Here is a 46,502-nt window from a genome sequence, read left to right as displayed (position 1 = left end):
AGGTGCGAGCGAAGGTGCCCACCCGTTCGCTGAGGTGCGAGCGAAGGTGCCCACCCGTTCGCTGAGGTGCGAGCGAAGGTGCCCACCCGTTCCCTGAGGTGCGAGCGAAGCGAGCCACGAAGGGCCGGCGACGTCATCTCGCCAGGCCTTCGTGGCTCGTCGCTATCGCTCCTCGCACCTCAGGCATCGGTGGGGCGCCACAAGGGAATCGGGGCCGGACGCTTGGCGTCCGGCCCCGGATTTCCCCTGTGAGAGGTGAGGGTCTAGTTGCTGGAGACCTCGTAGCCCATCGGCAGCATCGTCGACTTGTGCTCGAGGAAGGACTCCAGGCCTTCGCGGCCGTTCTCGCGGCCGATGCCGGAATTCTTGTATCCGCCGAAGGGGGACTCGGGATCGATTGCGTACCAGTTGATCCCGAAGGTGCCCGTGCGGATCTTGGTGGAGATCTCGATGCCGCGTTCGACGTCGTTGGTCCACACCGTGCCGGCGAGTCCGTAATTGGAGTCGTTGGCGATGGCGATGGCCTCGTCGACGTCGTCGTAGGCGATGACCGACAGGACGGGTCCGAAGATCTCCTCCTGGGCGATGGCCATGTCGTTGGTGACGCCGGTGAAGATGGTCGGGGTGAGGAAGTAACCCGAGTCGAGGCCGGCAGGACGTTCGCTCTCGAGAGCCGGTGTGGCACCGGCCTTCTTGCCGAGTTCGATGTACTCCTCGACCTTCTGGCGCTGCTTCTCGGTGATCAGCGGGCCGAGCTGGGCCTCGGGGTCCGACGGCAGGCCGACCTTCATGGCCTTCGCCGCGTCGACCATCGCCGCGACGATCTCGTCCTGACGGCTGCGCGGCACCAGGATTCGGGTCTGCGCGACGCAGGCCTGGCCGGTGTTGAACAGGCCGAGGAACGTCAGCATGAAGGCGTTCGCGGCGATGTCGACGTCGTCGAGGACGATGGCCGCCGACTTGCCGCCCAGCTCGAGCGAGCAGCGCTTGAGGGTCTCGGCGCAGGCGGCGCCGATGGCCTTGCCCGCGGCGGTCGACCCGGTGAAGGTGATCTTGTCGACGTCGGGATGGGCGACGAGGGCCTGGCCGGTCTCGGTGCCGCCGGTGACCACCGAGATCGCCTCGGCGGGCACGCCGGCCTCGATGAACAGCTGAGCCACGTAGTTACCGGTGAGCGGGGTCTCCGGGGCAGGCTTGAGCACCACCGAGCAGCCTGCGGCGAGCGCGGCGCCCATCTTGTTGCAGGTGATGAACAGCGGGACGTTCCAGGCGCAGATCGCGCCGACGACGCCGACCGGCTCGCGGGTGATGCGGGTGGTCCCGAACAGGCCGGTCCGGTACTCCTCCCACTGGTAGTCGCGGGCGGCGTTGGCGTAGGCGCGCAGGACGCCGGTGCCGGGCAGCTGCTGCAGGGTGGCGATGGCGCTCGGCGGCGCGCCCATCTCGGCCGAGACCAGTGCGGTGATCTCGTCGCCGCGCTCGTCGATCAGGTCGGCGACCTTGGCGATGATGTCGGCGCGCTGAGCCGGGGGCGTCGAGCTCCACACTCCGGAGTCGAAGGCGGCGCGTGCGGCCTTGACCGCGGTGTCGACGTCGGTGGCGTCGGCGTGCGGCACCGAACCGACACGTTCCCCGGTGGCGGGGGAGAAGACCTCGAGGGTCTCACTGGAATGGGGGTCGACCCATCGGCCGCCGATGAGCAACTGGGGTTGATCCCCGCCGCCGGTGACGGTTGCGGTGTGGGACTCCACGGTCTCGGTCATTACGCGTGTGCTCCTCAGGAGGACGGGTCCTTGCCGGTCAGCGGCGGATTTTTCATCCGCACGCGGGCAAGTGTGAACTACGGCACACGCAATACTAGAACACGTTCTAACTTCGCCGCCAGGGGCGGCGGTGAATCAGCCCCGGCCGAAGGCCGCTCGGGCCTCCAGTCCTTCCATGACATCCTCGAGCACGTCGAGCTGTCCGGCCGGGTCGGCGGCCTCGAGGAGGCGTTGCTGATCATGCGGCTCGACCTGGAGTCGGTTGGCCCAGCGGTAGATCGGCGACACGTCCGCCATCAGGGGATCGGCGTCGATGATGTCGAGGGCGGCGAAGATCGTGTCGACGTCCTTGCCGGCGGCCTCGAGGGTCTGGCGCATGACGACGCGCAGCCGCTGGTCGATCGAGTGCAGCCGCTCGAGGTCGGCCTCGGCGGGCTCCGGTTCGGCGAGTACCTCGACCCGGGCACGGGGATAGGGATCGTCGGGCAGCCATTCGACGACCCGGAATCGAGAGGTGCCGGTGCCGGCCAGTAATGCCCGGCCATCCGGGAGTCGGTCGGTGACGTCGGCGAGCACCATCGTGCCCGCGTCGCAACGGACCTCGCCGCCCCCGACCTCGGAACCCCGGGCGATCAGCACCACCCCGAAACGCACGACCGGTCTTCCGTCGGACTCCTCCATGAGGTCGCCGACCATCTGCCGGTAACGCGGCTCGAAGACTCGCAGCGGCAACTCGCCACCTGGCAGCAGGGCGGTGCCGAGGGGGAACATCGGCGAGACGAGCTGCTCGCCGGCCGGGATGAACGGGCTCAGGGTTGCTCCGTCAGGCCCTGGGCCGCGCGTCGAGCACGACCTCGAACTCGAGCAGATCGGCACCCGAGGCAACCGGCTTGGCCCGCTCCCCGGCGTGCGCTTCCTTCGCCGGGCCGGAAGCCCACGCCTGGAAGTCCTCCTCGGACTCCCACTGCGTCACGACGAAGTAGCGGTCGTCGCCCTTGACCGGACGCAGCAGCTGGAACCCGAGGAATCCCTTGGAGCCGTCGACCGAGTGGGCGCGGTTGGCGAACCGCTTCTCCAGCTCGGGTCCGGCGCCCTCGGGAACGGTGATTGCATTGATCTTCACAACAGCCATGCGTCCACCATAGGCGTTGCGAGTGCGGTCGTGACGGTGTTGCCCGACCCCGAAGGATCGTTAGGGCGGATACAGTTTCGGCCATGTTCGACACCCACGCGATCGGCGAGATCGGGTTCCGCGACCACGGGGGGCCGGCGATCGTCGACGACGCCCGCGGCCTGCTCGACGAGGGCACGATGACACGGCCGATCGTCCTGCTGCACGGGTTGATGGGGCGTGGGCGCACGTGGCGGCGACAGGTGCCATGGCTGCGCCGGTACGGCCGGGTGTTCACCTACGACGCGGCCTTCCACACCGGCGCCGACGTCGAGGAGCCGGACAGCGCAACAGAACTCGCCACCGAACGATTCGTCGCCGACCTCGCCGAGATCCTCACCTGGATCGACCGCGGACCGGCAGTCCTCGTCGGGCACTCGATGGGGGCACTGCACGCCTGGTGCACCGCCGCCGCCTATCCGGAACTCGTGGCGGCGCTCGTACTCGAGGACATGGCACCCGACTTCCGCGGGCGGACCACCACCAACTGGACGCCCTGGTTCGAGTCCTGGCCCGAGCGCTTCGAATCCGTCGACGAGGCGGTCGCGATGTTCGGTCCGGTGGCCGGGCGGTACTTCTACGAGGCGTTCGACGACGGGCGGCTCCACGGCCGGATTCCGTTGTGGGGCGCGATCGCCGACGAGTGGGGTATCCGCGACTTCTGGTCGGAGTGGGAAGAGGTCGCGGTGCCGTCGCTGGTCATCGAAGCCGAGTACACGGTCACGCCGCCCGGGCAGATGCGCCGCATGTGCGAGGTCAACGAGCATGCGCAGTATCTACGCGTCGAGGGGGCCGGGCACCTCGTCCACGACGACGCGCCACACGTCTATCGCGGTGCGGTGGAAGCGTTTCTGTCCGGCCTCGACAGCTCGCAGAAATAGATCGGGGCGCACACGATGTCTCGTGCGCGCCCCGAAAGGATGGATCGAGATCAGGCGGGATCGGCGGGTGCGATCGGTGCGCCGTTGAGTCGACGCCAGCAGTGCACCAGGAACAGCTGGGCGACCGGCGCTGCCACGATCAGTCCGACGTAGCAGACGAGTACGCCCACGAGGTTGATCGCGTAGGTGACCAGCAGTGCGATCAGCGAGTCGCCGACCTTCGACTTCGTCAACTCGAACGACGTCTTCATCGCGTTGATCGGCGAGAGCCCCTTGTCGATGGTCGCGACCACCGAGAACATCAGGAAGAACATCGCGACGAGACCCGGGATGATACAAAGCGCGTAGCCGATTCCGGTGATGATGCCGACCAGGATGGCGGTTCCGACGACCGGCCCGAAACGGATCGGGGTCAGGAACGACTTCGCGGTCACCGGTTCACCGTTCGCGACGCGGACCGCGCCCGAGATGATGCTCGCCTGGATGTACAGCAGGCCCAGGATGAAGACGAGGTACACCAGGCCGAAGAGGATCGAGCCTCCGAAGCCCAGCGACGTCTCCTCGTAGTAGAAACCGTTCCCGTAGTCGACCCTCTCGGTGGTACCGAAGATCGCCACTGCGGAGAACCCCACCGCGATGAGGGCAGCGCCGAGCAAGAACACCGCGAGGCCCGGCAGGATCATGGCGCCGACATTGTTCTTGAACTTGTTGAAGGCCCAGGAGAACGCCTCGCCCACATCGACCTTGGTGCCCGGGGCGCCGGGAGCGCCGGGGTACGCGCCCGCGCTGCCGTACTGCGGTGCACCCGGGGGCGGCGGAGGCGGTGCCTGTCCGTACTGCGGCTGGCCGTAATCGGGCTGCTGGCCGTACTGCGGCGGCTGCTGTCCGTAGTCGGGCTGCCCGTACTGCGGCGGCTGTTGGCCGTACTGGGGCGGGGGCGGTGGCTGCTGCCCGTACTGGGGCGGCTGCTGCCCGGGTTGTCCACCCGGCTGATTCGGGTCCGACGGCGGGACAGGAGGATACGGCGGCTGACTCATGGATCGGGACATTAGCAACGATCCGGGTCCAGCGGGAGACTATGCCCGAACGATCAAATGACTGGTCATCGACCTTGGCACGAATTATGTGTCCCGGTGGGCGAGTTGTCTCGCAGAACGTGCAAGAGATTCCGCGACCTGCGGTGACGCTGGTTGTCCGACGGCTTCAACCCTCGCCCGCAAGACAATAGCGCCCGTCGGTGGTGATCTCCACGAGTCCGTCGACGAGCAGTGAGTCGAGGGCACGGTCGCGTTGGGCGGTGTCGCTCGTCCACACCACGTCGAGCTTCGCACGTTCCACCGAACCGGTGGTGCCGCGCAGTACGTCGAGAAGGAGGCCGCGGACCTGGCGGTCGGTGCCGGCGAACTTCTGGGTCTTCCGCGGCGGGCCGGTGTGTGCGGGGCGGCCGAGTCGTACCCACGTGCAGTCCACGAGAGGGCAGTTGTCGCACTTGGGGTTTCGGGCCGTGCACACCAGTGCGCCCAATTCCATGAGCGCGGCGGAGAACCTCGGCGCGTCGGGCGCGTAGCCGGCGTCGGCGGCGCGGGGGAGGAGTACCTCGGCATCGTCGAGGTCCCGTCGCGAGGGGTTGCCCGGCTGCTCCCGGCCGTGGACCGCCCGCGCGATGACGCGACGAACGTTGGTGTCGACGACGGGAACCGCTTGGCCGTAGGCGAAGCAGGCGACCGCCCGTGCGGTGTAGTCGCCGATGCCGGGCAGGGTCAGCATGGTCGCGACGTCTTCGGGTACGCGGTCGTCGTGGTCGCGCGCGAGGACCTTGGAGCATTCGTGGAGACGGAGGGCTCGGCGTGGGTAGCCGAGTTTGCCCCAGGCGCGCAGGACCTCGCCCGCGGACTCGACGGCCATCGCCGACGGCACCGGCCAGCGCTCGACCCACGCCCGCCACGGTTCCAGCACCCGGGACACCGGAGTCTGCTGGAGCATGATCTCGCTGATGAGGATCTGCCACCCGGTGCACGACGGATCCCGCCAGGGCAGGTCGCGTTCATGGGTATCGAACCAACCGAGCAAAGCGCCTGGTGGCACACTATTGATCATGATCGGAATGACACCACGTCAGGCCTGGCGCGTTCTGCGCGACGGCAACGACCGATTCGTCACTGGCGAGTCCCAACATCCCAGTCAGGGTATCGAGGACCGCGAGCGTCTCGTCGGAGGGCAGCATCCCCACGTGGTGCTGTTCGGCTGCGCGGACTCTCGTCTGGCCGCCGAGATCATCTTCGACCAGGGGCTCGGCGACATGTTCGTCGTCCGAACCGCGGGCCACGTCATCGATTCGGCCGTTCTCGGCTCGCTCGAGTATGCCGTCGAGGTGCTCGAGGTCCCGCTGATCGTGCTTCTCGGCCATGACAGCTGCGGCGCGGTCAAGGCGACCCTCGACGCCCTCGACGACCTGCAGATCCCGGGTGGCTACATCCGCGACGTCGTCGAGCGTGTGACGCCGTCCATCCTCGCCGGACGCAGCGAAGGGCTCTCGCGTGTCGACGAGTTCGAGGCGCGTCACGTCGTGGAGACCGGTCGTCTTCTGATGCAGCGCAGCCGCATCATCGCCGACCGCATCGCCACCGGGAAGCTCGCGATCGTCGGCCTGACCTACAAGCTCAGCGATGGCCGGGTCAACCTGGAATCCGTCTACGGCGACATCGGCGAGAAGCCGTCGCGTTCCGCACAGGCCGAGACCGCCTGAGCCGCAACCGGCCCCGAGCCTGAAGGCGAACTCTAGACTTTGCCTGCTCGGGGCCGCTTTTCGGTCGCGACACGCCGCACGTGATCAACCGGAAGTCAAGATCCGGCCGTTAGCGTTGTGGGCGTGATCGAACCCCAGGGCCCGCTGCCACCCGAGATCTACTGGCGACGACGCGTCGTCGCCGGGGGTGGCGCGCTGGTCGTGGTGGGGTTGGTCGTGGCTCTCATCGTCTGGATGACGTCCGGTGGGGACGCGCCGCAGAACACCGCGGCGACCTCGTCGGTTCCCAGCAGTGCGGCGCCGTTGTCTGAGTCGGCGCCCCCGTCGTCCGAGCCGCCCGCCGCCGGCAACGCCGGTGCAGGTGGTGGTCCGGGCGGCAATGCTCCCGCCGGTGCGGGAGCCCCGGGTGGAGCGTCCGCGTCGGCGTCACCCCCGGAATCGGCAAGCCCCGCAGGCGTGCCCGGTGGCCCTGCAGGCCCCAACCTGTGCCCGGATCAGGCGATCTCGGTGGTCCTCTACACCGACAAGCCGACGTACACGGTCGGTCAGCAGCCGGTGTTCACGATCGTCACCACGAACGCCGGCTTGTCCGACTGCACCCGCGACGTGGGCAAGGCCGCCCAGAACGTGATCGTGCGGACGCTCGACGGGTCGCGCACGCTGTGGTCGGCGCGGGATTGTTCGCCGATCGACACCGTGAACAACGTGGTCCTCAAGCCCGCACAGCAGGTCAAGGACACGATCACCTGGTCGGGCACCACGAGCAGCCCCGGCTGTGAGCGCCCGCGGACCCAGGTCCCTGCCGGTTCCTACTCGGCGATCGGCAAGATCGGTGAGCGCGAGTCGTTCCCGATCACCTTCAACGTGGTCGCGCCGGCGCAGGAACCCTGATCGCCGTAGAACCTGATCGCCGTAGAACCTGATCGCCGTAGAACCTGATCGTCTGGAGCCCCGATTCGTCGGGGCTCTAGTCGTATCGCTCGATGCTGGTCTCCGCGAGCCGCGACAGGCCCTCGCGGATGTGCCGCGCCCAGATGCTGCCGATGCCCTCCACCGCCTGCAGGTCGGCGGAGGTGCTGGCGAGCAGCGCCTGCAGGGTGCCGAAGCTGCGGACCAAGCGGTCCACGTGCGCGAACTGCAGACGTGAGATACGTGCGAGCAGGCGGTAGCCGCGCGGACTCATGGCGTTGTCCTGGGCGTCGATCGTCGTCGGGTAGCCGAACGCGCCGGCGAGCTGGGTGAGGTCGAGGAGGTCGGCGTCGCTGAGTCCCTCGATCACCTCGAGCGCCTGCCGCACGTCCTCGGCGGTGGCCGGTTCGGGGCTGGCGTAGTAGTCGCGGACGAGGAGTTCACGCATCGTGTCGTTGTCGCTGATGAGCTCCTCGAGCTGCAGGCTCACCTGCCGGCCGTTGGTGCCCAGTTCGAGGACGTACTCCTCGATCTCCACCGACACCCGGCGCACCATCTCCATGCGCTGTGCGGTCGACATGGCGTCGCGCAGCAGCACGTAGTCCTCGATCTCGGCGCGCGACAGTGCCGCGATGACCTCGTCCAGGCGTGCCTTGTAGCGCTCCAGAGTCGCCAGGGCGACGTTCGCGCGCGACAGGATGGGGTCGGGGCTCTCGACGACGCGACGAGCGCCGTCGACGTAGACGCTGACGATCGACATCGAGGCACTGACCGAGATGACCGGATGGCCGGTCTGGATCGCGGTGCGCTCGGCGTTGCGGTGCCGGGTGCCCGATTCCTCGGTGGGGATCGACGGGTCCGGCACGAGCTGGACGTTGGCGCGCACGATGCGCTTGCCGTCGGTGGACAGGACCACCGCACCGTCCATCTTGGCGAGCTCGCGCAGCCGCGTGGGGGCGAACTCGACGTCGAGGTGGAAACCGCCGTCGCAGATCTTCTCGACGTCGGAGTCGTGCCCGAGCACGATCAGGGCGCCGGTACCGCCGCGCAGGATCCGCTCGAGGCCGTCGCGCAGCGGGGTGCCCGGCGCGACGCGCGCCAACGTCTCACGCGTGAGCTCGGACTTCACCACTTCGGCAACCATGTCTCCCCTTCGGCCCGGGACATCCCCGGGCGGACGACGCCCGTCGAAGCAGGTCGTCACAACGGTGACTAGGGTACCGGGATGTGAAGAGCAGCAGTTTTGTGGTGCCCGAGGAGCTCGACGTGCTGGAGCGCCACCCGAAGACCTCCGCACCTGGCGAACTCATGCGCCCGCACAACATGGTGTGCTTCGGTTGCGGGCCGGAATCCCCCCACGGCCTACACCTCCAGATCTATGCGGGCGAGGGTTTCAGCGTCGACGCGGAGATGCCCGTCGAGCACTGGATGGAGGGCGGGCCCGGCGTGATCCACGGCGGCATCCTGTCCAGCGCGTTCGACGACGTCATGGGTATGACGCCGCGGCTGATCGGCCCGGCGGCGGTGACCGTGCACCTCCAGGTCGATTTCATGCAGCCCATCCCGGTGGGCAGGACGCTGCACCTACATGCCGAGATCCTCGGCAAGCAGCGACGCAAGATCTACGTCGAAGGTGTTGCGCACCTCGGTGATCCGGAGCGCCCGGTGGCCCGAGCGAACGGATTGTTCGTCCAGATCGACGTCCGGGAGCACTTCGCCGACCACATCGAGAACAGCGCGAAGGCGGCGGAGTACCTGGGCGGCAAACCGCAGCTCTGACGCGGGCTCAGAACGGCGCGTCCACCGGGTCGGAGTCGCGAAGGTGGACGGCGTCGCCGAGATCGGCGACCCGGAGGATGCGAATCCCCTTCGGCAGTTCCTCGTCGGTGGCCGCCGGGATGATCGCCTCGCGGAAGCCGAGTCGCTTGGCCTCGGCCAGGCGTCGTGCGACCGCCGAGACCCGGCGGATCTCGCCGCCGAGCCCGACCTCGCCGATGACGACGGTCGACTGGGGGACCGGCCGCTGGGTGAGGGTCGAATAGACCGAGAGCGCGATGGCGAGGTCGGCGGCGGGTTCGGTCACGCGCATCCCGCCGACCGTCGACAGGTAGACCTCCGACTTGCCCAGCTCCTTGCGGCCGGCGCGCGCCTGCAGGACGGCGAGGACCATCGCCACCCGGTTGAAGTCGAGACCGGACACGGCACGACGGGGGTTGGACATCTCGGTCCCGTTGGCCAGCGCCTGGACCTCGCCGACGAGCGCCCGTTTGCCGTCCATCGTCACCATCGTGACGCTGCCGCTGACATCCGAATTCCGTTGGTGCAAGAAGATTCCCGACGGATCGGGTACCTGGTGGATGCCGTCGTCGCGCTGTTCGAAACAGCCCACCTCGTCGGCGGCGCCGAAACGGTTCTTCACGCCCCGGACCATCCGCAGCGTGGAATGCTTGTCGCCTTCGAAGGCGAGGACGACGTCGACGAGGTGCTCGAGCGAGCGAGGGCCCGCGACAGCGCCTTCCTTGGTCACGTGGCCGACGAGGATCACCGCGATGCCCCGGTTCTTGGCCAGCGAGACCAGCGCGGTGGTGACGGCGCGGATCTGGGTCACGCCGCCGGTGACGCCGTCGGCGCCGGACGCGACCACGGTCTGCACCGAGTCGATGATCATCAGTGACGGTCGCACGGTGTCGACGTGGCCGAGAATGGTCGCGAGATCGGTCTCTGCGGCCAGGTAGACGTTGGGGTGCACCGCGCCGGTGCGTTCGGCGCGCATGCGTACCTGGCCGGCCGATTCCTCGCCGGTGATGTACAGCGCGACGCGATCCTTGGCCGCCCAGTGCTTGACGGTCTCGAGGAGCAGAGTCGACTTGCCGACGCCGGGCTCGCCGGCGAGCAGGATGACCGATCCCGGGACGACGCCGCGCCCGAGGACACGGTCGAGTTCGCCGATGCCCGTCGGCACCGCTGCCGACGACTCCGCATCGACCTCCGTGATACGCAGGGCCGGGCTCGACGGTGCCACCGCGGCGGTGGTCCGGGAGGACGTGGGTGCGCCGGCGACCTCGTCGATCGATCCCCATTCACCGCATTCGGGGCAGCGTCCGACCCATTTGGCGACCTGATGGCCGCATCCGGTGCAGCGATACGACGATTTGGGTTTTGCCACCCGGTCAGCCTATGCGGGTGTACTGACAGAACAGACGAGGCCCGGCGGTTGCCAGGCCTCGTCTGCGTGTCTCGAAGGGAGGGGTCAGTGCCCGCCGCCCTCTTCGTGTCCGGCTTCGGAGGCGCCGCCCTCGGACTCGCCGTGGTCGCCCTCGCCGTGGTGCTGGTTGTAGAACGTCGGCTCCGCGTTGCGGGCGACGTCCTGACGCTCGAGATCGGCACCGGCGTCGACCGGGGTCTGCACGGTGGTCTCACCGGCCGGGACCCACGAGCCGTTGCTCTCGCGCTTCTCGAAGACGAAGGTCAAATCGGTGGTCAGACCGGCGGCGACGGTGTCGCCCGCGCCGGTCAGTTCGGCGGTGACCGTCTTCTCGCTGTCGCGGACGGAACCGACGGGCGTACCGCTGCTGAGGGCCTGCCCCGGCGCGATGACGCGAGCCGCGGAGTCACTGCCCTCGACGAACTCGACCGAACCCTTCTCGGGCTTGATCTCCTTCAGCCGGTAGTAGGCGGTCTGGTCGGCGTTGGCGACGACGAACGCGAGCTCGAAGGGGCCGCCGTTGCCGAAGACGGTCGGTGCGTCCTTCTCCGGGTAGAGGATCTGCACGTCCCGCAGCTGCAGCGCGTCGATGTTGACGTTGGCGCCGTTGACCGCGGGCAGCTGGTTGGCGGTCTGCGAGATCTGCCCCGCACCGCAACCGGTGGTGCCCAGGGCAACGGCGATGCCGATCGTGGCTGCTGCGGTGGCCAGACGAGATGGCCGAACCGCCGACCGCCGTGCGGATAGTGGAAGCACTGACACCCGATCCTCCCAGGTCAAACGAAGTCGAATTGCAGCGCGCGAAACCCTGCACTACGCAGCGTAGTGGGCGCCGTCCGGAAAAGTCCGCCCGGGTGCCCGATTCGTGTCTGCGAGGGCATGTTCCGGGCGTCGGAGGAGGGGCCTCGGAGGGCCTCGTCCGAGTGGTGTTGCGTGACGCCGAACACGCTGCTACGGCACCCCCCGTCACCTCGGAAGAGGCGGCACTGGAACCGGTTCACCGCGTTGACCTGCACCGTTGGGTGGGGCCCTCGGAACGCCCGTGCTAGACTGGGTTCACTCGAAAGGGGCAAGGAACATTGAATTTCAAAGTTGGCGACACCGTCGTTTACCCCCATCACGGTGCTGCTCGGGTCGAAGACATCGTTACCCGGACCATCAAGGGTGAGCAGATCGAATACCTTGTTCTCAAGGTTGCCGACGGTGACATGACCGTTCAGATTCCCTCGACGAAGTTGGAATACGTGGGCGTCCGCGACGTGGTCGGGCAAGAGGGTCTCGACCAGGTATTCCAGGTGCTGCGGGCCCCGCACACCGAAGAGCCGACCAACTGGGCGCGGCGATTCAAGGCAAACCAGGAGAAGCTCATCTCCGGCGACATCATCAAGGTCGCCGAGATCGTGCGCGACCTCTGGCGTCGCGAGCAGGATCGTGGACTCTCGGCCGGAGAGAAGCGCATGCTGACCCGGGCCCGCCGGGTCCTCGTGGACGAACTGTCACTCGCGCAGAACACCGATGACGAGAAGGCCACCATCATCCTGGACGAGGTCCTCGCGGCCGCTTCCTGACATCGGTTCGTACCTGATCAGGTAGAACATTGACCACTTCGCCGGAGGATTCCGGCGCAGAAGTCTGCGTCATCATCCCGGCCGCCGGGTCGGGAACCCGACTCGGCGAGCCGGTTCCGAAGGCGTTCGTCGACCTCGGTGGCGCAACGATCATCGAGCGCTGCGTCGACAACATCCCCGATTCGCTCGGGGCATCGATCGTCGTCGTGGTGCCGGCCGACCTCGTGGAGCGCGCTCGAGAGCTGCTCCCCGGGGTCGTCGTCGTGTCCGGCGGTGCTCACCGATCGGATTCGGTGCGTGCCGGAATCGCCGCGGCCGGCACCGCCCGGATCCTGCTCGTGCACGACGCGGCACGACCCCTGACGCCCGCTCACGTGTTCACGAGCGTGGTCGAGGCGGTCGCCGCCGGCCACCCTGCCGTGGTCCCCGGTGTGCCGGTCGTCGACACCCTCAAACAGGTCACCTCGGATGCGAGCGGACTCGAACTCGTCGCCCGAACCGTCGACCGAGAAGAACTCCGCGCGGTACAGACCCCGCAGGGCTTCACCCGCGACGCCCTGCTGCGCGCGCATACCGACGATTCCGGTCTCGCAACCGACGACGCCGGCCTCGCCGAACGCTGCGGAATCCCCGTCCACATCGTCCCGGGAGACCCTCTCGCCATGAAGATCACCACACCGTGGGACCTCCGCATCATCCGCGACGTCGTCGGTGAGACCGCGGCCGACGCCGAGGCCCGGTCATGAGGGTCGGGATCGGCACCGACGCGCATCGCGTCGACCCGTCCGCCGACTGCTGGATGGTCGGCCTGCACTTTCCCGACGAGCCCGGTTGCGAGGGTCACTCCGACGGTGACGTCGGCGCACACGCCCTGTGCGACGCGGTGCTCTCCGCCGCCGGGCTCGGCGATGTCGGTTCGGTGTTCGGCACCGGGCGACCCGAGTGGGAAGGCGTCTCGGGCGTCGCGATGCTCACCCATGTGGCGGAGTTGATCGCCGCCGAGGGACTCCGCGTCGCGAACGCCGCCGTGCAGGTCATCGGCAACCGACCCAAGATCGGACCCCGCCGCGCCGAGGCACAGGAAGTGCTGTCGGCGGCGGTCGGCGGACCCGTCTCCGTGTCGGCGACCACCACCGACGGTCTGGGTATGACCGGACGCGGCGAGGGGATCGCGGCGGTCGCCACCGCCCTGCTCGACGAGGCCTGAGGCGCCGTTCGACGACGCCCCGCCTCAGCGCGAGGCAGCGGCCAGCAGGATGTCGCAGGCACGGTCGACGGCCTGGGCCGGCGGGGTGAGTTCCGTACCCAGGCGTGCGGCCGCGGCCGCCACCGCCGGATCGGTGAGCGGATCGAGATCGGATGGTCCGAAGCGAGCCAGCTTGTTGCCGGAACCGGCGCCCTTGCGTCGAAGCGCCGCGGCCCAAATCGGTTGATCCGCACTGAGCCAGGCGATCACCGACGGGATGCCCGCGCGGGTCGCCGCTGCCGTGGTCCCGGCGCCGCCGTGGTGAACGGCGCCGCGGCATTGTGGGAGCAGGGCCTCGTGGTCGACCGGCTGGGTGAGGTGTAGGAGCCGATCATGCTGGGGGAGTTCGTGATCGGTGTGTCCGATGACCCGCAGGCCGCGGTCGAGAAGTGAGCTCACGATGCCTCCGATCTGCTCGGCGGTGATCTTCATGCTGCCGAAGCCGACGTAGACGGGCGCCTCGTCGCTGGTCGCCCATTCGACCGCACGGGAGGTCGCGTTGTCGCCGTTCGACAGTGCGGCACGAGTGTCCTTGTCCGGCAACAGGAATCCCACGAGTGGTCGCTGCGGACCCCAGTCGTTCTCGAGTCCGGGGAACAGGGCGGCGTCGTAGGCCTGGATCTCGGGGACGCCACGCTTCCGAAGTCGGCGTCCCAGAGGGCCTTTCACCGGTGGGAGACCGAGTTCGGTGCGCAGCCGCCGGTCGGCACCGCGCAGCGTGAGCCAGTAGGTCTGGTCGGCGAGGTGCCACATCGCGCGCGACACCGGACGTGGGTATTCGCGGTAGCGGACATCGAGGCTGGCGTTCGGACGCAGCGGACAGTAGTGCAGCGGAACGAATCCGATGCCACGACTCTGTGCGATGGCGTCGGCCCGGTCCTGCGCCAGTGGGCCGGTCACGAGCAGATCGGAGACGTCGGCGAGTTCGGCCATGACCCGCTCGGAGGTCGCGCGACCGTGGCCGGCGACCTCCCCCAACGCCTTGAGTCGTACGCGCGGGTTCTTGGACTTCAGGCGTTCCTTGACCAGTGGACTGGCCAGCAGCTCCGCCGTCGACGGAGCCAGCATCTGCGTGGGCAACCCGGATGCCGCGGTCAGTTCGACGAGATCCTCGGGCACGGCGAGCCGGACCTCGTGGCCGCGCCGCGCGAGTTCGGTGCCGATCGCCACCGCGGGCTGGACGTCTCCCCGGCTGCCGTGGACGGTGAACGCGATCCTCATGTGCCCCAGCCGTTCCCGTGCAGGCCCCACGCTTCGAGTTCGGCGGTGACCAGGTCTCGCAAGGTGGCCGCGTCGGGGATGCGCACCGGGTCCAGCGAACTCACGCTGAACATGACGTCGTCGGCGCCGAGTGCGAGCCAGCCGCTGATCCCGCCCTTGCGGTCACGCAGATTGCGGGGGTCGTCGGTCGCGGTGACGGCTCGGATGGAAAGTGCGGCGGGTTCGCCGGTGCCCAGGGTCGCGAACTCGTCGGGCACCGGTCCGACATTGGAGGCGAGGCACAGCGGCGTGGTGACGTTGGCGGCCAGGCGTCGGGTCAGGGATGCGTTCAGCGCCTGCAACACGACTGCCCGCTGGGCCACCTTGCCCGAGTTGGCGGCCAACCGGTTGTAGGCGTCCTTGCATGCCGACCGGACGGCGGACAGATCCTCGTAGCGGTCGGCGGAGACCGCGACGAAAGCGGTGGCGCCCGACGTCGCGTTGGCGCGGCGGTCGTCGGGCGTGCGCGACGAGACGGGCAGCGACACCGGGACGATGTCGCCGGGCGAGACCCGGCCGCACCGCTCCAGTACACCCACCATGAGTGCCGCGAACAGGCTGTTGTCGGTGCCGCCCCGAGATTCGGCCGCGGACCTGAAGTCGGCGACCGGGATCAGGACGGTCACGTTCGGTGCGATCTCGGCGGCGGCGACGTCGGTGTCCGGTGCGGGCCGGCCGGTCACCCGCGCGGGCGAGGCGGGCGGTCCGGACCTACTGGCCCGCGCCATCCGGATCGCGGTCTTCCCCGCGGTCCAGAGGAGGTCGGCGGCGTCGACGACATTCGACACCAGGCCCGGGGCGGTGCCGGGCGTGTAGTCCAGCCCGTGGACGGCTTCGAGGACCGCGACCGCGCCCGTCCCGCCGTCGGCGATGACATGGGAGATGACCAGGGACACGAGCACCGCGGCGTCGTCAGCGGTCCGTGCGACGACGAGCCGCCACGCCGGGCCGTTCTCGATGTCGAGGTCGGCGTCGGCTTGGGCCCGTCCCCACCGCTCTTCCTCGCCGACCGGGACCGGCTCGGTCTGTACGGAGAAGTGACCCGCGTCGGGGGTGTACCGCCAATGGGCGCGCCCCGGACCCCGGTGGGTGGCGACGAGCCGACTCAGGCGACCGCGCCGCAGTTTGTCCGCCAGCGAGGTGAAGGCGTCGACGTCGACCGTGCCGGGGAAGCGCCACAGCGTCTGGTTCACGACGGGGAGGCCGAGGATCACATCCATGCGGACGAAGAGATCGTCGTCGGCGGTGAGCCGGTCGACGGCCGACTCGGACACGCCGGGCGAGTGTCCGACCAGGGACCCGAAGTTCATGACCGCACCTGCCGTTCGTCGAGAGTGATTCTTTGCACACACCTCGGTGAGGTGGGACCGCGGCCGGAGCCCGTTGTGATGTGCCCTGTGTCACATAGGAATTCCATTGTGAGGTCCTCCCGGAAGGTCATCTGTGGGTACGGGTCGCCGGTCCGATCTGACTGGACCGCCGGACCGGTGCGGGCTGGGTGCCGGCGGCGGCTCGGACCGACGAGCGTGTGCAAGCTGCGGATTCGGTGATCGTGATCGATCGCGGTCGCCGCGAACCGGGTTCGGTCGCGTCGAGACGTGCAAACCATACCCGAGCGGCCGGTGGTGGCCGATGACTCGGGCGATGGAGGCGGACGGCGGCCGGGGACGCCCCGAAACCGCCGATATCATGGATCTTTAAGGGTTGCCTTGCTGACGCGCAATTCGTACGCCGAACTATCCAATCGGATGAATTCGGGTTACTGTCGTGACCAATGTGGACCGGCCCCGGCTATCCGGGAGACCGGCGGATCTGGTCACTTGACTGCCAATCTCGAATTCGGAGGACGCGACGATATGACGGGTGCTGCCCGCCGGAACACGTATCGCCGTGTCGGAACGCGTGCAAGAGGTGTGCTCGCGACCGTGGCGTGTGCGGCGATCGCAATCTCCGGCCTTGCCGGGACCGAGTCGGCTGGTAGCGCGAGCGCGGTGCCGGGCGGGTCGGTCATCGAGCGAGTGGTGCCCGAGGGGCCGAATCTGCATGCCGTGTACGTGCACTCCGCGTCCATGGGCAAGACCATCAAGGTCCAGGTCCTGACCCCGCGCACCGACACCGGCCCGCGGCCGTCCCTGTACCTGTTGGGTGGCCTCAACGAACAGGATCCGAACAACAGCGTCTGGAAGCTGAAGACGGATCTCGGCGGTTTCTATGCCGACAAGAACGTCAATGTGGTCATGCCCATCGCGGGTGACGGCAGCTTCTACACGGACTGGCAGCGCGACGATCCGAGGCTCGGCCGCTACAAGTGGGAGACGTTCCTGACCCGTGAACTGCCGCCGCTGATCGACACGCAGTTCTCCGGGAACGGTGCGCGGGGTGTCGCGGGACTCTCGATGGGTGCTGGTGCGGCGCTCGTTCTGGCCGCCCGTAATCCGGGCTTCTACGATGCGGTGGCCGCGTACAGCGGATGCTTCACCACGACGGGACCGGCCGGCCAGGCCTATCCTCGCGGTATCGTCGCCGCGTTCGGCGGTGACGCCAACAATATGTGGGGCGCGCCGAACGACCCGGATTGGGCTGCGCACGATGTGCTCGCCCACGCGGGGAATCTCCGCGGCTCCGCCGTCTACGTCTCCACCGGGACGGGTCGCTCCGGAAAATACGATGCTCCCGGCTACCCGGGCAACGAGAACCCCACGGACCGTCAGATCGTCGGTGGCGCGATCGAGGTCGGCTCGATGTGGTGCACCCAGCAGCTGCAGACCAGACTCGCCGCTGCCGGTGTCCCGGCCACCATCCGCTACGTCGACCCGGGCACACATTCGTGGCCGTACTGGATCGACCAGCAGCGGGAGTCATGGCCCACGCTCCGACGCGGATTGGGGTTGTGAGCATGGCGAGACAACCAGGGGCACAGCAGTTCTCAGCGTCGAGGACGCGTGCCCGGGTCGATTTCGATCGACAACACCGCTAGCGCAACGCAGCGCCGAGGCCTCAGGGGAGGGGCCGGACAAAGACCATCAATCGGGGGCCGACACGTGTCTCAGCACTGGAGGTTTCGATGGAATACACCGAACTGAATGATTATGCGATGCCCGGCGGCACGGTGACCGCGTGGGAGCCGGCGGTCGAGGCATCGGAATGGCAGACGGACTCGCGGCAGCTGTCGTACATGCATCTCGAGCACGCCCGACGCGCGGTTCGCGAGAGCGACGACTGGTACAGCCAGTGGATCGGGACGGCGTTCCGCATTCAGCGTCCGCTCGACCGGGAAGCATTCTCGCGCACGCTCGTCGCGTGGTACCGCCGGCACGAGGCGTTCCGGACCTCGGTCCGTGTCCACGACGCCGGACACCCGCAGGGCGACCTGACCCGCATCACCGTCGCCGCCGACGCGATATCGGTGCGCGAGCGGGCCTTCGGAGCGGATCTGGAACCCGCCGAGGTCTCCGAACTCGTCACCGAGTACTTCAACACCACCGTCACCCCGCTGGCGTGGCCGCACTGCATCGCGGTGACGGTCGAGACGCCCGGCGACGACGCGGGCTTCCTCGTCGTGTTCGCCGCCGACCACACGGTGATGGACGCCTACACCCAGGTGTTCGCGATCCGCGAGCTGACCGCGCTGTACCTCGCCGAACTCACCGGCGATCCGCACGGCCTCGCCGCCTTCGGCAGCTACCTGGACTTCAGCGACGCCGAGCGCCGCCTCGGTGAGCAGATCGACGCCAACAACGCCGCCGTCAGCCAGTGGCGCGCCTTCTTCGACGACACCACCACCGCTGTTCAGCCGGAGCCGATCCCGCGCTTCCCGCAGTTCGCCGTTCCCGACGACGCGCCGCGCACGATCACTGCGCAGCGGGTCCCGGACGAGGGCTTCCAGACGACGCTGTCGCACTGGCTGCTCGATCCCGCCGAGACCAAGCGGTTCGACGCGATCTGCAAGGCGGCCGGGTCGTCGATGACCGCCGGCATCTACACCGCGCTGTCGATGACGTCGGCCGCCCTGACCGGCTCCGCGGATCTGCGTTTCATCAGTCCGGTCCACACCCGCAACTCGATCGAGTGGGGTGAGGCCGTGGGCTGGTTCGTCGGCATCATCCCGGTGGCCGTGCGCCCGGGCCGGCCGCTGAAGTTCACCGACGCGCTGACCGCCGTCGGGGCCACCTCGGCCCAGTACAAGGACGTGGGCGGCGCCCCGTTCGCGCCGGTCGCCGAGCTCATCGGCGGGGACGTCACGCCGCCGGGGTTCGTGGTGTCCTACATCGACCTCCGCCACGCCGAGGGGGCGGCGGAATGGGAGCCGCGCGCGGCACGCGTGCTGCGCAGTGCGACGCGCGACGCCGACGAGGTCTACTTCTGGATCAACCGCATCCCCACCGGGGTCAACGTCTCCGCGCGTTTCCCGGCCGAGGACGCGCCCGCGGTCGAGACCTTCCTGTCCGTCTTCCATGCGATCCTCGAGCAGATCGTCACCGACGGCGATTGCGAGTACACCTACCGCACTGCGGAATTGGTTGCCGGAGGGTCGCCGGTCGTAGCGGACCGCTGATGTCGGTCACCCTGCAGTCCTCTCGCGTGTCACCCGGGTTCGGTATCCCCGGGTCGCTGACCGTTCGCCTTCGACCCCACCTGCGTGGTGGGCGGATCGTCGAATGGGAACTCGGCGACCCGGCAGGCGTCGCCCGGGCTGCACGACGATGGGGTGACGGGGTGTCGTTTCTGCAGTCCGACCATCTGGCGACCATGGCGGACAAGCGATCCGACGGTCAGCCACACCATGGCTTTCTGCTCGCCGCCGCACGCTTCGACGGTCCCCTCGACGAGACGGCGATGAGCGGCGCGCTCACCGCATTCGTCCGGCGACACGAGGAGCAGCGCGCCCACTATCGCAGTGGTGACTCGGGTCCCGAACGATGGGTGGCGCCACCGGAGGCATTCGAGTTCCGTGTCGCCGAGCGCGCCGGGGAGGCGCTGGTCGTCGACGATGCCGATCTGGGCCCATGGGTGGGTCGCCGTGCGTCGGAAACGGCTCGCGCAGAGCTGATCCCGGGTACCTGGTGCGCCGCCGCGGTCGATCCGAACCCCTCTGTCGACGCCTTCACGTTCTTCTTCGCCACCGACCACGCCCACGGTGACGGCTACTCGTCGGCACTTGCACTGTCCGAGATCGTGGCGCTGTACCGAGAGCGGAGTGCCGGCGTACCCGCCGGACTCGGCCCCGCCGGCGCCTTCGGCGACTCGATCACCGCCGAGCGGGCCGCAGCGACGGCCCTCACCTCGGACGACGAGCGGGTGGCCCTCTGGCGGGATGCGTTGTCCACGAACGACGGCCGACCCCCGCGTTGTCCGCTCGAACTGGGACTGACCGACGGCGCGCCGCAGCCGGCGGTCGCGATCGAGCACTGGCTGCTGACCCCCGAGCAGTTGGCGCACTGCGACACCCGGCTGGCCGAGACCGCCGGCGGTTTCGCCGGTCTCCTCTACGCCGCTCTGGCCACGCATCACCGTGAATCCAGCGGTGAGACGAGGTTCTTCGTATCCACTGTGCTCGCGAACCGAGGCGCCGGACATGAGCGGACACAGGGCTGGCTGTGCAACTTTGCGCCGGTCATCGTGGACTCTCCGCAGGGGTCGGGCACCTCGTTCGACGAACTCGTCCGCATCGCGACCGAGAGTGTGCGCGCCGCGCGCCGGGCCGCGTCGGTGCCGGCGCACGGCGTCCTCGGGCTCCTGGCCGGCGAAGGGGTCTTCAAGGGACTCGACGGCAGTCCCTACATGGTTTCCTACACCGATGTTCGCCGCCTCGGGCTCGGCGACGACCCGAATCTGTCGACGATGCAGACCTCCAGCGGAGTCGGCCCGACCCGCAACGCCAATCTGTGGTTCACGCGCTCCGAGGCCGGACTCGTCGTGCGCTCGCATGTGCCCGACAACGCGGTGGCGCGCAACTCGATACTCGGCCTGATCGAGCGGATCGAGTCGATCGTGACCGACTACGCCGCAAGCGCCCCCGCGCCCGAACCGACCCCCGACGCCCCGACCCCCGACACCCCGACCCCCGACACCCCGTCCGCCGACCCCCGCCGATCGACAAGGAGTGTGCGATGAAGCTCTCGAGTTCCGAATCGTGGGAGGTCGAGCCGGGTGAACTGGTGTGCTGGCGCGCCGTGCCGGGTGGTGCCGCCGCGCGGTCGAGCGCGCCGGTGTCGGAGAACGAGCGATTCCACCTGGCGTCGCTCGCCTCGGGACAGCCGGGCTGGATGGCGCTGACCCTCGACTTCCCCGAACAGATCGACGCCGACGTGCTCGGCGAGGTGGTCGCCACGGTCATCGCCCGCCATGACGCGCTGCGCAGTCACTACGTACAGGCCGAGGACGGGGTCACCCGATTGGTGCACCCCGGCGTCGACGTCAAGGAGGAGCACCGCGAGACCGCTGAGGGGCTCTCCTCGCAGGAGTTCGCCGTGAAGCTCATCGAGTCCATCAGCGCGACCTGTAATCCCTTCGAACCGATGCCGCATTTCCTGGCGGCGGTCACGCGCCCCGGCGGGACGACACTCATCTGCGCCTTCGACCACTGCTACGTCGACGCCCGCTCGTTGGCGGTCGTGTCGACCGAGATCTGTGAACTGCTCGCCGGACGGGAACTCGAGCCGGCGGAGTCGGGGCTCGCAGCCCTGAGCGTCGTCGCCGAGGGGGAGGCGTCGGTGACCGCCGACGATCCCCGCCTGGGCGCCTGGGGACAGTTCCTCGCCGCGACCGGCTGGACGGTGCCCGAGTTCCCGCTCGACCTCGGCGTCGCCGTGGGCGACAGCCTGCCCGTGCACACGATGGTCCGGACGCTGCTCTCCGGCGACGACGCCGCGACCTTCAGCTCGACGGTCCACCGTCGCGGTGCCCGCACCTATCCGGCCGTCCTCACCTGTGCGGCGATGGCCGTCAATGCGGCCGGCGGACCCGACGAGATCGCGACCGTGGTGCCCACCGGTGCCGGGGCGGGACCGGGTTGCGTGAGCTGGTCGGTGGGCAACGCCCCGCTGCGGATCAGCGCGACCGGCGACCTGTACGCCGCCATGCACCGGAACACCCGGCGACTCTCGGCCGCGCTCCCGTTGGCCGAGATCGGGTTGACGCCGGTGTACGCGGCCTTCGGGGATCGACTGCGCCCCGGTCGCAGCGACGTCTTCATGATGTCCTACGTCGACTACACGCGGCTGCCCATGGCGCGCGGGGACGTCGACGTGCGCCAGATCTCGAGCCAGAAGCCGACCGACACCGCGCAGTGGTGGTTCTGGCGTGATCGTGACGGCATCCATGTCCGCGTGCGCCATCCGCACACCGAACGGGCCGTCGCGGTTCTCGGGGACACGCTCGACACGATGCAGGCGCTTGTCGACTCGGTCATCGACCCGGTCCTCGCCGCCGACGCGGGCTGATGACATTTCGACTTCCGAACGTGGCTCGTCCGCGCGCTCGCGTGGTCGGTGGCCCGATCGTGGTCCGGTAGGATGGCCGGTCGTGACCCTGCGCCTTTATGACACCAGCTCCCGAGAGGTGCGCGACTTCGTGCCGCTGCGCCCAGGCCAGGCATCGGTGTACCTCTGTGGCGCAACTGTGCAGGGTGTTCCCCATATCGGCCACGTCCGCAGCGGCATCGCCTTCGACATCCTCCGCCGCTGGTTGAGCCATCAGGGCCTCGACGTGCTGTTCGTCCGCAACGTCACCGACATCGACGACAAGATCCTCCGCAAGGCCGCCGACGCCGGGCGCCCCTGGTGGGAGTGGGCAGCCACCCACGAGCGCGCCTTCGACGACGCCTACCGCGCCCTCGGCGTCCTGCCGCCGTCCGCGGAACCGCGCGCGACCGGTTTCGTGACCCAGATGGTCGAGTACATGGAGCGGCTGATCGAGCGCGGCCACGCCTACGTCGCCGACGGCAACGTGTACTTCGACGTCCGCAGCCTGCCCGACTACGGCGCGCTGTCGGGACACAAACTCGACGACGTGCACCAGGGCGAGAGCGCGGGCACCGGCAAGCGCGACCACCGCGACTTCACGCTGTGGAAGGCGGCCAAGCCCGACGAGCCGTCGTGGCCGACACCGTGGGGTCCCGGTCGCCCGGGCTGGCACCTCGAGTGCTCGGCGATGGCCACCAGCCTTCTGGGTTCGGAGTTCGACATCCACTGCGGCGGGATGGATCTGGTGTTCCCGCACCATGAGAACGAGATCGCCCAGGCGCACGGCGCGGGGGACCCGTTCGCGCGCTACTGGCTGCACAACGGCTGGGTCACCATGGGTGGCGAGAAGATGAGCAAGTCGCTCGGCAACGTGGTGTCGATCCCCGCGATGCTGCAGCGCGTCCGTGCCGTCGAACTGCGGTACTACCTCGGCAGCGCGCACTACCGGTCGATGCTGGAGTACTCGCCCGGTGCGCTCACCGAGGCTGCCGCCGGCTACCGGCGGGTGGAGTCGTTCGTCGAACGTGTCGCCGCCCGCGTCGGTGAAGTGGTGATCGGCGACATCGATCCCGAGTTCGGTGCCGCACTCGACGACGATCTCGGTGTCCCCGCGGCTCTCGCGGTGGTGCACAACGTCGTCCGGCAGGGCAACACCGCACTCGAGTCGGGTGACGGGGCGGCCGCTCTCGCCGCCGCGTCGTCGGTGCGGGGCATGATGGGAATCCTCGGCGTCGACCCGCTCGACGACCAGTGGGCAGGTACGGCCGACGACTCGGCCGCGACCTCCGCGCTGGACGTGCTGGTGCGCGCCGAATTGCAACGACGCGCGGACGCGCGTTCCGCCAAGGACTGGGCGACCGCGGACGCGGTCCGAGACCGCCTGGCCGAGGCCGGCATCGAGGTGACCGACACCCCTGATGGTGCACAGTGGGCATTGAAGGGTGAGGCGTGATGGCAGGAAATTCCAAGCGTAAGGGTGCGATCCGCAAGTCGGGCACCAAGAAGGGGCAGGTCGTCGGGTCCGGCGGCCAGCGTCGTCGTGGACTAGAGGCCCGCGGCGCCACCCCGAAGGCGGTCGACCGGCCGTACCACCCCGCGCACAAGAAGGCCAAGGCTGCGGCGAAGTCGGGCACCGGACGCAGTGGCGGCGGCGCGTCGCGAGCGAAGGACGAGGGGCCCGAGTACGTCCTCGGCCGCAACCCCGTGGTCGAGTGCCTGCGTGCAGGCGTGCCCGCGACGGCGCTCTACATCGCCACCAACTCCGAGCCGGACGAGCGCGTCGCCGAGGCGGTCAAGATCGCCGGCGATCAGGCGATCTCCATTCTCGAGGTCGGCAAGCCGGAGCTGGATCGGTTGTCCACCAACGGAATGCATCAGGGCATCGCCCTGCAGGTGCCGGAATACCGGTACACCCATCCGGACGATCTGATGGCCGACGCCAAGGCCAGCGGCACCCCGCCGCTGCTGGTGGCCCTCGACAACATCACCGACCCGCGCAACCTCGGTGCGGTGATCCGCTCGGTGGCCGCCTTCGGCGGGCACGGGGTGGTGATCCCGGCACGTCGCAGCGCGAGTGTGACCGCGGTGGCCTGGCGGACCAGTGCCGGCGCCGCCGCGCGTCTCCCCGTCGCGCGCGCCACCAACCTCACCCGGACCCTCAAGGACTGGGCGGACTCCGGTGCCCAGCTCGTGGGCCTGGACGCCGGCGGCGACGTCACGCTCGACGACTACGACGGCACCGGCCCGACCGTGATCGTCGTGGGGTCGGAGGGTAAGGGACTGTCGCGACTCGTGCGCGAGAGCTGTGACTCGATCCTCTCCATCCCGATGGCCGGTGACGTCGAGTCCCTCAACGCGTCGGTGGCGGCGGGCGTCGTGCTTGCCGAATTCGCACGTCAGCGACGTCGGTAGCGGCCGACAAGCCTCAGGCCCGGTTGCGCGCGACCTCGACGCCGGCACGGCTCAGCGCCTCGCGGACCGCGCGGGCGTGGTCGACCGCGCCCGGGGTGTCGCCGTGCAGGCAGATCGAATCCGCAGCGACGGTGATCACCGAGCCGTCGATGGCCGTGAGCCGCCCGCTGGTGGTCATCTCGACGACGCGGCGGGCGATCTCTGCGCTGTCGGACAGAACCGCGCCCTGCTCGGTGCGGGGGACCAGGGTGCCGGCCGGGGTGTAGGCGCGGTCGGCGAAGGCCTCGGTGATGACCGCGAGTCCGGCACGTTCGGCGCGGGCGAGGACCTCCGAGTCCGGTAGGCCCATCACCGCGAGGTCGGGGTTCACGTCGCGCACCGCGGTCACGACCGCGTCGGCCTGCTGTTCGTGGTGGACGACCGTGTTGTACAGCGCGCCATGGGGTTTCACGTAGGAGACCGTTCCGCCGACGGAGCGGGCGAGGGCGTCGAGGGCGCCGATCTGATACACGAGGTCGGCGATCAGGTCCGGCGTCGACATCTCCATGAACCGGCGGCCGAACCCGGCGCGGTCGGGGTAGGAGACCTGGGCGCCGATCCGTACACCGGCGGCGACGGCCGCCCGGCACGTGGCCAGCAGGTCGGCGGGCGTCCCCGCGTGGAAGCCGCAGGCGACGTTGGCGCTGGTGACGATGGTCAGCATCGTCTCGTCATCGCCGACCCCTTCGCCGAGATCGGCGTTGAGATCGATACGAGGAGCGTGCGCCGGGTCGGTGGTGGCCCTGTCGGGGGTCATGGCCACATCCTAGTTCTGCTGCAGGGTGGACAGACGAAACGGGCGATTCGTCTACGGTGGGGACATGGCACTGCTCGACACCAAGGTCACCACGGTCAACGGCGTCGTCGGTGGCGCCCGGGGGAAGCGGCTTCGCCGCGGCACAATCAGCTGGCGGGGCATCCCGTTCGCCGCGCCCCCGGTGGCCCACCGGCGCTTCCGCGCTCCCGAACCGGTCCACGACTGGCCCGGCGTCCGGGACTGCACCAAGCCCGCCAAAGCCGCCATCCAGGAGAAGCGGTTCACCGCGGTCGCGCCGGGCAAGTTCGCCCCGATGGCCGAGGACTGCCTGACCCTCAACGTGTTCTCGCCCGAGGTGGAATCGAGCAGGCCGCGCCCGGTGATGGTCTTCATCCACGGCGGCGCCTTCATCCTCGGCACCGCCGCGACGCCGCTCTACGACGGCGCCTTCCTGGCCCGCGCCCAGGACGTCGTCGTGGTGACGATCCAATACCGCTTCGGGCCGTTCGGCTTCCTCGACCTCTCGCAATTCGCCACGGACGACCGGCCGTTCGACACCAACGCCGGTCTGCGCGACCAGATCGCCGCGCTGCGCTGGGTGCAGGACAACATCGCCGCGTTCGGCGGCGACCCCGACAACGTGACCGTCTTCGGCGAGAGCGCCGGCGGGTCGTCGGTGCTCGCCCTGCTGTCCGCGCCGGAGGCCTCCGGCCTCTTCCACCACGCCATCGCGCAGAGCCCGGCTCCCGAACTCGTGGTCGAGCACGACGCGGCGACCGTCTACGCCGACGAGTTCGTCCGGATCCTGCGCGACCCGCAGCGCCGGAACACCTCGATGGAACGCACCGAGGACCCCATCGACCCGGCCGAGGCGCAGCGCCTCCTCACCACGCCCAATCCTGCGCTGCTGCTCGAGGCCGGCAACCGGTTGATGCGGTTCGCGACCAAGTCGTCCGGCGGGGCGATCCCGTTCGCACCGGTCGTCGACGGTGATGTGCTGCCGCGCTCGCCGCTGGCCGCGGCGGCCGAGGGCCTGACGGTGCCGGTGCCGCTGGTCATCGGGAGCAACAAGGACGAGGGCAAGCTCTTCGCGAAACTCTGGAACGTGCTGCCCGACTCCGAACGCATGCTGATGCGGGTGGAGGACGAGGAGGTCCGCCGCGAGATCGCCTCCCAGTACGGCAACGGCGACCGCGACCGCATCCGGCTGGCCGGCGACTCGATCTTCTGGGCGCCGATGACCGCCTTTGCCGACGGGCACAGCAAGGTCGCGCCGACCTACGTCTACCGCTACGACTACCGGACGAAGGTGCTGGACGCGACGGGCTTCGGCGCGACGCATGCGACGGAACTGTTCACCGTGTTCGGCGCCTACCGGGCGCCGATGGGGGCAGGACTCGCCATCGCCGACTGGCCGGGCACTCGCCGCGTCACCGAGAACGTGCAGGGGCGCTGGGGTGCTTTCGCCCGTACCGGCGACCCCGGTCTGGGCTGGCCGGTCTACACCACCGACGAGCGGAAGGTCCTGGTCATCAACGACCCGGACCGTGTCGTCGCCGATCCCGACACCCTGCGTCGTCAAGCCTGGTACCGGGTGCACGCACCCTCCGGGGCCTGACCGCCCGTCCGGTCCGTCAGCCCGGTAGCCAGTCGGTCGGTGGATCGGCGGCGAGGAACGACAGCGCGAGCGGGTTGAACAGCTCGGGCGCCTCCACCGGCAGGATGTGCGTCCCGGGCAGCACCGCGAACCGGGCATTCGGCAGCGTACGGACGATGTCCAGTGCGTGCTCCATCCGGACCAGGCCGCGGTCGGCGATCACCACCAGCGTCGGCGTGCGGACCTCGCTGAACCCGGCGACCGCATAGTCGGGTTCGGTGGACAGCATCCGGATGGTCTTGTCGTAGACCACCGAGAAGTGTTCGGGCCCATCGGGAGACGTCGTGTCGTGATGGGTGCGCAGGTAGTCGACGGTGGTCGGGTTGCGATCCAGCAGGAGGTCGACGGACTGATCGAGTTGGCGCCCACCGCGGTTCAGGTAGCCGCCCACGTACACGATCCGGTTGACGAGATCGGGCCGGTTCCGGGCGACGACGAGGGCGATGGCCGCACCGTCGGCCCAGCCGACGATGTTCGCCGGCCGCCCGACGACCGTCTCGAGGTAGGCGATGGTGCGCTCGACGATCGAGTCGCAGGTGAAGTCTCCGTCGACGTCGGGACTGTGGCCGTGGCCGGGTCGTTCCGGCAGGTACAGGCGCAGGCCGGCGTCGAGGAAGTCGGGGACCTGGGCACCCCAGGACGCGGCGGACGCGAAGATGCCGTGCAACAGCACCGTCGGAATCCCCTGAGCGTCGCCGGCCGAGAAATGCCAGAGCGTTGTCCCGGCGACGTCCACGTACGTTCCGCCGTCGACCTCGTCGCCGACGTGAACTGTGCGCATGGGCGTTCCTCGGGTTGGCGTGGCTCCTTCGCCCCGCCATGGTTGCAGACTTCGTCGCGGCGCGGGGATACGTTTGGTATTCGACACCGTCGATTTACTGGTCGGATATGGACCCGGCGGGGGTATGGGATAGGTTGATCGACGGGGCGGTGGGATCTGGCCGGGGGGCCATTCGGAGGGTGAAGTATGCACACGTCCTGGACGCTCCAGGCCTTTTCGCATGTCCGGAGTCGGCGCAGCGTGAGCCTGTTGCTGGCGGGTCTGCTGTTGGCGGGAACCGCCTCGATCGGAGCGTTCACTGCGCCGGCCACGGCGGCGCCGGGTGACCCGCCGCCGCCGTTGAACATGCGTGAACTCGGCTCGTCGCCGACCATCTCGTTCCCCGGGCAGCAGGGCGAGGTCAGCCTCTCGCTCGCGGTTCCCCAGGGCCTGACCCCCACCGAGATCCGCGGAACCGCGCAGTTCCCGACCTTCGTCACCGGCGGCACCGTCGACGTGCTGCAGGAGGGTCGGCTGATCTCGCGCACCCCGATCGATGCGGCGGTGAACTCGCCGATTACATTGCCGCTGCGCGGTATTCGCGTCGAACGCAACGCTGCCGACCTAGTCCTGCGGACCTACCTGCGTACCGCGGGCTCCTGTCTGTTCGACGACCGGTCGGGATTCTCGATCCGGAACTCGACGGTGTCCTACTCGGGTCGCGAGGCGACACCCGAGACCGTCGCCGATTTCCTGCCGCCGATCCTGCGCAAGCTCACCATCTTCGTGCCCGACGACGTGCAGCCCGCCGAAGGCGCCGCGGCCGTGGCTCTCGCGACCGCGGTCGTGGCGAACTACGGGTCGGCGACGGTCGACGTCGAGGTCGCCTCCATGCGGCGCGGAAGCGCGGCACCCGAGCCGGCGGTGGGCCCCCTGGAACGTCAGGTGGTCATCTCCACCACCATGCCCGGGGGCCTGAGCCTCGGACCGGGCGCCGGATGGCCGGTGCTGCGGATCGGGGGCAGCGCGGAGGAACTCCCGGCGCAGGTCGAGTTCCTCGCCTCGGATCTGTCGTCGATCGCGGTCAGCTCGGCCGCCGTCGCCGGACCGCCCTTCGCCGCACCGCAACTCGCGCCCGCCGTGAGCAGCCTCGCGGACCTGGGCGTCGGCGACCAGCTCGTCACCTCCTCCGGGTGGCCCTCGATCTCCTTCGGCATCGACCAGGCCCGGCTCGGCCGGCCGTCGAAGGACGTGCGCCTGCAGCTGTCCGGTACCTACACCCCGCTGGGCGGCCAGATCGCGGTGTCGGTGGGACAACGCGTGATCGCGTCCTGGCCGGCCGACGCGTCGGGCAGCTACAACCAGTGGGTCGATGTCCCGGCCGACGTGCTCGGTCGCTACACCGAGGTCACCGTCACCTACAACCACGGCGACGTCGGCGAGGAATGCGGTTCCGGTGTCCGCACTTCGCTGAGCCTGAGCTCGGCCGGTGAGGTCCGCTCGGAACCCGCCGACCCGCCGACCCCGCCGGGTTTCGCCTCGCTGCCCCAGGCGCTCATGCCCCGTACCTCGCTCGCCTGGACGAACGGCGGCGTCGCCGACGTCGCACGCGCGGTGGAGATCATGTCGGGTCTGCAGCGGCTGTCGGCGGTCCGCCTCGGGGTGGACATGGTGTCCGTCGACGACGCCATGGCATCGAGCGCGCCTGCGGTGATCATCGCCGCCGACGGCCGTGGCCTGCCCGATCTCACGCTGCCGGTGACCGCCGACGGCCAGACCCTCACCGTGCTCAACGCGGATGGCAAGCCGTCGAACGTGGTCCTGACGCCCGGCGTGAGGTTCGGCTCGCTGCAGGTCGCGCGTGACGCCGGCCGGACCGTCCTGGTCGCGACGTCGACCCGGGATGCCGCCGACCTCGACGCTGTCCTGCGCCGGCTGTCCGCCGATCCCGACCGCTGGTCGGCCCTGAGCGGGGTGGCCCTGCTGCAGGTGTCCGGTCAGGAACCGGTCGTGGTGCCCGGCGACGGACAATCGCAACCGGCCGACTCGTCGTCGACGGGTACGTCCTGGGTGACGGTGACACTCGTGGCCGTCGGGATCGCGGTGGTGGCCGCAATCGTGGCGACCGTCGTAGTGCGCCGTCGTCGTCGCGCACATGTAGGGGACTGACTCTCAGTGGTCTCCACGATCACGAAGACCGTTGCGGCGGCCACGGAGAAACGGCCCGGCGAGTTCATGACCCTGCGGTGGCTGTTCCTGATCGGCTGCACCGTGCTGGCCTTCTGGAACACGATTCTGGCGGTCGTCGACGAGATGCAGGCACAAACGCTGATCGTGTACGTGCCGGTGCTGATCATCCTCTGTGTGATCGCGGCGGTGGGTGTCTCGTGGAAGCGCGTGGACGAGCCCCCCATCTACGATCGCCAGACCGACGTGATCGTCGGGATCGTCGTGCTGATACTTGCCCTGGCGTTGAAGTCGTTGGTGAACCCGCGATACGCCCGTTCCTATCTGACGACGCACATGGATCTGCTGGCGCTGTGGTTGTTCGTGCTCGGTGCGGCGGTCCTGGTGTTCGGTCTCCGCCCGGTCGCGCGCTACCGCTGGGTGTGGCTGCTGTTCCTGCTCGTGTTCCCCATACCGATGCGCGCACTACTGCTGGCGATGGGCGGTACATCGCCGATCGCGGGGTTCATCCTCGTGCTCGTCGCGATGGCGGCGACCGCGATCGCGGTCGGGTCGGGGCGTCAGCGCAAGGCGGCCGCGGCGCTCATCGCCGGAGCCATCGGCCTGGGCACGCTCGGGTTGCTCTACCTGGTGAACACCCCACGCAACCTGCTCATCCCGGTCCCGGCGCTGGTGGCTGCGCTGGCAGCGACCAGCCTGATGCTCTACGACCACCGGCGGCAGGGCGGGCAGGAGTGGGCACCGCCCGCACCCGCCGAGCTGACGCCGCCCAAGGTCGCGGCCGTCGGCCGTCCCCTGCTGGTGGTGCTCGTCGCCGCGATCGCGCTGGCCCTCGTGCCGACCCCGGCGGTCGGCAGCACGTGGCAGAGCAACCTGTACCCGCAACTGAAGGTCGGGGAGCTGCTCGTAGTGCCCGCCGGCTGGCGGGAGGAATCCGCGGAGGTCCACCGCTGGGGCTCGAAGTTGTACGGACCCGGCGCCTCACTCATCCGGCAGATCATGGTCCAGGGCACCGGAAGCCGGGCCTACGACAAGTTCGGCCGGCCCCGCCGGGTCGCGGTCGACAGCGTCGATTCGAGACGACCGCTGGCGCTCGAGGTCTACCCCGACCTGTTCCGCTATGACCTGTCCGACGAGCGGGTCAGCGAACCCGTTCGGGTCGCGTTGCCGATGGGCGTCGACGGCAAGATCTGGAACGTCGTCGACGACAAGCGTTACCTCACCTACACGGTGGTCTCGTGGTGGTGGACCAACGGCAACCGAACCGAGCAGGTCATGCTGTGGGCCGTCGACAATCATGAGGCCGACGCGTACTTCCCGGAACCGCGCGTCACGATCCTGGCGAACATCGACGCGCTGATGACGGTGCTGCTACGCGGCGACGCCGTTCTCCTCGACAGCAATCCGCAGTACAAGGATCGGGCGCTGCTCGTGGACCTCGCCGGCGACCTGATCAGGACGCAGCTCGAAGCGGGCGCGGGGGAGGAACCATGAGCCGCAACCGTATCGACGCACCCGGAATCGCGAGGAGCACTCGCCCCACCCGACCGGTGCGAGAACTGCTCGTCGACGAGGAGTACCGCGCCGAGGCACTCCAGGACGCGGTGAACCGGCTGCGTGACGCCGACGAGGACATGTCGGCGTCGGTGCCGTTCAACCGCACCCAGAAGATCATCGGGTTCACGATGCTCGGCGTCGTCGCGCTCCTGATGGTCTTCTTCCCGGTCGGCACGAGCGCGACCCTCGTCTCCGTCGCCACCGTCGCCTACGTCATCACCATCGCCGACCGGCTGGTGATCTTCCGTCGCGGGCTGGTCAACGGCGCCATCCGGGTCACCGACGAGCAGGCCCGCTCGATCCCCGACGAGGAGTTGCCGTCCTACACCGTCTTCGTCCCTGCCTACGGTGAGCCCGAGGTGGTCGGCGAACTCGTGGCCGCGATGGAAACCATCGAGTACCCGCGAGAGAAACTGCAGGTGCTGCTGCTCCTCGAGGAGGACGACGAGCCGACGATCGCCGCGGCTCGCGACGTCGAGAGGACCGGGATCGTGACCGTGGTCCTCACGCCGCCGGCGCAGCCGCGGACCAAGCCGAAGGCGTGCAACTACGGGATGCACTTCGCGACCGGCGACATCGTGACCATCTTCGACGCCGAGGACAAGCCCGAACCGCTGCAGCTACGGCGAGCGGTCTACGTGCTCAACAACACCGACGACGAATCGGTCGTCTGCGTCCAGGGCAAGCTGAGCTTCCACAACGTGCGCGAGAACCTCCTCACCGAGTGGTTCACCGCCGACTACGGGATCTGGTTCGGCTTCCTGCTGCCCGGCATGATGGTCAGCCGCGCGCCGATCCCGTTGGGCGGCACGTCGAATCACTTCAAACGTGACGTCCTCGACCGCATCGGGGCCTGGGATCCCTTCAACGTCACCGAGGACGCCGACCTCGGCGTGCGCATCGCCGACCACGGCTACCGCACCGTCGTGCTGGATTCGGTGACCATGGAAGAAGCCAACGTCGACGCCATCAACTGGGTGCGGCAACGATCCCGTTGGTACAAGGGCTACATGCAGACGTGGCTCGTCCACATGCGGCATCCGGTCAAGCTGTGGGACATCCTCGGCCCGGTCGCCTTCGCCCGGTTCACCTTGCTCATCGCCGGTACACCGTTGATCGCCTGCCTCAACATGGTGTTCTGGCTGATCCTGGCGCTGTGGATCAGCGGCCAGCCGATGATCGTCTCCGAACTGTTCCCCGGCCCGATCTATTACCTGGCGTTGGCATCGATGATCCTCGGCAACGGGGCCGCGATCTACATGAACCTGATCGCGATCCGCGAGGACGGCCGCAGCGACCTGCTGGGCTCGGCGTTGCTCATCCCGCTGTACTGGCTGATGATGAGCGTCGCCGCCATCAAAGGCATGTGGCAGATCCTGGTCAATCCGTCGTACTGGGAGAAGACCTATCACGGTCTGTCGACGAGCCACGGCGAGTCCTCGGACAGCGCCGGCCCGGGCCCCGACGACGATCCGGACGGGGCGACCAGCGACACGGCCACCACCGGAGATGCATCATGAGCCGCCGGTTGCAGGTCGGATCGGTGATCTTCCTGGCCGCGTGGCTGCCGTACCTCGTCATCGGGGTGTACCTGGCGACCGAGGTGCACTGGTTCTTCGGCGACGCCCTGTCCCGGGTGCAGTCGGCGCAGAGTGTGCTCTTCAGCCGGAGCCCGCATCTGTCGGCCATCGGATTCGTCTTCACCCCGCTCACCGCGATCGTGCAGCTGCCGCTCGTCGCGCTGTCGCCGTGGTGGCCGGAGATGACCACCCAGGCGCTCTCGGCGGTGATCATGTCGTCGGCGTTCATGGCCGGCTCGGTGGTCCAGGTGTCCGGGATCGCGCGCGACCGCGGACTGAATCCCTATGTCGCAGGGCTGTTCACGGTCTGTTACGCGGCCAACCCGATGGTCGTCCTGTACGCGGCCAACGGGATGAGCGAGGCGCCGTACCTGTTCTTCCTGGCCTGGGCGTCGAGGCGACTGCTCCGCTGGATCTCCACCGACGACGTCCACGAACTCGTGGTCACCGGAATCGCCCTGGCCCTCGCATATCTCACCCGCTACGACGGGGGAGCGGCCGCGCTGGCGGCCGGGCTCGTCGTCGGCTGGGTCACCTACCACCGGCGGGATCCGGTCAAGAAGATGTCGCGCAGTCTCGTCGACATGACACTGGTGGTCGCCCCGAGCGCCCTGGCCTTCCTCGCCTGGGCCGCCACCGGCTGGCTCATCACCGGAAACGCCTTCGCCCAGTTCACCTCCGAATACGGTAACGCGGCCATCATCGAGCAGTCGGGCGGCAGCGGATCGTCCACGTTCGTCGAGGCGATCCGGTTCTCCCTGACCGAGATGGCCATCCTCGCGCCGCTGCTGCTGTTCCTGGTCATCGGGCAACTCGTCGTGCGTGTGCGCCGGCGTCGGCTCCTGCCGATGCTGCCGGGCATGATGATCGTCGCGGTGCTCGCATTCCAGGTCTACGGCTATTCGCGGGGATCGACCTTCGGCTTCCTGCGGTTCTACATGACCGTCGTCCTGCTCGCGGCGATCGTGGCCCTGCTGTCGGTCCCGCTGCGCAAGCCCGTCCCGGCGCGACGGGAAGGAGCGCATGCGGTTCACGTGGTGCCGCAACCCTTCACGTCCCGGTGGGCCTACCCGGCCGCAGCCGGGATCGCCGTCGTGGTCATGGCCGCCGCGATCCCGGTGACCGCGATGGGGATGACCTCGCCCAAGTACGCACCGCAGGAGTTCGCGGTGGGCTCGGTGGTCGACCCGCGACCGCAGTCGGTCGAGAAGAAGTACCTCGACGAACAGCGCGTCGTACGTTCCTTCTCGACCGAACGCGCGCTGGCGAAGTACCTGGACTCGCTCGAGCTGCCGGACGGGGCGGTCCTGAGCGACACCGTCTACGGCTTCGCGGTGGTCGCCCAGTCCGAGCGGCCGCGACAGTTCGTCATCCCGTCCGACCGCGACTTCGCACAGTTGCTGAACGACCCGGTCGGCGGCGGGGTGCAGTACTTCCTCACCGTCCCGGACGAGGGCCGCGGGTCGTCGGACGCCATCAACCAGCGCTACCCGACGATGTACGAGAACGGCGCCCAGATCGGGGTCCTCACTCTCGAAGCCCCCAATGACGGTGCCGATCTACCCGATTGGCGGGTCTACCGGATCACGGGCTGAGGGCCTCAGCCCTCGAACCGGGAGACCCTGGCGCGCACCACATCCCACGCGGGGTCGTGCGGCCCGATGTCGTAGGTGCATTCGGAGGTACGGGGATCGGGGACGAAGGACCAGAGCAGAGCGCCCGCGGCGCCGGCCTCTCGCCGCCGCGACATGGCGGCGTCGACGCGCCGGGCGCGGGTCTCCAGAGACAGGCACGAACCGGCTTCGACGCCGATCTCGTTGACCACCAGCGGTTTCCCGAGCCGACGAGCCTGATCGATCCGGGCCGACAGGTCGCTGCCCTGCGGTTCGGGATCCGGGTCGGTGGTGGAGCTGTAGTCGTGGAAGTCGAGGACGTCGATCCCGTCGGAGCGGCCGACCTCGAGGTAGCCGTCGCCGGCGATCCCGCACTGGTCGCCGCCCACGAGTCCGGAGAAGATCGGGCGCGAGTCGTCGAACGACCGCAGATGTGCGCCGGCCCGGTCGAAGAACGAGCGCAACACCGCCGGGGCGTCGGCGGGACACACGCGCCGCTGCCAGTCACAGGACTTCCCGCAGATGCCGGGTTCGGGCTCGCCGACGAGCTCCCAGCCGACGACCGACGGTTCGTCGCGCCAGCGGGACACCGCGGTCTCGATCCACTTGGCGTACGTCAGATGATCCCGGGAGGGGGCGACGGGGGTGGCCTTCGACCGCCACCCGTCCACATAGAAGTCCCGCTCCTTGAACCGGCCGTCCTCGCAGTCCCCCGAGCCGCCGGCAAGGACCGGCAGCACCAGTTGCTCATGTCGTCCGGCCGCTTCGAAGACCCGGTCCAGCGGTTCGAAGTTCAGCAGTCCGGTGTGTTTGTCGAGTGCGAAGGACGAGTAGAGGTTGAAACGCGTGAGGGCCCCGGGGGGCAGCGCCGCGAAGTAGTCGTCGAGATCGACCTCGGCGCCGCAGCCGACGTTCACCGACCAGTCGGTCCCCAGCTGGTATGCGTTGAAGCCGACGGGCCACCACGGCTTGCCGTCGAGGGTCAGGCCGTCGGGGGTCGCGCGCACGCGTGCGGGAGCCGAGTCGCCGTCTTGGCGTGAGGAATCGGAGCCACATCCGCTCAGGCCGGCGAGCAAGGCGAACACGGTGACGATGAGCACGGTCGTACGTGCGGCCACCGCCCGTCCGGATGTTCGCCAGTGAATCACAGATGCAGGCTACTCGTGCCCTACGGTGGCCGTATGGGGACGAAAGGCTTCGGGGCGATCACGGCGCGAATCTGTGCTTTGACCGTTGTGGGCGGTGTCGCGACCTCATTGTTCCTCGCGGGCTGCGGTTCGGAATCCGACGACGCAGGCGAGCCGCGCGGTGCGTCGTCGACACCGAGTCGGGTGAGTGCGGATTCTTCCCCGACCTCGACCATCACGACAGGTCTGGGCCCCGCGAATCGGTCGACCACCCCGACGGTCGTCTACCGGCCGCCCTTCGTCGAGCGCGTCGAGTGGACGGACACCGAGGTGGGCCCCAGCCTCTCGATCTTCCCGACCACGTCGGGCCGGTACACGCAGGAGCCGTCGGCGATGGACGCGGCGTGGCGGGAGGTCGTCGAACTCGACGCGAGCGCCGACACCCCCGGAATGCAGGCACAGTTCGACTGTCACTGGCGGTTCGCGCGGATCATCGAACCGGAGAAGCCGAGCTGGAACCTGGAACCCGGGCGTCCCGTCGTCTCCGAGGAGGACATGATCGGCGCGCGGTGCAATCCGGGGTTCGCCGAAGAGTATTAGCGCGTCGTGTGTACGCGACGTGAGCCGATGATGCGGCAGACGACGTAGATCACGAACGAGATGATCGTGACGAACACCGAGACCGGGAGTTTCGGTGCGAGCGACATCAACAGGCCGCCGATCGCGGCGACCTCGGCGAAGATCACCGACAGCACCAGCGCCCGCATCGGGTTGGCGGTCACCCGTGCAGCGGCGGCACCCGGGGTGATCAGCAGGGACATCACCAGCAGTGCGCCGATGATCTGGACACCCTGCGCGCAGGCGAGGCCCATGATGATCGCGAACACCACCGAGAGCGTGCGGACCGGGACGCCCTGCGCCTGCGCCACCCGCGGATCGGTCGACGCGAACAGCAGCGGCCGGTAGATCACGGCGAGCACCGCCACCACGATCGCCGTCGTGATCGCGATCGCGACGAGGCCTTCGAGTCCGACGCTGACGACCTGCCCGGTCAGCAGCGCGAAGCCGGTGCCGATCCGTCCGTACAGGGCGAGGAACAGGACACCGATGCCCAGGCCGAACGCCATCACGACGCCGATCACCGAATCGCGTTCGCGCGCCTTGTTGCCGAGGATGCCGAAGACCGCGGCGGCAAGGACCGCACCGATCACGCCACCGAGGTTGACGCTGAATCCCGCGAGCAGGGCGGCGGCAGCGCCCGTCACCGACAGCTCACTGGAGCCGTGGACCGCGAACGACATCTGCCGCGCGACGATCAACGGGCCCAGGAGGCCGCCGATCAGACCCAGCAGCAACATGGCGAGCAGAGCGTGCTGCACGAAGTCGTAGCCAAGCAGGTCGATGGTCGTCGAGAAGTCCCAGAGGTCGCTGAACTGTCGTTCGGCTGCCAGCGAAGTCACGCTCATAGAGGCTGACTCCCGGCCTCGGCGATGTCGACGCAGTGGTGGGCGTCCTCGCCGCCGATCACGATGAGGCGACCGTTGACCCGGAGCACCTCGACGTCGCTGCCGTACAGCTCGCTGAGCGTCTCGGTGGTCATCACCTCGTCGGGGGTGCCGACGCGGAACCGTCCGCCGACCAGATAGAGCACACGGTCGACGTAGGGGAGGATCGGGTTGATCTCGTGCGTGACGAACACGACCGCGGTCCCCGCCTGCTTGCGGCGCTGGTCGATGAGGTCGACGACCACCTGCTGGTTGGTCGGATCGAGGCTCGCCAGCGGTTCGTCGCACAACAGGAGGTCGGGATCGCTCACGACCGCCTGGGCCACGCGCAGCCGCTGCTGTTCGCCTCCGGAGAGGACACCGAGCGGAGCGTCGGCGTAGGGCAGCGAGTCCACCGCGGCGAGCGCCCGGTCGACGAGTTCACGACGGCGCGATCGGCCGCGGAGACCGAGTCCCCACCGGTTGCCGTCGACGCCGAAGCCGACCAGGTCCCGGCCGCGCAGAGCCATCGGGTCGCCCTCGTCGGCGTGCTGCTGCGGGATGTAGCCGATCTTGTCGGTCGTCGCCACGGTGCCGCGGTCGAGCGAGTACTGACGCAGCAGAACACGGAGGAACGAGGTCTTTCCCGACCCGTTGGGGCCGAGGACGGCGACGAACTCACCCGGTCGGATCGTCAGGTCGAGGTCGTCCCAGAGCACGCGGTCGCCGAAGCCGAGTCGCGCACCCGAGAACGTGACCACCGGGTCGGTTCCCGCCGTCACCGCGGTCACTTCTTCTCGGCGTCGAGGGCTGCCGCGAGCGCGTCGATCTGTGCGCGCTGCCAGACGAGGTAGTCGGTGACGCCTTCCGGGAGGGTCTCGGTGAACTCGACCACGGGCACCTTCGCGGACTTCGCGACGTCGAGCATCGCCTGCGTCACCGGGTCGATGGCCTGCACGTTGTAGATCAGGACGGCGGCGCCGCGGGAGGCGAGCAGGTCCTGCATGGCGGCGCGGTCCGCGGCGGACGGCGACTGCCCCTCCTCGACGGCCTGGGTGAACCCGGCGGGAGCCGCGTCGATCAGGCCGGCCTCGGTGAGCAGGTATCCCGCGAGTGGCTCGGTCTGGGCCACCTTCGTGCCGTCGTGCGCCTTGCGGATACCGGCGACCTCGGTCCGGAGTTCGTCGATCCCGCCGGTGAAGGTCGCGGCGTTCGAGCGGTAGGTCTCCGCATTTTCCGGGTCCTGCTCGGCGAGGGCGTCGGCGATCTTGTCGGCGACCTCGGCGACGACGGGCAGATCGTAGAAGACGTGCTCGTTCTCGTCGCCGTGGTCGTGCTCGGCGTGATCTGCCTGGGCGTCCGCGCTGTGATCGTCGGCGTCGTGATCGTGCGCGTCGTGGTCGTCGCTGCGGGTGAGGGCGTAGGCGTCGACGACGGTCGCGCCCGAGGACTCGGCGGCCTGTTCCATATAGGCGTCGTAGTGGCCGCCGTTCATGACGAGGATGTCGGCGTCGGCGATCGTCGCGGTGTCGGCGGCGGACGGCTCGAACTCGTGGGGATCGCCCTCGGTGCTGGAGTAGACGGAGGTGACGGTCGCATTGTCGCCGGCGACGGCCGAGGCGACCGCGCCCCAGACGTTGGTCGACGTGACCACGGTCGGGGTGCCGTCCCCGTTTCCGGAGTCGCTCGAGCAGCCGGCCAGCACCAGCACGGCCGCGGACAGGGCTCCGGCCGCGGCCAGAAGCGTTTTCCTCATGACACCCTTTACGCAAATGACAATCGTTACCGAAAACAGTGTAGGGGATGGCCGGGCCGGACGCGAAGCCGTCGGCGATCTGTGGTGTGCGCTGGTCGAAGCAGAGGGCGCGCGTCACCGTCGGCGCCATTTCTCTAAGGTGGAGACCATGACCTCGAGCCCGTTGCCGCGGCGTGTTGCGCTGATCTCCGTGCACACCTCGCCGTTGGCGCAACCGGGTACCGGCGACGCGGGCGGGATGAACGTCTACGTCTGGCAGACGGCGATCCGGCTGGCCCGACGCGGCATCGAGGTCGAGATCTTCACCCGGGCGACCTCGTCGTCCGATGCGCCGTCGGTCGCGGCGGCGCCGGGTGTGACCGTCCGCCACGTCATCGCCGGCCCGTTCGAGGGTCTCGACAAGCGAGACCTCCCCGCCCAGCTCTGTGCGTTCACCGCGGGCGTCCTGCGGGCCGAGGCGGCGCAGGCGCCGGGTCACTACGACGTGATCCACTCCCACTATTGGCTGTCGGGGCAGGTCGGCTGGCTCGCGCGCGACCGCTGGGGTGTGCCGCTGGTCCACACCGCCCACACCCTCGCCGCGGTGAAGAACGCCGCCCTGGCCGAGGGGGACACCGCCGAGCCGCAGCTGCGCGTCATCGGCGAGCAACAGGTGGTGGGTGAGGCCGACCGGCTGGTCGCGAACACCGAAACCGAAGCGGCAGAACTACTCTCGATGTACGACGCCGATGCCGACCGTATCGACGTGGTGACGCCGGGTGCCGACCTCGAGTGTTACACGCCCGGCTCGTCGGCCGAGGCCAGGTCGATCCTCGGTCTCGATCCCGACGAGACGATCGTGACGTTCGTGGGACGGATCCAGCCGCTCAAGGCTCCCGACCTCCTGGTCGCCGCGATGGCGCCGCTGATGAAGGACGCCGTCGCGTCCGGGCGCAAGCTGCGGCTCCTGATCGTCGGCGGGCCGTCGGGTTCCGGTCTACAGCGCCCCACCGCGCTCATGGATCAGGTTGCCGGGCTGGGGATCTCGGAGTCCGTCACCTTCCTCCCGCCGCAACCGTCGGATCGTCTCGTCCAGGTGTACCGCGCATCGGACCTGGTTGCGGTGCCCAGCCATTCCGAGAGTTTCGGTCTCGTGGCCATCGAGGCACAGGCCTGCGGGACGCCGGTCATCGCCGCCAACGTCGGCGGTCTCGGCGTCGCCGTCGACAACGGCCGCACCGGTGTGCTCGTCAACGGTCATGTACCCGGCGACTGGACGAACGCTCTGGAAAAGCTTCTGGCGCAACCCGATCGCCTGGCCGAACTCGGCCGCAACGCCCGCCGGCACGCCGAGAAGTTCTCCTGGGAGCACACCGTCGACCAGCTCATCGAGAGCTACCGCCGGGCGATGGAGTCCTTCGCCGCCCAAACCGAAGCGGCGCAGAAGGATGCCGAGCAGGCGGCGGCACAGACACCGGGCGGCCCCGCCCGGGCTCGCCGACGCTGGCGTCGGCGGCGCAATCGGGTGACCGCCTGAGGGTCTCGCAGTACCCGTTCCCACCGAGAGGATGTCGTGAGTCGCACCGAGGTCGTCGACCTGCTCGAGAACACACTGACCGAGAACGAGATCGCCTACTCGCGCAAGGGTGGTGGTGGAGCCGACGTCGACCACGTCATCCTGGAACTCCCGGGCGAGCAGAAGCTCAAGACGACGGTCCTGCTCACCGCCAGCGAACACGGGGTCAGGGTCGAGGCCTTCGTGTGCCGCCGACCCGACGAGAACCACGCCGGCGTCTACCGATACCTGCTCAAGCGGAACCGTCGGCTGTACGGCGTCGCCTACACCATCGACAACACCGGCGACATCTATCTCGTCGGCCGGATCTCGGCCGACGCGCTCGGCTCCGACGAACTCGACCGCGTCCTCGGGCAGGTCCTCGAGGCCGCCGACGGCGACTTCAACACCCTGCTCGAACTCGGCTTCCTCTCCTCGATCCAGCGCGAGTGGGCGTGGCGCGTCTCGCGCGGTGAATCCTTGCGCAATCTCCTGGCTTTCGAGCACCTCATCGACAAGGAGGCGCTGCCCGAGGCCGGCGCCCCGCTGGAAGGACGGTACGTCCCAGGCGAGTCCGTGGTCGAGGGAGCGCAGACCTCCAGCGACGAGCCTGCGTCCGACGACTGAGAAGCGGCACCCGGTAATCGCCGGGAGAGCGGCATCGGGTTTCGACACGCCTCGTCGCAAGCTCCTCGCGTACTCAAGCGGTGAGGGTATCGGCGCTGCGCTTCGGTCGTTCGGGGCCGTTCTCGTAGGTGGTGCCCCACGCGGCCGGGGAGATTTGGTTGGATGGAGAGGTCCAGGTCACACCGTGTCAACGAGTGTTGATACGGTAGGCGGGCAAAACCGACCCATCACCGGAGGTGCCATGAGCTTCACGAGTCCTTTCCCCGACGTCGAGATCCCCGACGTGAGTGTCTTCGACTACCTGTTCGGGTCGGTCGCGGACGAGGACCGCGAGCGGATCGCCCTGGTGGACCCGAAGTCGGGTTCGACGACCACCTACGGCCAACTGGTCGGTCAGATCGAGGCCGCGGCCGGGGCTCTGGCGTCGCGGGGGATCGGCGTCGGGGACGTGGTGGGCATCCTCTCGCCGAACATCCCGGCGTTCGCGACGGTCTTCCACGGCATCCTGCGCGCGGGCGCGACGGCGACGACGATCAACGCGCTGTTCACCGCGAACGAGATCGCCAAGCAGCTGCGGGATTCGGGCGCCAAGATGCTGGTCACGATCTCGCCGATGTTCGAGCAGGCGAAGGCGGCCGCCGACGAGGTGGGGCTGCCGGCGGAAAGCCTGATCGTCCTCGACGGTGAGGGCCAGGATGCCTCCGGCCATCCGAACGCGATCGACCTGCTGGGGCCGAATCTGCCTGCGCCGGAGGTCTCCTTCGACCCGAAGACCCACGTCGCGGTGCTGCCGTACAGCTCGGGTACCACCGGAAACCCCAAGGGTGTGGCGCTGTCTCACCGCAACCTCGTGGCCAACGTCGCCCAGCTGCGTCCGCTGCAGGGCATGACCGCCGACGACGTGGTGATCGCGGTGTTGCCGTTCTTCCACATCTACGGCATGACCGTGCTGCTCAACGCCGCCCTCGCGGCCCGTGGGTCGCTGGTCATCATGCCGCGCTTCGACCTGGTGGAGTTCCTGGAGAACATCCAGAACCACAAGGTGACGATGGCCTACATCGCGCCGCCGGTCGCGGTGGCGCTCGCGAAGCATCCGATCGTGGACAACTACGACCTGTCCTCGCTGCACACGATGATGTCGGGTGCGGCCCCGCTCGACGACGAGCTGGGCCAGGCCGTGGCCAAGCGTCTGGATCTGCACATGCTGCAGGGCTACGGCATGAGCGAGCTGTCCCCGGTGTCCCACATCATCCCCTTCGACACCCAGGCCACGCTGGGGCGTGAGGATCCGCCGCTGTCGTCGACGGGTTGGCCGGTGCCGAACACGGTGAACAAGATCGTCGATCCCGCCACGGGTGAGGACCTACCGCTGCCGCAGGAAGGGCTCTCCGAGCCGGGCGAGTTGTGGGTGCAGGGTCCGAACGTGATGCTCGGCTACCTCAACAACGACCAGGCGACAGCCGACACCATCGACGCCGACGGGTTCCTGCACACCGGCGACCTCGCTCAGGTCGACCCGACGGGCTGCGTCTACATCGTCGACCGGCTCAAGGAGCTCATCAAGTACAAGGGCTACCAGGTGCCGCCGGCGGAGTTGGAGGCGTTGCTGCTGACCCACGACAAGATCGCCGACGCGGCGGTGGTCGGGGCGATCGATGCGGAGTCGGGGGAGGAGATCCCCAAGGCATTTGTCGTCAAGCAGCCCGAGGCCGAGCTGACCGAGGACGAGGTGATGGAGTTCGTGGCGTCGAAGGTGGCCCCGCACAAGAAGGTTCGTGCGGTGGAGTTCATCGAGGCGATCCCGAAGTCGGCGTCGGGCAAGATCCTGCGCAAGGACCTGCGCAAGTAGGTCCGGCCACCGGACAAAGGCCCGCCCGAGCTGCCGATTTGGTGCAGGCCGCACCCCGCGGATAGTGTTGCTCCTTGCAACGCGGGGTGGAGCAGCTCGGTAGCTCGCTGGGCTCATAACCCAGAGGTCGCAGGTTCAAATCCTGTCCCCGCTACCAGAAACGACCCCCACCAGGTGATCACCCGGTGGGGGTCGATTCATTTCCGGCTCCTCTTCGAGCGACGTCAGTGCATCTGATGCGGCGGCACCTCGTCGTAGCTGATCGCATGGTCACCGGATCGTCGGTGCCACCAGTACGTGACCGCCCACAGGAGCACGCCGAGGAGCAACAGCCAACCGGCGATCACGTACTGCTCGGGATCGCGGCCGGTGACCGGCAGGGTGAGGTACCCGCACGTGACGGCACCGAGTACGGCGATCGGCGTCTTGGTGCGGAAGTGGTTGTGCTCCACTTTGTCTCGCCGGAGGACCAGCACCGACACGTTGACCACCGTGAACACCGCGAGCAGCAGCAGTGCGGTGGTGCCGCCGAGGAGTCCGACGATGGAGCTCTTCGGATCGGCACTCACGTAGGTGAGCAGCAACAGGGCGATGACCGTGGTGAAGACGATGGCCGCGAACGGGGTCCGGCGACCGGGGTGCACATACGACAGGAACTTGGGCAACACGCCTCGTTTCGCCATGCCGTAGAGCAGGCGACTCGCCATCATCATGTTGATGAGAGCGGTGTTGGCGACTGCGAACATCGAGATCCACGGCAGCAGGTCCGACATCGGGAAGTCGGGCGCCGCGGTCTGCACGACGTCGACGAGCGGGGTCTCGCTCTCGGACAGCACGCCCACCGGCACGATCGCCACCGCGCAGATGGCGATGAGGACGTAGACGGCGGCCGTCATGCCGAGACCACTCAGCATGACCTTCGGGAAGATGCGGGTCGGCTCCTTGCACTCCTCGGCCATGTTCACCGAGTCCTCGAAGCCGACGAGCGCGAAGAACGCCAGCGAGGTCGCCGCCGTGACGGCGATGAAGACGTTCTTGTCGTCAGGACTCTCGAAGGCCACCACCGCATCCCAGTGTTCGGCGTTGCCGCCGACGATGAACCAGTAGCCGATGAACAGCACGAGCAGCAGACCGGTCAATTCCACGAGGGTCAGGACGACGTTGGTGCCGACGCCCTCGGCGACGCCGCGGAAGTTGATGAACATGACGAGCAGGAGGAATCCGACGGCCACCGCGAACAGCGCGGGATCGGTGGCGTCAGGGGACTCTCCGCCGCTGAACGCGGTCAGCATGTTCACCGCGAACGCGCGGGAGGCCGTCGTCGCGGACGTGATGCCCGAGCACATCACCGTGAACAACACGATGAACGTGACGATGTGGATGCCGAAAGCCTTGTGCACGTAGAGCGCTGCCCCGGCGGCCTGTGGATACTTCGTCACCAGTTCGAGGTAGGAGAACGCGGTGAGCGTCGCGACCGAGAAGGCGATGAGGAACGGCAGCCACGCCGCGCCCCCGACCTCGCCCGCCACCTGGCCGGTCAGCGCGTAGACGCCGGTGCCCAGGATGTCGCCGATGATGAACAGGAGCAGCAGCTTCCAGCCCAGTACGCGTTTGAGCTCGGGCTGCTGCTCCGCGTTCTTGCCGGTCTCGCCGGCGTTTGTGCTGGCTGCCATGCGATAACGCTAGACCTCGGAAGTGGTGGTCGCCGGGCGAATTGCGGCGATGACCACCAAATGGCCGGACGGTGAGAAGAGGCCTCGGTGCGACTGTGCGAAACTATCGCCCATGAGCAACGGCACCCTGATCTTGATGCGTCACGGCGAGAGCGAATGGAATGCGTCCAACCAGTTCACCGGATGGGTGGATGTGGCGCTCACGGACAAGGGCAAGGCTGAGGCCGTGCGGGCCGGTGAACTGCTCGTCGAGCACGATCTGCTGCCCGACGTCCTCTACACCTCGCTTCTGCGCCGCGCCATCTCGACGGCGCAGATCGCTCTCGACACCGCCGACCGCCACTGGATCCCGGTGGTCCGCGACTGGCGTCTCAACGAGCGTCACTACGGTGTGCTCCAGGGTCTCAACAAGGCCGACACACTGGAGAAGTACGGCCAGGAGCAGTTCATGCTGTGGCGTCGCAGCTACGACACCCCGCCGCCGGCCATCGAGCCCGACGCCGAGTACAGCCAGGTCGGCGACCCGCGGTATGCCGACCTCGACGAGGTGCCGCTGACCGAGTGCCTCAAGGACGTCGTGGCCCGGATGATCCCGTACTTCACCGAGACGATCGCCGCCGACATCAAGGCCGGAAAGACCGTGCTCGTCGCGGCACACGGCAACTCGCTCCGGGCGCTCGTCAAGCACCTCGACGGCATCTCCGACGAGGACATCGCGGGCCTGAACATCCCCACCGGCAACCCGCTGCGCTACGACCTCGACGAGAACCTCAAGCCCCTGAACCCGGGCGGCACCTACCTCGACCCCGAGGCGGCTGCGGCCGGCGCGGCCGCGGTGGCGGCCCAGGGCCAGAAGTAGTCGACGAAAACAGCTTCGACACGCGCGCTCGCCGCCCGGAAACGCCGGGCGGCGAGCGCGTAACACAATCGTCATAGCTTCTTTGGTGTGACGCGCGCTACATTAGACGCTATGGCGGATGTGGGCACCCTTCGGATCGATCATTCACCTGCTCAGGAACGGTATGAGGCGATTCTCGTCTCTGATTCCTTCGGCGAGGACGAGGTGGTCGGGTACCTCGACTATGTCTCCGAGCCCTACCAGGTCGTGCTCACCCACACGGTGGTCCGTGAGCAATACAGTGGGCACGGCTATGCGGGACAACTGGTTCGGTTCGTCCTCGAGGACATCCGGGCGAGTGGCAAGCAGGTCGTGCCGGTCTGCTCGTACGTGCAGCGTTTCATCGAGCGCCATCCGGAGTTCGCCGACATGGCGGTGCCGGTCCCTCAGTGACCCGCCCGGCCGCGTGAGCTCCATCCGCCGACGGTGCGGTGCAGCGGTCGTCGGGTCTTCGGCGAACGGCACGTGAACAGCTGCCGAACAGCTGCGACATCTGTGCAGCTCGCGTTGGTTCCGCCGTAAGCTGGGCCCGTGGCCGCCGCAATCTCAGCCGCGACGATCGCGTTCGTGCTCGCGCTCGTCCTCGGAGTCATGCTGGGTCGTCGTCTCGGCGCCCCCGGGTCGCCCCGACGCCTCGCCCTCGATTCCTGGTTCGGCCGCGCACACACGTCCCCACGATCCGACGCCGTCCTGCCCGTCCCGGCCACCGATCGCGCACAGGTCCCGAGGGTGGTGCCCGCCTCGGCCGAGATCCGCGATTCCGATGTCACGTCGACGACC

42 protein-coding genes and 1 tRNA gene (1 of these 43 running past the window's edge) are annotated in these 46,502 nt (G+C 68.6%); 26 read left to right on the top strand and 17 right to left on the bottom strand.

Annotation, left to right across the window (positions count from 1 at the left end; translation table 11 throughout):
* Positions 1-263: 263 nt before the first annotated feature.
* From GONAM_RS03275 to GONAM_RS03265, 3 genes are all read right to left on the bottom strand, one after another.
* Positions 264-1,763: an aldehyde dehydrogenase gene (locus GONAM_RS03275; RefSeq protein ID WP_006865350.1), complete on the bottom strand. Its 1,500-nt coding sequence runs from the start codon at positions 1,761-1,763 to the stop codon at positions 264-266.
* Between the two features lie 135 nt (positions 1,764-1,898).
* Positions 1,899-2,534, bottom strand: a complete 636-nt coding sequence (locus tag GONAM_RS03270) for an LON peptidase substrate-binding domain-containing protein (protein WP_006865349.1) — start codon at positions 2,532-2,534, stop codon at positions 1,899-1,901.
* 52 nt (positions 2,535-2,586) lie between these two features.
* Complete coding sequence (locus GONAM_RS03265) at positions 2,587-2,895, bottom strand: antibiotic biosynthesis monooxygenase family protein (RefSeq protein WP_006865348.1); 309 nt, start codon at positions 2,893-2,895, stop codon at positions 2,587-2,589.
* 83 nt (positions 2,896-2,978) lie between these two features.
* On the opposite strand from GONAM_RS03265, the gene GONAM_RS03260 reads away from it, so the two are divergent.
* Positions 2,979-3,815, top strand: a complete 837-nt coding sequence (locus tag GONAM_RS03260; RefSeq protein ID WP_006865347.1) for an alpha/beta fold hydrolase — start codon at positions 2,979-2,981, stop codon at positions 3,813-3,815.
* Between the two features lie 50 nt (positions 3,816-3,865).
* Here the strand turns inward: GONAM_RS03260 and GONAM_RS03255 are convergent, their stop codons facing one another.
* Both GONAM_RS03255 and GONAM_RS03250 read right to left on the bottom strand, forming a co-directional pair.
* A complete protein-coding gene (locus GONAM_RS03255) occupies positions 3,866-4,852 on the bottom strand; it encodes a hypothetical protein (protein WP_006865346.1) in 987 nt (328 codons plus the stop codon).
* A gap of 166 nt (positions 4,853-5,018) precedes the next feature.
* Positions 5,019-5,912 carry an iron-sulfur binding domain-containing protein gene (locus GONAM_RS03250; protein WP_040535216.1) on the bottom strand — a complete coding sequence of 298 codons (894 nt, stop codon included), beginning with the start codon at positions 5,910-5,912 and terminating at the stop codon, positions 5,019-5,021.
* On the opposite strand from GONAM_RS03250, the gene GONAM_RS03245 reads away from it, so the two are divergent.
* Positions 5,911-6,561, top strand: a complete 651-nt coding sequence (locus GONAM_RS03245; RefSeq protein WP_040535214.1) for a carbonic anhydrase — start codon at positions 5,911-5,913, stop codon at positions 6,559-6,561. The genes GONAM_RS03250 and GONAM_RS03245 overlap by 2 nt on opposite strands.
* A gap of 123 nt (positions 6,562-6,684) precedes the next feature.
* Positions 6,685-7,452, top strand: a complete 768-nt coding sequence (locus GONAM_RS03240) for a hypothetical protein (RefSeq protein WP_006865343.1) — start codon at positions 6,685-6,687, stop codon at positions 7,450-7,452.
* A gap of 76 nt (positions 7,453-7,528) precedes the next feature.
* Here the strand turns inward: GONAM_RS03240 and disA are convergent, their stop codons facing one another.
* A complete protein-coding gene (gene disA, locus GONAM_RS03235; protein ID WP_006865342.1) occupies positions 7,529-8,614 on the bottom strand; it encodes a DNA integrity scanning diadenylate cyclase DisA in 1,086 nt (361 codons plus the stop codon).
* 104 nt (positions 8,615-8,718) lie between these two features.
* On the opposite strand from disA, the gene GONAM_RS03230 reads away from it, so the two are divergent.
* Positions 8,719-9,249: a PaaI family thioesterase gene (locus GONAM_RS03230; protein ID WP_006865341.1), complete on the top strand. Its 531-nt coding sequence runs from the start codon at positions 8,719-8,721 to the stop codon at positions 9,247-9,249.
* Between the two features lie 7 nt (positions 9,250-9,256).
* On the opposite strand, the gene radA is transcribed toward GONAM_RS03230, so the two are convergent.
* Together radA and GONAM_RS03220 are read right to left on the bottom strand one after the other, a co-directional pair.
* The gene (radA, locus tag GONAM_RS03225) at positions 9,257-10,636 is read right to left on the bottom strand and encodes a DNA repair protein RadA (protein WP_006865340.1); all 1,380 of its coding nucleotides are present in this window, start codon (positions 10,634-10,636) and stop codon (positions 9,257-9,259) included.
* 84 nt (positions 10,637-10,720) lie between these two features.
* Positions 10,721-11,431: a copper chaperone PCu(A)C domain-containing protein gene (locus tag GONAM_RS03220; protein WP_006865339.1), complete on the bottom strand. Its 711-nt coding sequence runs from the start codon at positions 11,429-11,431 to the stop codon at positions 10,721-10,723.
* Positions 11,432-11,754: 323 nt separating this feature from the next.
* Here GONAM_RS03220 and GONAM_RS03215 point away from each other — a divergent pair, with 323 nt between their 5' ends.
* From GONAM_RS03215 to ispF, 3 genes are read left to right on the top strand one after another with little or no spacing between them, the layout of a single operon-like run.
* Positions 11,755-12,243 (top strand): CarD family transcriptional regulator, encoded by a 489-nt coding sequence (locus GONAM_RS03215; RefSeq protein WP_006358497.1) that lies wholly within the window; start codon positions 11,755-11,757, stop codon positions 12,241-12,243.
* 29 nt (positions 12,244-12,272) lie between these two features.
* The gene (gene ispD / locus GONAM_RS03210; protein ID WP_006865338.1) at positions 12,273-12,989 is read left to right on the top strand and encodes a 2-C-methyl-D-erythritol 4-phosphate cytidylyltransferase; all 717 of its coding nucleotides are present in this window, start codon (positions 12,273-12,275) and stop codon (positions 12,987-12,989) included.
* A complete protein-coding gene (gene ispF, locus GONAM_RS03205) occupies positions 12,986-13,450 on the top strand; it encodes a 2-C-methyl-D-erythritol 2,4-cyclodiphosphate synthase (RefSeq protein ID WP_006865337.1) in 465 nt (154 codons plus the stop codon). Before ispD ends, ispF begins: the two co-directional genes overlap by 4 nt.
* Positions 13,451-13,474: 24 nt before the next feature.
* On the opposite strand, the gene GONAM_RS03200 is transcribed toward ispF, so the two are convergent.
* Together GONAM_RS03200 and GONAM_RS03195 are read right to left on the bottom strand one after the other, a co-directional pair.
* Positions 13,475-14,710, bottom strand: coding sequence for a nucleotide disphospho-sugar-binding domain-containing protein (locus tag GONAM_RS03200; RefSeq protein ID WP_006865336.1), 1,236 nt, complete (start codon positions 14,708-14,710; stop codon positions 13,475-13,477).
* Positions 14,707-16,059 carry a condensation domain-containing protein gene (locus GONAM_RS03195; protein ID WP_006865335.1) on the bottom strand — a complete coding sequence of 451 codons (1,353 nt, stop codon included), beginning with the start codon at positions 16,057-16,059 and terminating at the stop codon, positions 14,707-14,709. Before GONAM_RS03195 ends, GONAM_RS03200 begins: the two co-directional genes overlap by 4 nt.
* A 546-nt stretch (positions 16,060-16,605) precedes the next feature.
* Here GONAM_RS03195 and GONAM_RS03190 point away from each other — a divergent pair.
* The 6 genes from GONAM_RS03190 (at position 16,606) to rlmB (ending at position 24,624) form a co-directional block, all read left to right on the top strand.
* A complete protein-coding gene (locus GONAM_RS03190) occupies positions 16,606-17,643 on the top strand; it encodes an alpha/beta hydrolase (protein ID WP_040535210.1) in 1,038 nt (345 codons plus the stop codon).
* Positions 17,644-17,813: 170 nt separating this feature from the next.
* Positions 17,814-19,304, top strand: coding sequence for a condensation domain-containing protein (locus tag GONAM_RS03185; RefSeq protein WP_006865333.1), 1,491 nt, complete (start codon positions 17,814-17,816; stop codon positions 19,302-19,304).
* Complete coding sequence (locus GONAM_RS03180) at positions 19,304-20,863, top strand: condensation domain-containing protein (protein ID WP_006865332.1); 1,560 nt, start codon at positions 19,304-19,306, stop codon at positions 20,861-20,863. The genes GONAM_RS03185 and GONAM_RS03180 overlap by 1 nt, the downstream gene beginning before the upstream one ends.
* Positions 20,860-22,191, top strand: a complete 1,332-nt coding sequence (locus tag GONAM_RS03175) for a condensation protein (RefSeq protein WP_006865331.1) — start codon at positions 20,860-20,862, stop codon at positions 22,189-22,191. The genes GONAM_RS03180 and GONAM_RS03175 overlap by 4 nt, the downstream gene beginning before the upstream one ends.
* Positions 22,192-22,273: 82 nt before the next feature.
* Entirely contained in the window at positions 22,274-23,665 is a 1,392-nt protein-coding gene (cysS, locus tag GONAM_RS03170) for a cysteine--tRNA ligase (RefSeq protein ID WP_006865330.1), read from the top strand.
* Positions 23,665-24,624, top strand: coding sequence for a 23S rRNA (guanosine(2251)-2'-O)-methyltransferase RlmB (gene rlmB, locus GONAM_RS03165; RefSeq protein WP_006865329.1), 960 nt, complete (start codon positions 23,665-23,667; stop codon positions 24,622-24,624). Before cysS ends, rlmB begins: the two co-directional genes overlap by 1 nt.
* Positions 24,625-24,637: 13 nt before the next feature.
* On the opposite strand, the gene GONAM_RS03160 is transcribed toward rlmB, so the two are convergent.
* Positions 24,638-25,420 (bottom strand): LamB/YcsF family protein, encoded by a 783-nt coding sequence (locus tag GONAM_RS03160; protein ID WP_006865328.1) that lies wholly within the window; start codon positions 25,418-25,420, stop codon positions 24,638-24,640.
* A 64-nt stretch (positions 25,421-25,484) separates the two neighbouring features.
* Here GONAM_RS03160 and GONAM_RS03155 point away from each other — a divergent pair, with 64 nt between their 5' ends.
* Entirely contained in the window at positions 25,485-27,038 is a 1,554-nt protein-coding gene (locus GONAM_RS03155) for a carboxylesterase/lipase family protein (RefSeq protein WP_006865327.1), read from the top strand.
* A 16-nt stretch (positions 27,039-27,054) separates the two neighbouring features.
* Here the strand turns inward: GONAM_RS03155 and GONAM_RS03150 are convergent, their stop codons facing one another.
* Positions 27,055-27,858 (bottom strand): alpha/beta fold hydrolase, encoded by an 804-nt coding sequence (locus GONAM_RS03150; protein WP_006865326.1) that lies wholly within the window; start codon positions 27,856-27,858, stop codon positions 27,055-27,057.
* A 186-nt stretch (positions 27,859-28,044) separates the two neighbouring features.
* Here GONAM_RS03150 and GONAM_RS03145 point away from each other — a divergent pair, with 186 nt between their 5' ends.
* The 4 genes from GONAM_RS03145 to GONAM_RS03130 are packed head-to-tail and all read left to right on the top strand — an operon-like array spanning position 28,045 to position 34,756.
* Entirely contained in the window at positions 28,045-30,006 is a 1,962-nt protein-coding gene (locus GONAM_RS03145) for a hypothetical protein (RefSeq protein WP_083876372.1), read from the top strand.
* Between the two features lie 6 nt (positions 30,007-30,012).
* Positions 30,013-31,518: a hypothetical protein gene (locus GONAM_RS03140; protein ID WP_006865324.1), complete on the top strand. Its 1,506-nt coding sequence runs from the start codon at positions 30,013-30,015 to the stop codon at positions 31,516-31,518.
* Positions 31,515-33,101, top strand: coding sequence for a glycosyltransferase (locus GONAM_RS03135; protein WP_006865323.1), 1,587 nt, complete (start codon positions 31,515-31,517; stop codon positions 33,099-33,101). The genes GONAM_RS03140 and GONAM_RS03135 overlap by 4 nt, the downstream gene beginning before the upstream one ends.
* Positions 33,098-34,756: a glycosyltransferase family protein gene (locus tag GONAM_RS03130; protein WP_006865322.1), complete on the top strand. Its 1,659-nt coding sequence runs from the start codon at positions 33,098-33,100 to the stop codon at positions 34,754-34,756. The genes GONAM_RS03135 and GONAM_RS03130 overlap by 4 nt, the downstream gene beginning before the upstream one ends.
* Before the next feature lie 5 nt (positions 34,757-34,761).
* Here GONAM_RS03130 and GONAM_RS03125 read toward each other — a convergent pair whose 3' ends face one another.
* A complete protein-coding gene (locus tag GONAM_RS03125) occupies positions 34,762-35,892 on the bottom strand; it encodes a hypothetical protein (RefSeq protein WP_006865321.1) in 1,131 nt (376 codons plus the stop codon).
* Between the two features lie 63 nt (positions 35,893-35,955).
* Between GONAM_RS03125 and GONAM_RS03120 the strand changes: the two genes are divergently transcribed.
* Complete coding sequence (locus tag GONAM_RS03120) at positions 35,956-36,501, top strand: DUF2599 domain-containing protein (RefSeq protein WP_040535207.1); 546 nt, start codon at positions 35,956-35,958, stop codon at positions 36,499-36,501.
* On the opposite strand, the gene GONAM_RS03115 is transcribed toward GONAM_RS03120, so the two are convergent.
* From GONAM_RS03115 to GONAM_RS03105, 3 genes are read right to left on the bottom strand one after another with little or no spacing between them, the layout of a single operon-like run.
* The gene (locus GONAM_RS03115; RefSeq protein ID WP_006865319.1) at positions 36,498-37,367 is read right to left on the bottom strand and encodes a metal ABC transporter permease; all 870 of its coding nucleotides are present in this window, start codon (positions 37,365-37,367) and stop codon (positions 36,498-36,500) included. The two genes, GONAM_RS03120 and GONAM_RS03115, sit on opposite strands and share 4 nt — an antisense overlap.
* Positions 37,364-38,167 (bottom strand): metal ABC transporter ATP-binding protein, encoded by an 804-nt coding sequence (locus GONAM_RS03110; RefSeq protein WP_006865318.1) that lies wholly within the window; start codon positions 38,165-38,167, stop codon positions 37,364-37,366. The genes GONAM_RS03115 and GONAM_RS03110 overlap by 4 nt, the downstream gene beginning before the upstream one ends.
* Positions 38,168-38,172: 5 nt before the next feature.
* Positions 38,173-39,141, bottom strand: a complete 969-nt coding sequence (locus tag GONAM_RS03105; RefSeq protein ID WP_006865317.1) for a metal ABC transporter solute-binding protein, Zn/Mn family — start codon at positions 39,139-39,141, stop codon at positions 38,173-38,175.
* Between the two features lie 148 nt (positions 39,142-39,289).
* On the opposite strand from GONAM_RS03105, the gene mshA reads away from it, so the two are divergent.
* The 4 genes from mshA (at position 39,290) to GONAM_RS03085 (ending at position 43,308) form a co-directional block, all read left to right on the top strand.
* Positions 39,290-40,657 carry a D-inositol-3-phosphate glycosyltransferase gene (mshA, locus tag GONAM_RS03100; RefSeq protein ID WP_006865316.1) on the top strand — a complete coding sequence of 456 codons (1,368 nt, stop codon included), beginning with the start codon at positions 39,290-39,292 and terminating at the stop codon, positions 40,655-40,657.
* Positions 40,658-40,693: 36 nt separating this feature from the next.
* Complete coding sequence (locus tag GONAM_RS03095; RefSeq protein WP_006865315.1) at positions 40,694-41,302, top strand: type III secretion system chaperone family protein; 609 nt, start codon at positions 40,694-40,696, stop codon at positions 41,300-41,302.
* Positions 41,303-41,543: 241 nt separating this feature from the next.
* The gene (locus GONAM_RS03090) at positions 41,544-43,151 is read left to right on the top strand and encodes a 4-coumarate--CoA ligase family protein (protein WP_006865314.1); all 1,608 of its coding nucleotides are present in this window, start codon (positions 41,544-41,546) and stop codon (positions 43,149-43,151) included.
* Between the two features lie 80 nt (positions 43,152-43,231).
* Positions 43,232-43,308 (top strand) — tRNA-Met (locus GONAM_RS03085).
* 67 nt (positions 43,309-43,375) lie between these two features.
* Here GONAM_RS03085 and GONAM_RS03080 read toward each other — a convergent pair.
* Positions 43,376-44,824, bottom strand: coding sequence for an APC family permease (locus GONAM_RS03080; RefSeq protein WP_006865313.1), 1,449 nt, complete (start codon positions 44,822-44,824; stop codon positions 43,376-43,378).
* Between the two features lie 112 nt (positions 44,825-44,936).
* Here GONAM_RS03080 and GONAM_RS03075 point away from each other — a divergent pair, with 112 nt between their 5' ends.
* From GONAM_RS03075 to GONAM_RS03065, 3 genes are all read left to right on the top strand, one after another.
* Positions 44,937-45,683 (top strand): phosphoglyceromutase, encoded by a 747-nt coding sequence (locus GONAM_RS03075; RefSeq protein ID WP_006865312.1) that lies wholly within the window; start codon positions 44,937-44,939, stop codon positions 45,681-45,683.
* A 111-nt stretch (positions 45,684-45,794) separates the two neighbouring features.
* A complete protein-coding gene (locus tag GONAM_RS03070) occupies positions 45,795-46,115 on the top strand; it encodes a GNAT family N-acetyltransferase (RefSeq protein ID WP_006865311.1) in 321 nt (106 codons plus the stop codon).
* A 138-nt stretch (positions 46,116-46,253) separates the two neighbouring features.
* Positions 46,254-46,502, top strand: partial view of a sensor histidine kinase gene (locus tag GONAM_RS03065; protein WP_006865310.1) — the start only. Its footprint extends 1,098 nt past the window's final position; 249 of the gene's 1,347 nt are visible here — the first part of the coding sequence; the start codon lies at positions 46,254-46,256; its stop codon lies off the right edge, out of view.

Source organism: Gordonia namibiensis NBRC 108229 (genome assembly GCF_000298235.1).
GTDB lineage: Bacteria > Actinomycetota > Actinomycetes > Mycobacteriales > Mycobacteriaceae > Gordonia > Gordonia namibiensis.
This window is presented reverse-complemented; position numbering and strand designations above follow the sequence as displayed.

What these genes read in the sequence shown, in the direction of transcription:
- mshA (WP_006865316.1), top strand. Translation starts at nt 39,290, where the DNA reads ATGACCTCGAGCCCGTTGCCGCGGCGTGTTGCGCTGATCTCCGTGCAC.
- rlmB (WP_006865329.1), top strand. Translation starts at nt 23,665, where the DNA reads ATGGCAGGAAATTCCAAGCGTAAGGGTGCGATCCGCAAGTCGGGCACC.
- ispF (WP_006865337.1), top strand. Translation starts at nt 12,986, where the DNA reads ATGAGGGTCGGGATCGGCACCGACGCGCATCGCGTCGACCCGTCCGCC.
- GONAM_RS03080 (WP_006865313.1), bottom strand. Translation starts at nt 44,824, where the DNA reads ATGGCAGCCAGCACAAACGCCGGCGAGACCGGCAAGAACGCGGAGCAG.
- GONAM_RS03150 (WP_006865326.1), bottom strand. Translation starts at nt 27,858, where the DNA reads ATGCGCACAGTTCACGTCGGCGACGAGGTCGACGGCGGAACGTACGTG.
- GONAM_RS03255 (WP_006865346.1), bottom strand. Translation starts at nt 4,852, where the DNA reads ATGAGTCAGCCGCCGTATCCTCCTGTCCCGCCGTCGGACCCGAATCAG.
- GONAM_RS03270 (WP_006865349.1), bottom strand. Translation starts at nt 2,534, where the DNA reads ATGTTCCCCCTCGGCACCGCCCTGCTGCCAGGTGGCGAGTTGCCGCTG.
- GONAM_RS03245 (WP_040535214.1), top strand. Translation starts at nt 5,911, where the DNA reads ATGATCGGAATGACACCACGTCAGGCCTGGCGCGTTCTGCGCGACGGC.
- GONAM_RS03260 (WP_006865347.1), top strand. Translation starts at nt 2,979, where the DNA reads ATGTTCGACACCCACGCGATCGGCGAGATCGGGTTCCGCGACCACGGG.
- GONAM_RS03195 (WP_006865335.1), bottom strand. Translation starts at nt 16,059, where the DNA reads ATGAACTTCGGGTCCCTGGTCGGACACTCGCCCGGCGTGTCCGAGTCG.
- GONAM_RS03185 (WP_006865333.1), top strand. Translation starts at nt 17,814, where the DNA reads ATGGAATACACCGAACTGAATGATTATGCGATGCCCGGCGGCACGGTG.
- GONAM_RS03180 (WP_006865332.1), top strand. Translation starts at nt 19,304, where the DNA reads ATGTCGGTCACCCTGCAGTCCTCTCGCGTGTCACCCGGGTTCGGTATC.
- GONAM_RS03275 (WP_006865350.1), bottom strand. Translation starts at nt 1,763, where the DNA reads ATGACCGAGACCGTGGAGTCCCACACCGCAACCGTCACCGGCGGCGGG.
- GONAM_RS03115 (WP_006865319.1), bottom strand. Translation starts at nt 37,367, where the DNA reads ATGAGCGTGACTTCGCTGGCAGCCGAACGACAGTTCAGCGACCTCTGG.
- GONAM_RS03250 (WP_040535216.1), bottom strand. Translation starts at nt 5,912, where the DNA reads ATGATCAATAGTGTGCCACCAGGCGCTTTGCTCGGTTGGTTCGATACC.
- disA (WP_006865342.1), bottom strand. Translation starts at nt 8,614, where the DNA reads ATGGTTGCCGAAGTGGTGAAGTCCGAGCTCACGCGTGAGACGTTGGCG.
- GONAM_RS03090 (WP_006865314.1), top strand. Translation starts at nt 41,544, where the DNA reads ATGAGCTTCACGAGTCCTTTCCCCGACGTCGAGATCCCCGACGTGAGT.
- GONAM_RS03175 (WP_006865331.1), top strand. Translation starts at nt 20,860, where the DNA reads ATGAAGCTCTCGAGTTCCGAATCGTGGGAGGTCGAGCCGGGTGAACTG.
- GONAM_RS03130 (WP_006865322.1), top strand. Translation starts at nt 33,098, where the DNA reads ATGAGCCGCCGGTTGCAGGTCGGATCGGTGATCTTCCTGGCCGCGTGG.
- GONAM_RS03075 (WP_006865312.1), top strand. Translation starts at nt 44,937, where the DNA reads ATGAGCAACGGCACCCTGATCTTGATGCGTCACGGCGAGAGCGAATGG.
- GONAM_RS03145 (WP_083876372.1), top strand. Translation starts at nt 28,045, where the DNA reads ATGCACACGTCCTGGACGCTCCAGGCCTTTTCGCATGTCCGGAGTCGG.
- GONAM_RS03120 (WP_040535207.1), top strand. Translation starts at nt 35,956, where the DNA reads ATGGGGACGAAAGGCTTCGGGGCGATCACGGCGCGAATCTGTGCTTTG.
- GONAM_RS03190 (WP_040535210.1), top strand. Translation starts at nt 16,606, where the DNA reads ATGACGGGTGCTGCCCGCCGGAACACGTATCGCCGTGTCGGAACGCGT.
- GONAM_RS03105 (WP_006865317.1), bottom strand. Translation starts at nt 39,141, where the DNA reads ATGAGGAAAACGCTTCTGGCCGCGGCCGGAGCCCTGTCCGCGGCCGTG.
- GONAM_RS03070 (WP_006865311.1), top strand. Translation starts at nt 45,795, where the DNA reads ATGGCGGATGTGGGCACCCTTCGGATCGATCATTCACCTGCTCAGGAA.
- GONAM_RS03155 (WP_006865327.1), top strand. Translation starts at nt 25,485, where the DNA reads ATGGCACTGCTCGACACCAAGGTCACCACGGTCAACGGCGTCGTCGGT.
- GONAM_RS03200 (WP_006865336.1), bottom strand. Translation starts at nt 14,710, where the DNA reads ATGAGGATCGCGTTCACCGTCCACGGCAGCCGGGGAGACGTCCAGCCC.
- GONAM_RS03265 (WP_006865348.1), bottom strand. Translation starts at nt 2,895, where the DNA reads ATGGCTGTTGTGAAGATCAATGCAATCACCGTTCCCGAGGGCGCCGGA.
- GONAM_RS03135 (WP_006865323.1), top strand. Translation starts at nt 31,515, where the DNA reads ATGAGCCGCAACCGTATCGACGCACCCGGAATCGCGAGGAGCACTCGC.
- GONAM_RS03160 (WP_006865328.1), bottom strand. Translation starts at nt 25,420, where the DNA reads ATGACCCCCGACAGGGCCACCACCGACCCGGCGCACGCTCCTCGTATC.